Source organism: Ruegeria sp. R8_1 (assembly GCF_017743815.1).
GTDB lineage: Bacteria > Pseudomonadota > Alphaproteobacteria > Rhodobacterales > Rhodobacteraceae > Ruegeria > Ruegeria lacuscaerulensis_A.
Window position 1 is genome coordinate 1 of the sequence record NZ_JAGHRL010000001.1, and the last position, 56784, is coordinate 56784.

56 protein-coding genes and 1 pseudogene (1 of these 57 only partly in view) are annotated in these 56784 nt (G+C 58.8%); 28 read left to right on the forward strand and 29 right to left on the reverse strand.

Going from position 1 to position 56784, the window contains the following annotated elements; genetic code table 11:
- From tuf to J7380_RS00015, 3 genes and pseudogenes are all read left to right on the forward strand, one after another.
- Positions 1–416 (forward strand): annotated as a pseudogene (gene tuf, locus J7380_RS00005) (elongation factor Tu); the annotation flags it as partial.
- A 294-nt stretch (positions 417–710) separates the two neighbouring features.
- Positions 711–2423 carry an amidohydrolase gene (locus J7380_RS00010; protein WP_247742339.1) on the forward strand — a complete coding sequence of 571 codons (1713 nt, stop codon included), beginning with the start codon at positions 711–713 and terminating at the stop codon, positions 2421–2423.
- 349 nt (positions 2424–2772) lie between these two features.
- Positions 2773–3519, forward strand: a complete 747-nt coding sequence (locus tag J7380_RS00015; RefSeq protein ID WP_170753545.1) for an FkbM family methyltransferase — start codon at positions 2773–2775, stop codon at positions 3517–3519.
- A gap of 85 nt (positions 3520–3604) precedes the next feature.
- Here the strand turns inward: J7380_RS00015 and J7380_RS00020 are convergent, their stop codons facing one another.
- Both J7380_RS00020 and rpe read right to left on the reverse strand, forming a co-directional pair.
- Positions 3605–3823: a hypothetical protein gene (locus tag J7380_RS00020; protein ID WP_209193930.1), complete on the reverse strand. Its 219-nt coding sequence runs from the start codon at positions 3821–3823 to the stop codon at positions 3605–3607.
- Positions 3824–3936: 113 nt separating this feature from the next.
- Positions 3937–4623 (reverse strand): ribulose-phosphate 3-epimerase, encoded by a 687-nt coding sequence (gene rpe / locus J7380_RS00025; protein WP_209193931.1) that lies wholly within the window; start codon positions 4621–4623, stop codon positions 3937–3939.
- 168 nt (positions 4624–4791) lie between these two features.
- Here rpe and phnC point away from each other — a divergent pair, with 168 nt between their 5' ends.
- The 5 genes from phnC (at position 4792) to J7380_RS00050 (ending at position 9495) form a co-directional block, all read left to right on the forward strand.
- Positions 4792–5613 (forward strand): phosphonate ABC transporter ATP-binding protein, encoded by an 822-nt coding sequence (gene phnC, locus J7380_RS00030; protein WP_209193932.1) that lies wholly within the window; start codon positions 4792–4794, stop codon positions 5611–5613.
- 63 nt (positions 5614–5676) lie between these two features.
- On the forward strand, positions 5677–6579 hold the full coding sequence (gene phnD / locus J7380_RS00035) for a phosphonate ABC transporter substrate-binding protein (protein ID WP_209193933.1): 903 nt from the start codon (positions 5677–5679) through the stop codon (positions 6577–6579).
- Between the two features lie 69 nt (positions 6580–6648).
- Positions 6649–7515, forward strand: coding sequence for a phosphonate ABC transporter, permease protein PhnE (gene phnE / locus J7380_RS00040; RefSeq protein ID WP_209193934.1), 867 nt, complete (start codon positions 6649–6651; stop codon positions 7513–7515).
- Positions 7512–8858: a phosphonate ABC transporter, permease protein PhnE gene (phnE, locus tag J7380_RS00045; RefSeq protein ID WP_209193935.1), complete on the forward strand. Its 1347-nt coding sequence runs from the start codon at positions 7512–7514 to the stop codon at positions 8856–8858. The genes phnE (J7380_RS00040) and phnE (J7380_RS00045) overlap by 4 nt, the downstream gene beginning before the upstream one ends.
- 22 nt (positions 8859–8880) lie before the next feature.
- Positions 8881–9495: a chloramphenicol acetyltransferase gene (locus tag J7380_RS00050; RefSeq protein WP_209193936.1), complete on the forward strand. Its 615-nt coding sequence runs from the start codon at positions 8881–8883 to the stop codon at positions 9493–9495.
- 162 nt (positions 9496–9657) lie between these two features.
- Here the strand turns inward: J7380_RS00050 and phnF are convergent, their stop codons facing one another.
- Positions 9658–10368: a phosphonate metabolism transcriptional regulator PhnF gene (gene phnF / locus J7380_RS00055; protein WP_209193937.1), complete on the reverse strand. Its 711-nt coding sequence runs from the start codon at positions 10366–10368 to the stop codon at positions 9658–9660.
- Positions 10369–10471: 103 nt separating this feature from the next.
- Here phnF and phnG point away from each other — a divergent pair, with 103 nt between their 5' ends.
- Genes phnG through phnN form a run of 9 tightly spaced genes read left to right on the forward strand, consistent with a single transcriptional unit; the run spans position 10472 to position 16457 of the window.
- Positions 10472–10930 (forward strand): phosphonate C-P lyase system protein PhnG, encoded by a 459-nt coding sequence (gene phnG / locus J7380_RS00060; protein ID WP_209193938.1) that lies wholly within the window; start codon positions 10472–10474, stop codon positions 10928–10930.
- Positions 10930–11505, forward strand: a complete 576-nt coding sequence (gene phnH / locus J7380_RS00065; RefSeq protein ID WP_209193939.1) for a phosphonate C-P lyase system protein PhnH — start codon at positions 10930–10932, stop codon at positions 11503–11505. Before phnG ends, phnH begins: the two co-directional genes overlap by 1 nt.
- 2 nt (positions 11506–11507) lie before the next feature.
- Complete coding sequence (locus J7380_RS00070; protein WP_209193940.1) at positions 11508–12599, forward strand: carbon-phosphorus lyase complex subunit PhnI; 1092 nt, start codon at positions 11508–11510, stop codon at positions 12597–12599.
- Entirely contained in the window at positions 12596–13192 is a 597-nt protein-coding gene (locus J7380_RS00075; RefSeq protein WP_209193941.1) for an HAD family phosphatase, read from the forward strand. The genes J7380_RS00070 and J7380_RS00075 overlap by 4 nt, the downstream gene beginning before the upstream one ends.
- Positions 13189–14049 (forward strand): alpha-D-ribose 1-methylphosphonate 5-phosphate C-P-lyase PhnJ, encoded by an 861-nt coding sequence (locus J7380_RS00080; RefSeq protein ID WP_209193942.1) that lies wholly within the window; start codon positions 13189–13191, stop codon positions 14047–14049. Before J7380_RS00075 ends, J7380_RS00080 begins: the two co-directional genes overlap by 4 nt.
- Positions 14046–14450 (forward strand): VOC family protein, encoded by a 405-nt coding sequence (locus J7380_RS00085; RefSeq protein ID WP_247742340.1) that lies wholly within the window; start codon positions 14046–14048, stop codon positions 14448–14450. Before J7380_RS00080 ends, J7380_RS00085 begins: the two co-directional genes overlap by 4 nt.
- 4 nt (positions 14451–14454) lie before the next feature.
- Entirely contained in the window at positions 14455–15225 is a 771-nt protein-coding gene (gene phnK, locus J7380_RS00090) for a phosphonate C-P lyase system protein PhnK (protein ID WP_209193943.1), read from the forward strand.
- Between the two features lie 3 nt (positions 15226–15228).
- Entirely contained in the window at positions 15229–15912 is a 684-nt protein-coding gene (phnL, locus tag J7380_RS00095) for a phosphonate C-P lyase system protein PhnL (protein WP_209193944.1), read from the forward strand.
- Positions 15909–16457, forward strand: coding sequence for a phosphonate metabolism protein/1,5-bisphosphokinase (PRPP-forming) PhnN (gene phnN / locus J7380_RS00100; protein ID WP_209193945.1), 549 nt, complete (start codon positions 15909–15911; stop codon positions 16455–16457). The genes phnL and phnN overlap by 4 nt, the downstream gene beginning before the upstream one ends.
- Here the strand turns inward: phnN and J7380_RS00105 are convergent.
- Complete coding sequence (locus J7380_RS00105; protein WP_209193946.1) at positions 16439–17122, reverse strand: DUF1045 domain-containing protein; 684 nt, start codon at positions 17120–17122, stop codon at positions 16439–16441. The two genes, phnN and J7380_RS00105, sit on opposite strands and share 19 nt — an antisense overlap.
- A 52-nt stretch (positions 17123–17174) precedes the next feature.
- Between J7380_RS00105 and J7380_RS00110 the strand changes: the two genes are divergently transcribed.
- The gene (locus J7380_RS00110) at positions 17175–18314 is read left to right on the forward strand and encodes an alpha-D-ribose 1-methylphosphonate 5-triphosphate diphosphatase (RefSeq protein WP_209193947.1); all 1140 of its coding nucleotides are present in this window, start codon (positions 17175–17177) and stop codon (positions 18312–18314) included.
- A gap of 47 nt (positions 18315–18361) precedes the next feature.
- Here the strand turns inward: J7380_RS00110 and J7380_RS00115 are convergent, their stop codons facing one another.
- Genes J7380_RS00115 through J7380_RS00145 form a run of 7 tightly spaced genes read right to left on the reverse strand, consistent with a single transcriptional unit; the run spans position 18362 to position 24850 of the window.
- Positions 18362–18838: a class I SAM-dependent methyltransferase gene (locus tag J7380_RS00115; RefSeq protein WP_209193948.1), complete on the reverse strand. Its 477-nt coding sequence runs from the start codon at positions 18836–18838 to the stop codon at positions 18362–18364.
- Positions 18835–19599, reverse strand: coding sequence for a polysaccharide deacetylase family protein (locus J7380_RS00120; RefSeq protein ID WP_209193949.1), 765 nt, complete (start codon positions 19597–19599; stop codon positions 18835–18837). The genes J7380_RS00115 and J7380_RS00120 overlap by 4 nt, the downstream gene beginning before the upstream one ends.
- On the reverse strand, positions 19596–20738 hold the full coding sequence (locus J7380_RS00125) for a glycosyltransferase (RefSeq protein ID WP_209193950.1): 1143 nt from the start codon (positions 20736–20738) through the stop codon (positions 19596–19598). Before J7380_RS00125 ends, J7380_RS00120 begins: the two co-directional genes overlap by 4 nt.
- On the reverse strand, positions 20735–21319 hold the full coding sequence (locus J7380_RS00130; RefSeq protein ID WP_209193951.1) for a histidine phosphatase family protein: 585 nt from the start codon (positions 21317–21319) through the stop codon (positions 20735–20737). The genes J7380_RS00125 and J7380_RS00130 overlap by 4 nt, the downstream gene beginning before the upstream one ends.
- The gene (locus tag J7380_RS00135; protein WP_209193952.1) at positions 21316–22392 is read right to left on the reverse strand and encodes a glycosyltransferase family 4 protein; all 1077 of its coding nucleotides are present in this window, start codon (positions 22390–22392) and stop codon (positions 21316–21318) included. The genes J7380_RS00130 and J7380_RS00135 overlap by 4 nt, the downstream gene beginning before the upstream one ends.
- Positions 22392–23639 carry a glycosyltransferase gene (locus tag J7380_RS00140; protein WP_209193953.1) on the reverse strand — a complete coding sequence of 416 codons (1248 nt, stop codon included), beginning with the start codon at positions 23637–23639 and terminating at the stop codon, positions 22392–22394. Before J7380_RS00140 ends, J7380_RS00135 begins: the two co-directional genes overlap by 1 nt.
- Complete coding sequence (locus J7380_RS00145; protein WP_209193954.1) at positions 23636–24850, reverse strand: hypothetical protein; 1215 nt, start codon at positions 24848–24850, stop codon at positions 23636–23638. Before J7380_RS00145 ends, J7380_RS00140 begins: the two co-directional genes overlap by 4 nt.
- Before the next feature lie 368 nt (positions 24851–25218).
- Between J7380_RS00145 and J7380_RS00150 the strand changes: the two genes are divergently transcribed.
- Positions 25219–27594 carry a mechanosensitive ion channel domain-containing protein gene (locus J7380_RS00150; protein WP_209193955.1) on the forward strand — a complete coding sequence of 792 codons (2376 nt, stop codon included), beginning with the start codon at positions 25219–25221 and terminating at the stop codon, positions 27592–27594.
- Positions 27595–27682: 88 nt separating this feature from the next.
- Here J7380_RS00150 and J7380_RS00155 read toward each other — a convergent pair whose 3' ends face one another.
- From J7380_RS00155 to J7380_RS00175, 5 genes are read right to left on the reverse strand one after another with little or no spacing between them, the layout of a single operon-like run.
- Entirely contained in the window at positions 27683–29038 is a 1356-nt protein-coding gene (locus tag J7380_RS00155; protein WP_209193956.1) for a CoA transferase, read from the reverse strand.
- Positions 29035–30189 (reverse strand): ABC transporter permease, encoded by a 1155-nt coding sequence (locus tag J7380_RS00160; protein WP_209193957.1) that lies wholly within the window; start codon positions 30187–30189, stop codon positions 29035–29037. The genes J7380_RS00155 and J7380_RS00160 overlap by 4 nt, the downstream gene beginning before the upstream one ends.
- Positions 30186–31214 carry an ABC transporter permease gene (locus J7380_RS00165; RefSeq protein WP_209193958.1) on the reverse strand — a complete coding sequence of 343 codons (1029 nt, stop codon included), beginning with the start codon at positions 31212–31214 and terminating at the stop codon, positions 30186–30188. The genes J7380_RS00160 and J7380_RS00165 overlap by 4 nt, the downstream gene beginning before the upstream one ends.
- Positions 31215–31227: 13 nt before the next feature.
- On the reverse strand, positions 31228–33138 hold the full coding sequence (locus J7380_RS00170) for an ABC transporter substrate-binding protein (RefSeq protein WP_209193959.1): 1911 nt from the start codon (positions 33136–33138) through the stop codon (positions 31228–31230).
- A complete protein-coding gene (locus J7380_RS00175) occupies positions 33131–34903 on the reverse strand; it encodes an ABC transporter ATP-binding protein (protein WP_209193960.1) in 1773 nt (590 codons plus the stop codon). Before J7380_RS00175 ends, J7380_RS00170 begins: the two co-directional genes overlap by 8 nt.
- A 200-nt stretch (positions 34904–35103) precedes the next feature.
- On the opposite strand from J7380_RS00175, the gene J7380_RS00180 reads away from it, so the two are divergent.
- The 7 genes from J7380_RS00180 to J7380_RS00210 all read left to right on the forward strand — a co-directional run bounded on the left by J7380_RS00180 (position 35104) and on the right by J7380_RS00210 (position 43095).
- Positions 35104–35634 (forward strand): class I SAM-dependent methyltransferase, encoded by a 531-nt coding sequence (locus tag J7380_RS00180; RefSeq protein ID WP_170753598.1) that lies wholly within the window; start codon positions 35104–35106, stop codon positions 35632–35634.
- A gap of 11 nt (positions 35635–35645) precedes the next feature.
- The gene (locus J7380_RS00185; RefSeq protein WP_170753601.1) at positions 35646–36275 is read left to right on the forward strand and encodes a glutathione S-transferase; all 630 of its coding nucleotides are present in this window, start codon (positions 35646–35648) and stop codon (positions 36273–36275) included.
- A gap of 111 nt (positions 36276–36386) precedes the next feature.
- Positions 36387–38789 (forward strand): FAD-dependent oxidoreductase, encoded by a 2403-nt coding sequence (locus J7380_RS00190; protein WP_209193961.1) that lies wholly within the window; start codon positions 36387–36389, stop codon positions 38787–38789.
- 2 nt (positions 38790–38791) lie between these two features.
- Positions 38792–40333, forward strand: coding sequence for a trimethylamine methyltransferase family protein (locus J7380_RS00195; RefSeq protein WP_209193962.1), 1542 nt, complete (start codon positions 38792–38794; stop codon positions 40331–40333).
- A complete protein-coding gene (locus tag J7380_RS00200; RefSeq protein ID WP_209193963.1) occupies positions 40334–41005 on the forward strand; it encodes a TetR/AcrR family transcriptional regulator in 672 nt (223 codons plus the stop codon).
- Positions 41002–42306, forward strand: coding sequence for an FAD-dependent oxidoreductase (locus J7380_RS00205; RefSeq protein ID WP_209193964.1), 1305 nt, complete (start codon positions 41002–41004; stop codon positions 42304–42306). The genes J7380_RS00200 and J7380_RS00205 overlap by 4 nt, the downstream gene beginning before the upstream one ends.
- Before the next feature lie 57 nt (positions 42307–42363).
- Complete coding sequence (locus J7380_RS00210; protein WP_209193965.1) at positions 42364–43095, forward strand: hypothetical protein; 732 nt, start codon at positions 42364–42366, stop codon at positions 43093–43095.
- Here the strand turns inward: J7380_RS00210 and J7380_RS00215 are convergent.
- On the reverse strand, positions 43092–43481 hold the full coding sequence (locus J7380_RS00215) for a DUF3307 domain-containing protein (protein ID WP_247742341.1): 390 nt from the start codon (positions 43479–43481) through the stop codon (positions 43092–43094). The genes J7380_RS00210 and J7380_RS00215 overlap by 4 nt on opposite strands.
- 253 nt (positions 43482–43734) lie before the next feature.
- Between J7380_RS00215 and J7380_RS00220 the strand changes: the two genes are divergently transcribed.
- A complete protein-coding gene (locus J7380_RS00220; RefSeq protein ID WP_247742342.1) occupies positions 43735–46692 on the forward strand; it encodes a cyclic nucleotide-binding domain-containing protein in 2958 nt (985 codons plus the stop codon).
- Here J7380_RS00220 and J7380_RS00225 read toward each other — a convergent pair.
- From J7380_RS00225 to J7380_RS00265, 9 genes are all read right to left on the reverse strand, one after another.
- Positions 46689–46976, reverse strand: coding sequence for a metalloregulator ArsR/SmtB family transcription factor (locus J7380_RS00225; RefSeq protein ID WP_170355056.1), 288 nt, complete (start codon positions 46974–46976; stop codon positions 46689–46691). The genes J7380_RS00220 and J7380_RS00225 overlap by 4 nt on opposite strands.
- 109 nt (positions 46977–47085) lie before the next feature.
- The gene (locus J7380_RS00230; protein ID WP_209193966.1) at positions 47086–48318 is read right to left on the reverse strand and encodes a mandelate racemase/muconate lactonizing enzyme family protein; all 1233 of its coding nucleotides are present in this window, start codon (positions 48316–48318) and stop codon (positions 47086–47088) included.
- 23 nt (positions 48319–48341) lie between these two features.
- Positions 48342–49436: a Zn-dependent alcohol dehydrogenase gene (locus tag J7380_RS00235; protein WP_209193967.1), complete on the reverse strand. Its 1095-nt coding sequence runs from the start codon at positions 49434–49436 to the stop codon at positions 48342–48344.
- 81 nt (positions 49437–49517) lie between these two features.
- Positions 49518–50717 (reverse strand): TCR/Tet family MFS transporter, encoded by a 1200-nt coding sequence (locus J7380_RS00240; RefSeq protein ID WP_209193968.1) that lies wholly within the window; start codon positions 50715–50717, stop codon positions 49518–49520.
- 60 nt (positions 50718–50777) lie between these two features.
- A complete protein-coding gene (locus J7380_RS00245; protein WP_209193969.1) occupies positions 50778–51509 on the reverse strand; it encodes an alpha/beta fold hydrolase in 732 nt (243 codons plus the stop codon).
- 12 nt (positions 51510–51521) lie between these two features.
- Positions 51522–52310 (reverse strand): 3-oxoadipate enol-lactonase, encoded by a 789-nt coding sequence (gene pcaD, locus J7380_RS00250; protein WP_209193970.1) that lies wholly within the window; start codon positions 52308–52310, stop codon positions 51522–51524.
- Positions 52311–52369: 59 nt separating this feature from the next.
- Complete coding sequence (locus tag J7380_RS00255; protein WP_209193971.1) at positions 52370–53344, reverse strand: threonine/serine dehydratase; 975 nt, start codon at positions 53342–53344, stop codon at positions 52370–52372.
- Positions 53341–54168: an alpha/beta hydrolase gene (locus tag J7380_RS00260; protein WP_209193972.1), complete on the reverse strand. Its 828-nt coding sequence runs from the start codon at positions 54166–54168 to the stop codon at positions 53341–53343. Before J7380_RS00260 ends, J7380_RS00255 begins: the two co-directional genes overlap by 4 nt.
- Positions 54168–54854 (reverse strand): haloacid dehalogenase type II, encoded by a 687-nt coding sequence (locus J7380_RS00265; protein ID WP_209193973.1) that lies wholly within the window; start codon positions 54852–54854, stop codon positions 54168–54170. The genes J7380_RS00260 and J7380_RS00265 overlap by 1 nt, the downstream gene beginning before the upstream one ends.
- A 126-nt stretch (positions 54855–54980) precedes the next feature.
- Here J7380_RS00265 and J7380_RS00270 point away from each other — a divergent pair, with 126 nt between their 5' ends.
- Positions 54981–55409 (forward strand): peptidylprolyl isomerase, encoded by a 429-nt coding sequence (locus tag J7380_RS00270; RefSeq protein WP_209193974.1) that lies wholly within the window; start codon positions 54981–54983, stop codon positions 55407–55409.
- Between the two features lie 19 nt (positions 55410–55428).
- Here the strand turns inward: J7380_RS00270 and J7380_RS00275 are convergent, their stop codons facing one another.
- The 3 genes in view from J7380_RS00275 to fabB are tightly spaced (at most 59 nt apart) and all read right to left on the reverse strand, a layout consistent with a single transcriptional unit that may run on beyond the window.
- Positions 55429–55620, reverse strand: a complete 192-nt coding sequence (locus J7380_RS00275) for a hypothetical protein (protein ID WP_209193975.1) — start codon at positions 55618–55620, stop codon at positions 55429–55431.
- 59 nt (positions 55621–55679) lie between these two features.
- Positions 55680–56471, reverse strand: coding sequence for an enoyl-ACP reductase (locus tag J7380_RS00280; protein WP_209193976.1), 792 nt, complete (start codon positions 56469–56471; stop codon positions 55680–55682).
- A gap of 5 nt (positions 56472–56476) precedes the next feature.
- Positions 56477–56784 carry the final stretch of a beta-ketoacyl-ACP synthase I gene (gene fabB / locus J7380_RS00285; RefSeq protein WP_170782929.1) on the reverse strand. The gene runs 922 nt beyond the window's last position, so only the last 308 of its 1230 coding nucleotides appear in the window; its start codon lies off the right edge, out of view; its stop codon occupies positions 56477–56479.

Sequence of the window (56784 nt, forward strand, 5' to 3'; positions counted from 1 at the left end):
CCGGCGTTGAAATGTTCCGCAAGCTGCTGGACCGCGGTGAAGCGGGCGACAACATCGGCGCGCTGCTGCGTGGTGTTGACCGTGACGGCGTTGAGCGTGGCCAGGTTCTGTGTAAGCCGGGTTCGGTTACACCGCACACCAAGTTCGAAGCCGAAGCCTATATCCTGACCAAGGAAGAAGGCGGTCGTCACACTCCGTTCTTCGCGAACTACCGTCCTCAGTTCTACTTCCGTACAACTGACGTGACCGGCACCGTGACTCTGGCGGAAGGCACCGAGATGGTCATGCCTGGCGACAACGTGTCGTTCGGCGTTGAGCTGATCGCGCCGATCGCGATGGAGCAGGGCCTGCGTTTCGCGATCCGCGAAGGCGGCCGCACCGTCGGCGCCGGTGTTGTGTCGAAAATCACTGAGTAAGGCGCGCTTGCCGCGCCTGGTTGCGGCAGGCGATTTTCCATAGGAAAATCTGCCGAGAGCAACTCGGGTGAATTAAAGAAGGCCGTCCCAAAAGGGGCGGCCTTTTTCGTTTTTGGCGAGGCTCAAATTGATGCTAAAATATATCACATTGAAATGTTTGGATTGAAAAGGAACCTCGGGATGCCTTTAGCAATACGTTCGCTTTGTTTTGCCGCAGCAATTTCTTTTTCAGCCACTTGTGCGTTCTCACAACAAATTGCCGATCGTATTTATTCAGGCGGCCCCATTGTAACGATGAATGATGCACTCCCTTCCGTCCAAGCGGTCGCGGTCAAGAACGGTCGTATTCTGGCGGTTGGATCTCTGTCTGATCTCTCCGTGCATGAAGGTGAGGGCACACAAACTTTCGATCTGAATGGGCGCGCACTTCTTCCGGGCTTTGTTGACAGTCATGGGCATGTTGTGATGGGCGGGCTGCAGGCATTGTCGGCCAACCTGCTTTCGCCGCCTGACGGAGAAGTCACGGATATCGCCAGCCTGCAAGCCACGTTGTCGAATTGGGCAGAAGAAAACTCAGAGGCCGTCGAACAGGTGAAAATGATCGTTGGTTTTGGATACGACAACGCTCAACTGCAAGAGCTGCGTCATCCCACGCGAGAAGACCTTGATCTAGTTTCCAAGGACTTGCCCGTCATAATTATCCATCAGTCCGGGCATCTGGGAGTCGCGAACACAAGGGCTTTGGAGTTGGCTGGCATTACAGCCGCTTCAGAAGCTCCTCCGGGTGGCGTGATTCAGCGCGATGAAGAAGGCGAACCCAACGGTGTTCTGGAGGAATATGCCTTTTTCTCGGTTCTTGTGCCGATGCTGGGAAATCTGGGTGAGGAAGGTCTAGTGGCCTTCGCCCGCGCCGGAGCCGACCTTTGGGCCAAGTATGGATATACGACCGGACAAGAGGGGCGATCTTCTGGCGAGATCGTAGAGGTACTAAGAAAGGTCGGTGCCACGGAAGGACTTCCCATCGACGTTGTCGCGTTTCCTGACGTATTGGAGGCCCGGGATTATATTCGCGATAATACCTCGGCGGACTACGTCGACCGGGTTCGGGTCGGCGGCTGCAAACTTACAATCGACGGGTCACCGCAGGGTTTTACTGCTTTGCGGGATCGTCCCTACTATGATCCAGTCGGCACCTATGATGCCGGCTACGCAGGATATGCTGCGATAACAATGGATCAACTGCAGGACGCTGTGAACTGGTGTTATGAGAATGGATTCCAGATTCTCGTGCATTCAAACGGAGAAGGCGCGTCGGATATGCTGATTGCGGCACTGGAAGAGGCGCAAATCAAATATGGCGATCCGGGCAACCGCCCGGTTCTGGTGCACGGGCAGTTTCTGCGGGAAGATCAAGTGGCCAGCTTCAAGCGCCTCGGGGTTTTTCCATCACTTTTCCCGATGCACACCTTCTATTGGGGCGACTGGCACCGTGATCATACTGTTGGACCAGTGAACGCCGACAATATCTCGCCCACCGGATGGCTCCGCGAACGGGATATGATTTTCGGCACGCATCACGACGCGCCTGTCGCCTTTCCAGACAGTATGCGTGTTCTTGCGGCAACGGTGACCCGCCGCACCAGATCGGGTGATATTCTTGGGCCGCATCAGCGGGTTGATGTCATGACCGCCTTGAAGGCGATGACGATCTGGCCCGCGTGGCAGCACTTTGAAGAGGACAGCAAGGGCTCAATTGAGGTCGGAAAAGTTGCGGATTTTGTGATCTTGTCCGACGATCCCACGTCTGTGAATCCAGAGACTTTGGCGGGCCTCAAAGTGCTTGTAACCGTCAAGGCGGACGAGATTGTCTACGAGGCTGAGGAAGGAGTCGAAGAGGGCAAGCTGCAGTTTTTCCCGTTTTCAACAGACCCCGTCATTGCCCATCTTTTCATGCACGCAGTCTATCAAGGTCTGAAGGTCGAAGAGCCTTGGCTTGTAAAGAACTAAGGTATGGTTGATCGGTTTAACTGCTGGGGCGTCAACTCGAATCTGGTTGCAGGGTAAGACTTGATGGTACTCTCATTGCGATGACGGGCGAAGGAAGTCATTTCGACAGCGCCCGTATTGATTGTAGTGGTCTTGAGTATGCGGCGGCGCGGATGGGATTAATCGCCGGATAATCTCAGGCCCTGATGTTGATTCAACCGCTTATAATGCTGCGTTTTGCAAATAGGTTATTTGGGAACGCATATTCCATTCTGCCAACGAGATTCCCGATTGTGCTTTGTCAGTCATGGTGTTTCTTTAGCCGTGCTGTCGCATGGGATGCCTTCCCCGCGCATAGGAGAGCTTAAGAATGGACGACACCGAAATACGCTTGACCCGACGTCTGAAACGTCGAGGGTACCAAGTTTCCCCTGACAAAGAGACAGGCAGTTACATCGCAGGTCTGGGGTTCGATGTTGCGACAGTTTTCGATGTCGGTGTCGCCGGTGGGACCGCGCACCTGTACGAGGCTTTCCCGACGACAAAATTCGTGTTGATCGAGCCAATCTCAGAGTATGAGGACAAGCTGAGACGAAATTGGAGCGACAAGATCGACTTTGACTTTCATGCCTGCGGAGTCGGCTCCCAGGCCGGGCAAACGACGCTGCGAATTCCAACAGTCGGCCACCGTTCCATGGGCACGAGAGCTACCATGATGACGTTTGACGAGGCTGCGCGTGCCCATACTAAGGCCATCGAAGAACGTCAGGTCCCGGTTCGGACGTTGGACGACATCGCCGTGGACTATCAGGGGCCCTACGGGTTGAAGATTGATACCGAGGGTTTCGAAGTCGAGGTGATCAAGGGCGCTTCGGAAATGCTGAAAAACTGCGCCTTTGTCTTGGCCGAGGTCTCGGTCCGGCGCCGTTATGAAGGTGGCTATAAGTTCAGTGATTTTGTAGCCGTTATGGCTGCGCATGGATTTGAACTTCACGATTTTATTCGGCCACCTTCGCCCGAGGCGACCGACTGCGATGCAATCTTCGCACCGTTTGAAGGCCCGAGATTTGATTATCGAGACGCCAAGCTGTCGCGCATCGTTCAGAAAAGCAAGTAAACCAAAAACACTCGACCGGGCAGGGTGTGGATATTCTGCCTGACTATCAAAATCCTGTCTGCCCCGGCCAAGGACTGGTGCTGTGCTAGATGACGTCAGCCAGCACCAGACGAATGATGTCTTCGCGTTTCAGGCCACGTGCGCGCAGCTCGTTGTCGTTCATCAGCCAATATGCGCGAATTCGGCGCACTGAAGACCGGGCCTTGGCGACCCGGTTCCTTAACATGCGCAGTTTCTGGGGCAGGATGCCGACAAACCCGACTGGGTAGGCGGTATACGGGCGGGGTGTGGTTGTTTTAGCCATGGACGTGTATCGCAGGTTTTGAAATGGACCCCGGGAAACTAAACGATTGAAGGATGCTCAGATAGCCCGGATTGTTCATATCCGATGTGCAGCACGCGCAATGACGCGCCTTGTTAGAGCGCTGACTCTGCTGCCGCGCGTACATTGCGGATGTTTTCGCCATAGACTTCAGGGTTGGAAACCGAGCCACCCTTGAATACAGCCGAGCCAGCGACCAGAACATCCGCGCCAGCGGCTGCAACCAGCGGTGCGGTGTTTGGATCGACGCCTCCGTCAATCTCGATATGGACAGGTCGATCGCCGATCATCTGGCGCAGGCGGCGGACCTTTTCGGTCATGTCGATGAATTTCTGCCCGCCAAAACCGGGGTTCACGGTCATCACACAAACCAGATCGGTCAGGTCTAGCAGGTGTTCGACCGCTTCGGCCGGGGTGCCGGGGTTCAGGGCAACACCAGCCTTCATGCCAGCAGCGCGGATCGCTTGCAGGGTTCGGTGAGTGTGCGGCCCTGCCTCAATGTGCGCGGTCAGTATGTCGGCACCGGCATCGGCATAGGCCTGAATGTAAGGGTCGACCGGCGTGATCATCAAATGGACATCCATCACCGTCTTCACATGCGGGCGAAAGGCTTTGACCGCAGGCGGGCCGAAGGTCAGGTTCGGAACGAAATGGCCGTCCATCACGTCCACATGGACCCAATCGGCCCCCTGCGCTTCGATCGCCTGAATCTCGGCGCCGAAATTGGCGAAATCGGCGGAGAGGATCGACGGTGCGATCTTGATGCTGCGGTCAAAGGACATGTGTGGCCTCGTTTCAGTGTCTAAGAGTCGGCCCGCATATACCTGCGGTAGGCGCAGAAGTGTAGAGCCATCGACCTTTGGCGCTGCGTTACAAAACTTTCACTCAAGTTACACATAGCCGTTGAAGACTGCCTTTAGCAGACCGCCAACACGAACTGGGGGTGGCCTGTGCTGCACATCAAGAAACTGACCAAGCGCTTTGGTGAAAACGTCGCAGTCGATTCAGCCACGTTGGAAATAGATAAACCCTGCATGATTGGCATCATTGGTCGTTCGGGGGCAGGGAAGTCGACCCTGCTGCGGATGATCAACCGTCTGACCGATGCGAGCGACGGAGAAATCCTTTTCGGTGGCCGTGACGTCACCAAGCTGAAGGGGCGCGACAAGCGTGCCTGGCAGGCCGATTGCGCGATGATCTTCCAACAGTTCAATCTGGTGCCGCGCATGGACGTGGTATCGAACGTTTTGCACGGTACGTTGAACCGTCATTCTACGCTGGCGACCATGTTCAACCTGTTTCCGATGGCCGATATCCACCGCGCCATCGACATTTTGGATCGGTTGGGCATTGCAGAACACGCGCCTAAACGCGCCGAGGCGCTTTCAGGCGGGCAGCAACAGCGTGTCGCCATCGCGCGCGCGCTGATGCAGGACCCAAGCATCATTCTGGCGGACGAACCCATTGCCTCGTTGGACCCGATGAATGCGCAGGTCGTCATGCAGGCACTGCGCCGCATCCATGAAGAAGACGGCCGCACAGTCATCGCCAACCTGCACACGCTGGATACGGCTCGTCGCTATTGCGACCGCGTTGTCGGTATGCGTGACGGTCGCATCGTGTTCGACGGCCTGCCCGAGCAACTGACAACCGGCGTCGCCCGCGAGATCTATGGCGCTGATGCCAGCTTCTCGGAAGAGGCGACATCGACCGAGATTGAGACGCTGGATGCGACTCAGAAGGCCCTGATGGAAGCGGAAGCAACCATCTAAGCCAACCACCCCTTTCATCGACCGGCCGATGAAAGGCCGGCATATCAAACCGGAGAGAGACAGATGAAAAAACTGATGGCAGCCCTGGTGGCCACAACTGCAATGGCCGCGCCGGCCCTGGCTGCGGATATCAACGAATTCCGCATTGGCATTCTGGGCGGTGAGAACGCTCAGGACCGTCTGAACAACAACGAATGCCTGCGCGAATACACCGAAGAAACACTGGGTGTTGAAACCAAGCTGTTCGCACCGGCTGACTATGACGGCGTGATCCAGGGCCTGCTGGGCGGCACCATCGACATGGCGTGGCTGGGTGCTTCGGGTTATGCGAAAACCTACCTGTCTGATCCCGAAGCGGTTGAGCCGGTTCTGGTCAAGGTCAACACCGACGGCGGCTATGGCTACTACTCGATCGGTTTTGCCCGCAAAGACAGCGGCATCACCTCGCTGGAGGACATGAAGGGCAAGACCTTTGGTTTTGGCGATCCGAACTCGACCTCGGGCTACCTGATCCCGTCGATCGAAATCCCTGCCGCAACGGGTTCCACCATGGAATCGGGCGACTATTTCGGTGAGGTTAAATTCACCGGTGGCCACGAGCAGACCATCGTTGCCGTGAACAACGGTGACGTTGATGGCGGCGTGACCTGGGCTGACGGTCTGGGCGATTGGGAAGATGGGTATCAGTCGGGCGCGCTGCGTCGCGCTGTTGATGCCGGTCTGGTCGACATGAACGACATGGTCCAGATTTGGAAATCCAAGCCGATCCCCGAAGGCCCGGTTGTTCTGCGCACCGCACTGCCTGCAGATGTAAAAGAGAAAATGACCGCTCTGATGGCTGGTCTGGCCGAGAAAGACCGTGAATGCTTCTACGGCGTTGCTGCTGGTGAAGCCCGCGCGTTCGAGCCGATCACCCACGAAGCCTACGAAGTCATCATCGAAGCACGCAAGCTGAAGTCCAACTAAGCCTGCACACCCCTAAGACCGGGGTCCGGTGTTCCAAGCCGGGCCCCGTTTTCCACTCAGGAGCATTCCATGACAGACCTGACCGTCGACCAGATCCGGGCCGACTATACCGAGATGACACGACGCAAGCGGGTCTATGGTGGTATTCTTCTGATCGTATTCGTGGCCTTGATGGCCGCCGGGTTCCGCACAGCGGATGACCGCAACGCGGGCAGTTTCGCGGATGGTTGGCACCGTATCTTTGACTACCCGGCAGAGGTGCTGTCCGAAGCCTGGGAAAAGATCGACGCGTTGCCCGCCAATCTGGTCAAGTTCTTCCCGGCGCTGGTCGAGACGATCAACATCGCCGCCGCGTCTACGCTGATCGGTACCATCGCAGGTACATTCCTGGCGCTGATGTCCACACGTGGAATGGCGCTCTGGCCTGCGCTGATCCCCCTGTTCCGGCGTATCGCCGATATCTGCCGCGCAATCCCTGAAATCGTGATCGCTCTGGTCCTGATCTTTATTCTGGGTGGCGGCCCGGTTCCGGCGATGATCGCCATTGCAATCCATACGGCTGGCGCACTGGGCAAACTGTTTTCCGAGGTGAATGAGAACGCCTCACTGAAACCGGTCGAGGGTTTGGCTTCGGTCGGCGCGAACTGGTCCCAGCGCATGTATCTGGGCGTGATCCCTCAGGTTGGGCCGAACTATGTCAGCTACGCGCTGCTGCGGTTCGAGATCAACATTCGCGCCTCGGCCATTCTGGGTTTCGTCGGTGCAGGTGGTCTTGGCTATGAGTTGCGCAACTCGATGTCCTGGGGGCAGGGCAAGTACGATCAGGCCGCCGCGATTTTCTTACTGTTGTTCGTCACCATCGTTGTGGTCGACCAAATCTCGGGCCATCTGCGTGATCGCCTGACCCACGGATCCGAGAAAGGAGCGCGGGCATGAGCACCTTCGCCACTGACCTCACTCTTGATGAGCTGAAGGCCGAAGCTGATCGTCTGTTCAGCCGAAAGCGCCTGATCAATTTCGGATTGCCTGCGGTGGTGCTGGCCTACCTGACCTATGTGTTTTTCGCTTTCGACGTGCCCGGATTGGCCGAACGCGCGAATTGGGAAAACGGCAAGACGCTGGTGGCTGACAGCTACAGTTACAAAACCCATATCGAGCGTGACAATCGCACAGGTGAAGTCTCGGCCGCAATCGAAGGTGAGCGCAAGGGCGCTTATCCCGAAGGCCAAGCGCCGAATTGGGTCGCTTTGGGTGAGACCACGGTGATTGATCTGGAAGACGGCCATATCGTGCGTTTCGGCCCCGAGACGGTGGAATATGACATCCCCGGTTATGGCACGGTGCGTGCAACGCCGACCCGTTCGGCGGGCGTTCAGGCCGAGCTGCCCGCAGGCGATGTGCCCGACTGGATCAATGTCTCAAAGAACCGGATGGCGATCACCACGGATGCGGGTCGACTGACCGTGACGCGCAACCGATCCGAAGTGTTCCGCTATTTCAACGGGTGGGAGCTGTTCTTCTTTACCCTCGATAGCCCCTACTATGGCAAGTCGTTCCCGCAACTCATGGGGCTGGCCGCAAATGGTGAGGCGGGCGCGATCCTGAATGATTTCTGGACCAACAAGATGTGGCGCCATCAGGACGTGGCCTGGGCCATTTTCGAGACGATCCTGATGGCCTTCCTCGGAACCTTGGGGGCGGGCATGGTGGCCCTGCCGCTGGCTTTCCTTGCGACGCGCAACTTTAACCCTTTGCGGACCGTTCGGTTCCTGACGCGTCGGGTTTTTGATTTTGTGCGCGGCGTGGACGCTCTGATCTGGACCGTCGTTCTGGCGCGGGCTTTTGGACCCGGTCCGCTGACGGGTGCGCTGGCCATTCTGGTGACGGATACAGGGACGTTCGGCAAGATTTTCTCGGAAGCGCTGGAGAATGTGGATCAAAAACAGATCGAAGGCGTCCAATCGACCGGAGCCAATGCGCCGCAACGCTATCGGTTCGGGGTGATCCCGCAGGTGACGCCAGTGCTGCTCAGCCAGTTGCTCTATTTCCTCGAATCCAACACGCGCAGCGCCACTGTTATTGGTGCGATTACGGGCGGTGGGATCGGCTTGCTGCTGACGCAGGCCATCATCACCCAGAAAGACTGGGAAGAGGTTGCCTATTACATCGTTCTGATCATCCTGATGGTGATGCTGATGGATTGGTTCTCGGGCTGGTTGCGCCGCCGATTGATCCAGGGCGAAACGAAATCCAAACGGGTAAAAACCAAGACCGCCTGAGTGTTGGTCCAGAGGAACTTTCATGCCAAGACTGCGAGCGGATCAGCCATTCATCCATCCCGATTGTGCGATCACCAACACCACGTTTGGGGAATACGTCGAAATAGGTGCCGGGACGCGCTTGGCGAATGCGACCTTCGGGGATTACTCGTATTGCGACCGAACGTGTGACATTGCAAATGCGCGGATCGGCAAGTTTGCGAACATCGCCAGCTTTACCCGGATCGGTGCGACGGATCATCCTTATGCCAAAGCTTCCTTGCATCATTTTCTGTACCGCTCAGCAGACTACTGGGATGACGTCGAAGATGACGCGGATTGGTTCCAGCATCGCGCAAGCCGGGTGACCGAAATTGGCCATGACACATGGATTGGCCATGCAGCTATTATCAAGCCCGAAGTTACCGTGGGTCACGGAGCAATCATTGCTTCTGGTGCGGTCGTCACCAAAGACGTTGCGCCTTACAGCATTGTGGGTGGGGTTACGGCCGATCTGATCCGTCCACGCTACCCGGATGGCGTAGCAGAGCGTATGTTGACTTTGGCGTGGTGGGATTGGGACAACGCGCGTTTACGAGCTGCCTTGCCGGACTTTCGAATGCTCGACGCCGAAGCCTTTTTGGAGAAATACGAATAGGCCGAGGACCTGTTTGACATGTGCTCTCGCGCCCGCGTGCGCATCGGCTTCGCCGACGCGCTCTGGCGGCCTTGGACCGGGCGCCGCGCTTTGCGCGGCGCTACGCCCAACGGGATGAGACCTCCGGAAGGAGGGCGAAGACGGGCGGGAGCGTTCTGGTCCCTACTCGTTGTCCATCGTTAGTGTGACTCTTTCGCCCGCAAAATAGGTGCGTCCGAATTCAACGGGAATTCCGTTCGTATCTGCGTTTACGCCCACTGAGTACAGGACCGGAGCGCCTTCGCTGAGTTGCAGATGCAGCGCTTGTGTTGGCGTCGCGGCGCGGGCCGTCAGCCGTGTCGACACACGAACGTAATCCTCGACCCCGCATTGCTGCAGCGCTTTGGTCACTGACCGGGTCTCTACCAGTGCGGCAAGAATGCCCGGCAGACGCCCAGCTGGAAAGACGCTTTGAAAAAGCCCGATCGGCTGACCGTCGGCCAGGGAAAGACCATCGTAGACATGAACGGCTTCACCTTCGGACAGTTCCAAAGCTTCAGCTTCGGCCACATCAGCCTTGCGAGTGGTGAGGGTAAGGATTTTCTTGCCGGGAATCTTGCCGCTGGCCGAAATGCTCTTGTGGTAACGTACGCGTTTCCCGATAGGGTAATCCGTCGGGCGCGCCGTCACGAAAACTCCGGCTCCTCGTCTCGAGCGTACCAAGCCCTGGTCAGACAGATCTGACAAAGCCCTGCGGACCGTATGGCGATTGACCCCGTATTTGGCAGCCAGCTGCGCTTCGGTCGGCAGGCGATCACCAGTGTTATAGCGGCCTTCTGCAATGTCGGTTGTCAGGCCAAGAGCGATGCTTTTCCAAACTGGTGATTTGCCCATGTCACTAAATCTTCACAAGTAAGCGGATTGCAGCCCGCGGGGTTAAGATGTATTATTTGTCTAGTTGTATAGTTCAGGTAGACAACCCAGCCAAGAGGCTTTGATGGCAGATCTCGAAAAACCAACGGATGCAGAACGTCGGCAGTGGATGGGCGTGTTGGCCCGCGCGCCCGAGGACGCGCTGATGGCCCTTTGGGACAAAGTCCAACTGCGCCCGACATTTGAATGGCTACGCGCGCCCGAGATTGGCGGGGTGATGGTCCGGGGGCGTACCGGCAGCACGGGGGCGCCGTTCAATCTTGGTGAAATGACCGTAACCCGGTGTTCGCTGGTGTTGCAGGGCGGTGCCGTCGGTCATGGCTATGTTCAGGGCCGATCAAAGCCCAAAGCCGAAGTCGCTGCCCTTGTTGACGCGCTGATGCAGACAACAGCAGCCGACGCCATCCGCGCCGAAGTCATATTACCCCTGTCACGGCAGTTGCAGGACGCGCGAGCCAAGCGGGCGGCCAAGGCGGCGGCGACAAAGGTCGAATTCTTAACTCTGGTCCGAGGAGAAGACTGATGAGCGCGCATCCTCAATTCTCAGGTGGTTTTGCAAATGCCCCGATCGAGGCGGCCCACGCCTTTCGGGCCGCGATGACAGTCATGGCGCGACCTGGCGAAATCCGATCAATTGCGGGCGCGCGCCCACCCGAGCCATTGTCTCAAGCGGCGGGTACTTTGTTGCTGACCTTGTGTGACCCGGATACAGGGGTCTTTCTTGCAGGCGCAGCAGACACTGACGCAGTGCGCCAATGGCTGACCTTTCACACCGGCGCGCCGATTGTCGATGCGTCCAGCGCGGATTTCGCAGTAGGGACATGGGCGGACCTGCAACGCAATTCCAACTATCGCATAGGCACACCGGAATATCCTGACCGTTCGGCTACTCTGATTGTCGAGTGTGAAACGCTTGCGCAGAACGGGGCAACGCTGACAGGGCCGGGTATTCGGGATCGGTCACAATTGTCTTTACCGGATGTCGCGGTCTTTCAGGACAATTCGGCTCTTTATCCTCTGGGATGTGATTTCTTTTTCACCTGCAGAGACAAAGTCGCGGCCTTGCCGCGCAGCACGCAAATAACGGCGGGATCATAAGAATGTACGTAGCAGTCAAGGGCGGCGAAAAAGCCATCGACAACGCGCATTCCTGGTTAGCAGAGGAGCGGCGGGGATCAACGGATATCGCCGAACTGTCGATCGCCCAGATCCGAGAACAGTTGAGCCTTGCGGTAAATCGGGTCATGGCCGAGGGCTCTCTGTTCGATCCAGATCTGGCCGCGCTAGCGATCAAACAGGCGCGTGGCGACCTGATCGAGGCGATCTTTCTGATCCGCGCCTATCGCACCACGTTGCCGCGATTTGGTTATTCCAACCCGGTCGAGACGGGCGATATGGCCTGCGACCGCCGTATCTCGGCCACGTTCAAGGACGCGCCGGGCGGGCAGGTGCTGGGGCCGACTTTTGACTACACTCACCGGCTGCTGGATTTCAAACTAGCTGCAGATGGCAACGACACGGTTGCACCCATGGCCGGGCCGCGTACCGAGCCTACGCCTCACATTACCGAATTCCTGCAGGGCGAGGACATCATTCAGGACGAGCCCAATAGCGACGCCACCCCCGGCGATCTGACTCGTGAACCGATGGAGTTTCCCTCTACTCGCCCGCTGCGCCTGCAATCGCTGACACGCGGGGATGAGGGGTTTGTGCTGGGTATGGCCTATTCGACCCAGCGCGGATACGCCCGCAATCACGCTTTTGTGGGTGAGCTTCGGATCGGCAAAGTCGCGGTCGAAATGGACATCCCCGAGCTGGGCTTTGCCATCGACATTGGTGAGGTCGAACTGACCGAATGCGAGACGGTCAATCAGTTCAAAGGGTCCAAGACCGAACCGCCGCAGTTCACTCGCGGTTATGGTCTTGTCTTTGGCCAGTCCGAGCGCAAATCCATTGCCATGGCGCTGGTCGACCGCGCTTTGCGGTGGAAGGAGCTGGGTGAGGACAATCTGGGCGCGCCCGCGCAGGACGAGGAATTTGTCCTGAGCCATGCCGACAACATTCAGGCCACCGGTTTCTTGGAACATATCAAGCTGCCACACTACGTGGATTTTCAGTCCGAACTGGAACTGGTCCGAAAACTACGCCGCGAGGCTGAGGAACGGATCACACCAAAGGAGGCTGCGGAATGAAGGTCGTTGTATTCGATATCGGCGGTGTATTGGTTGATTGGCACCCCCATCTTGCCTGGGTTGACGATCTGGGGTCCGAGGACGCCGCCCATGCTTTTATCGAACGGACCGGGTTCAAAGCCAAAAACGCACGGGGAGACAACGGCGAGCTGTTCGCCGATATGGCCAAAGAGTTGGCGGACCCGGAGGATCAGAACCTGTTCGCCTCCTACGTGGAGCGATATACCCTCACCATCCAAAACGCGGTGCACGGCACTTGGGATATCCTCGATCGCCTCAAGGCGAATGGAACCCCCGTCCACGCCATCACCAATTGGTCGGCTGAAACCTGGCCAGATGGTCTGAAGGTGCATCCCCGGTTGGGTGAGGTGTTCGGCACGTTGGTGGTGTCCGGTCAGGAAGGCGTCATGAAGCCTGATCCGCGTATTTTCAAACTTCTGTGCGAACGTGCCGCTGTTCAGCCCCAAGACTGCGTGTTCATCGACGATGGTTTGCACAATGTCGAAGGCGCGCGTGCTGTGGGAATGGACGCTATTCATTTTGTCGGTGCCGAAGCACTGGAAACCGAATTGTCCGACAGGGGAATGCTATGAGCGAGTACAATTTCGCCTATCTCGACGAACAAACCAAGCGGATGATCCGGCGGGCGATCCTCAAGGGGCTGGCGGTACCCGGATATCAGGTGCCGTTTGCCAGCCGTGAGATGCCGATGCCTTATGGTTGGGGCACTGGCGGGGTACAGGTCTCGGCCGCGACACTGACGCCGGATGATACGTTCAAGGTGATTGATCAGGGCGCGGATGACACGACCAACGCGGTCTCGATCCGTAAGTTCTTTGAGAACACAGCCGGGGTCGCGACCACCGAAGAAACCGAAAAGGCCACCGTCATCCAGACCCGCCACCGGATCCCCGAGGCGGAACTGACCGAGGATCAAATCCTCGTCTATCAGGTGCCGATCCCCGAGCCTCTGCGCTTTCTGGAACCACGCGAGACCGAGACCCGCAAGATGCACGCACTTGAAGAATACGGGCTGATGCATGTGAAACTGTATGAAGATATCAGCCAGCACGGCGCGATTTCGACCTCGTATGCCTATCCGGTAAAAGTGTCCGGGCGCTATGTGATGGATCCGTCTCCGATCCCTAAATTCGATAACCCAAAGCTTGAGATGGAGGCGATCCAGCTGTTCGGCGCGGGGCGCGAGCAGCGCATCTATGCGGTGCCGCCCCACACCAAGGTCGTCAGCCTCGACTTCGAGGACTACCCGTTCGAGGCGACCAAGGCAGACCACCCCTGCGACCTGTGCGGGGCCGAAGACAGCTATCTGGACGAGGTGATCATGGATGACGCGGGCAACCGGATGTTTGTCTGTTCCGACACCGATTACTGCCGCTCGCGCCGCGCGGCGGGGCACGAGGGGCGTTTGGCCAAGGAGGATGCAGCATGATGCGCGAACACGTTCTGGGAATTGATCATCTGGGCCTGACGGTCTCGGACCTTGAGGCGACCAAGGCGTTCTTTGTCGAGGCGCTGGGCTGGGATGTGGTTGGCGGACGGCCCGAATACCCCTCGGCCTTTATCAGCAACGGCTCGGCGGTTCTGACCCTGTGGCAGCAAAAGGGCGACGATCAGCGCGACTTTGACCGCCACGCCAATGTAGGGCTGCACCATGTGGCGTTCAAAATCCCATCACGCGAGTCTTTGGATGTGGTGTTTGCCGCTGTGAATGACTGGCCGGGTGTTCAGGTGGAGTTTGCCCCCGAACCTTCGGGTGCTGGGCCAAAAATCCATTTCATGATCCGAGAGCCCGGCGGCAATCGGATCGAATTTGCCTATGACCCGAGGTAGCACCATGACCCCGCTGTTAAGCGTTCAGAACATCCGAAAGACCTATGGCACCCGGATCGGCTGTACCGGCGTCAGCTTTGACCTTTACCCCGGTGAGGTGATGGGGATCGTAGGCGAAAGCGGCTCGGGCAAGTCGACGTTGCTGAATTGTCTGGCCGGTCATCTGGAACCGGACGGGGGGCGGGTTGTTTTCGATACGCGAACCGACGGGCCGATGGATACGGTGACAATGTCCGAACCCGAACGCCGTATGTTGGGCCGCACCGACTGGGCCTTTGTCCACCAGCACGCCCGCGACGGGCTGCGTATGTCGGTCAGCGCGGGCGGCAATATTGGCGAGCGTCTGATGGCCGTCGGCGACCGTCACTATGGTGACATCCGCGACAAGGCCATCGACTGGCTGGGCCGTGTCGAGATCGAAGCGAACCGCGTTGATGACCGCCCCACTGCCTTTTCCGGCGGGATGCAGCAACGCCTGCAGATCGCGCGCAATCTGGTGACCGGGCCTCGGCTGGTGTTCATGGACGAACCGACGGGCGGGCTGGATGTATCGGTTCAAGCGCGTCTGCTGGATTTGCTGCGCGGGTTGGTGCGCGAGATGGGGCTGAGCGCCATCATCGTCACGCATGATCTGGCCGTGGTGCGCCTGCTGGCGGATCGGCTGATGGTGATGAAAGACGGCCACGTGGTCGAATCCGGCCTGACCGATCAGGTGCTGGACGATCCGCAACATGCGTACACGCAGTTGCTGGTCTCAAGCGTGTTGCAGGTGTGAGAGATGATTGAACTGAACAACGTCAGCAAAAGCTTTACCCTGCACAATCAGGGCAGCGCGGTGATCCCGGTGATGGAGGGCGCGACGCTCAGCGTGGCCCCCGGTGAATGCGTGGCTTTGACCGGAGCGTCCGGGGCGGGCAAATCCACCCTGATGCGGGTGATCTACGGCAACTATCTGGCCGCCTCGGGGCAGGTTCTGGTGGGCGGCGTGGATGTGGCGCAGGCCGAACCGCGCGAGATTCTGGCCCTGCGGCGAGATACGCTGGGCTATGTCAGCCAGTTCCTGCGGGTGGTGCCGCGCGTGCCGACGCTTGAGGTGGTGGCCGAGCCTCTGCTGGCCGTCGGATGCGACCGTCAGGCCGCGCTGGACAAGGCAGCGGGGTTGCTGGCCCGGCTGAATATTCCCCAACGCCTCTGGACGCTCAGCCCCACGACCTTTTCGGGCGGTGAGCAGCAGCGCGTGAACATCGCGCGGGGCTTTGCGCACGACTATCCGGCGATGCTGCTGGATGAACCCACCGCCTCGCTGGATGTTCAAAACCGTGAAACCGTGCTGAGCCTGATCGAAGAGGCCAAAGCGCGCGGTGCGGCCATCATCGGTATTTTCCACGATGTCGGCGCGCGTGAACGGGTGTGTGATCGTGAGATCAACGTCTCGGATTTCACACCGGGGATGGCCGCATGACCCTTGCGCCGGTCATCGCGGTTGTCGGACCCTCGGGCGTTGGCAAGGACAGCGTGATCGAGGCGCTGGAGGTGCGCTCCGCACGTATTCACCGGATGCGCCGCGTGATCACCCGCCCCGAGGGCGAGGACGGCGAAGATTTTGACCGGGTCTCCGAAGGCACATTTCAGCAGATGGTCGATGAGGGCGCTTTTGCCCTGCACTGGCCCGCCCATGGGTTGCTGTATGGGGTGCCCCAAAGCATCCAGCAGCTGCGGGGGCAGGCGGATGCGGTTTTGGTGAACCTGTCCCGATCCGTGCTTTTGCGCGCGCAGGAGGTGTTTGGCGATCTGGTCGTGATCTCACTAACTGCCGACCCGCAGGTGCTGGCGCAGCGCCTGTCGGCGCGTGGGCGGGAAAGCACTGCGGATCAGGCGCGACGGCTTGAGCGTGCGCAGGTTACGCTGCCGGATGGGTTACGCCGGGTGGTGCAGATCGACAATTCCGGCCCGCTGGACCAGACGGTCAGTGCCATCCTGGCCCAGCTTCACCCGGAAAGGGCATAGCGATGGATCAGGTGAAACCGCCCGTCCTCGGCCTCGCCCATCAACGCCAGATCGGTGATGTGGAACGGCGTGGGCAGCAGGGGCGCAAGCCGCGTGTCCAGCGCATCCTGAACGGTGGCCAGCGTGGGTTTGTCCAGCTTGCCGCTGAGGGTGATGTGAAAGCGAAACGAGTCCATCACGTAAGGGTATCCCCATTGCACCAGATTGGCCTCATGCGCGGGCGACAGTCCGTTGCCACGACGACGCTGCAATTCGGTCTCGGACGCGGGTGCGCGGAAGCTGTCCAGATCGCGCACGCAGGCGGCGGCCAGCGCGTTCAGCGCGGCCTCGTCACCTTTGGGGCGGAGGGCCAGGAACCGGCCCAGGCGCGCGATCTCAAGCCCCTCCAACGTGACCGGAGCCTGCGCAGCAGCCATCTGCGCGCAAGCCTCGCGCAGTGCGTCAACCGTCTGCCCATCGCGCAGGCGGAACGGCGGCTTCATCGTCGCGTGCAGCCCGTATTTGCGCGGCACCTGCGTGACGGCAGTAACGTCAACATCTGGGATATCGGGATGTTCGACCGCCGCGCCTGTCTCAACGTCCCAGCCCAGCCAGCTTGTGCCAAACCGGGTCCACTCGGCCCCTTTGGGTGGCGCAAAATAGATCGCGTATCGCGTGAATGTCACATTGGCCTCCTATGCGTGGCCTACCCAATAGCTCAGACCGTGTGAAGTTCAGATGACAGAAGAAATGATCCTTGCCAATGCCACGCTGGTTCTGCCCGATGAGACGGTCACAGGCAGCATCCGCGTCACCGGTGAAACCATCGCCGAGATCGCCACGGGCAGCACTGTGCCGCCCGGCGCGGTGGATTGCGGCGGCGACTATGTCTGCCCCGGTCTGGTCGAGCTGCACACGGACAATCTGGAACGCCATATTCAGCCGCGCCCCAAAGTCGACTGGCCTCACGCGGCGGCGATTCTGGCGCACGATGCGGAACTGGCCAGCACCGGGATCACCACCGTATTCGATGCGATGCGCATCGGTTCGATCCCGTCGGGCAACCGCTACAAGAAATACGCCCGCGAGCTGTCGCGCGAGCTGTGGGATCTGCGCGAACAGGATGCGCTGAAGATCAGCCATTTTCTACACCTGCGGGCCGAGGTCTGCTCGGAAACCCTTGTGGCCGAGCTGGATGAGTTCGGCCCCGAAGATCGCGTCGGTCTGGTGTCGCTGATGGATCACACGCCCGGTCAGCGGCAATTCCGCGACATGACCCAGCTAGAGGCCTATATGAAGGGCAAGCATAGCATGAACGATGATGACTTCCTGCAGCATGTGGCCCAGCTGAAGGCATTGCGCGACCGGTTCGGCGATCAGCACGAGGTTGAGACGGTCAAGGCTGCCAAACGGTTCGGGGCGATGCTGGCCAGCCACGATGACACGACGCAGGATCAGGTGGCCGTTTCGGCGGGGCATGGCATCACGCTGGCCGAATTCCCTACCACGGTCGAGGCCGCCCGAGCATGCCACGATCACGGAATCAAGGTTATGATGGGGGCACCCAATGTGATCCGTGGCGGGTCTCATTCCGGCAATGTCGCGGCGCAGGAACTGGCTGATCTGGGCCATCTGGATATTTTGTCGTCAGACTACGTGCCCGCCGCGCTGCTGCTGTCGGCAACCCGCCTGGGCGATATGTGGGGCAATATGGCGCGTGGTCTGCGCACCGTTACCCAGACGCCGGCTCAGGTGGTCGGTCTGGGCGACCGGGGCGAGCTGCGCTCAGGCACCCGCGCCGATGTTATCCGCTTTCGTATCCGCGAAGGCGCGCCAGCGCTGAACGGTGTGTGGTCGCGCGGGCGGCGTGTCGCCTGACAGGGTGCGTCAGGTCAGCCTTATAGGGCGCGTTAAATCAATACCAACTAGGATCGGTAGAAAAGATACCGGTCCGGGGCGATGGTTTCCGGCCCGGCAATCTGGTCGAAACCAACCAGTGGCTGACCCGATATCAATAGCCCTCCGGGCAGCATGACCTGCGCGATTAGCGGGCTGAGGCGGGCTGCCTCGGCCACATCGTCTTCCTTGATGCCACGCCCGAAATCATAATGTGCCAACGCAATTTTAGGGCCGCCTTGCGCCAGCTTTTCCAACATGGGCTCGGCCTCGCCTTGCAGAAAATCCTCGGCCGGCGGAGTGCTGGAGGGATGGCATTGTAGCACCCGGTCCATCACCCAGATACGCCGGTCGGACAGGATCTCGCGCAGGTGGTCATAGGTGCGGCCATTGCCCAGGCCCATGTCCAGCACATCTCCGGGGTGATCCGCGATCTGTTCTACGGCCCAGTTCAACCCATCGCGTTGGGCGGTCAGGCGGCGCAGCATTGAATCCAGTCGGCTCATTCGGGTCTCCGTATTTCGTTGGTCGCGACCCAGGGAACGCCGGGTCCATCCAGAAGAAGGTGCAAAAGGTCGTGGGTAAAGGCCCAGATCGCGTCATCATGCACGAGGTGGTGGGTCAGAATGCCGAAGGGTTCGGAATTATCGCTGCGGCCTTCTCGCCGATCTCGCAATAACGCGGTTGTCGTGTCAATCAGACGCTCGGGCGACACAAGCCCTCGTGTGCCGCGCCAATCAATCGGATCAAGATGCGTGTTGACCTGGTGCAACCCGGGCGCGGCGGTGGGCGTGGCCCGAGGTGTGGCCGTGGACAAAATGCGATAGCCCAGTGCAGGCAGTTCCGCGACGACCTCGGGCGCGATACGGTTCCAGGGCGGTACGAACATGGGCGCCAAACGCTCGCCGAACAGGTCTTGCAGCCGGTCCAACCCCTGCTGTGCGTCACCAATGATCGTTGGCATCGACCGGTGCATCCGAAACTCGGATTTCTTTTCCTGCTTGGGCGCGTGGTTCAGATGCGCCCATCCATGCACGACGGGGATCAGAGTGCTGCTGTCGACCCGGGCGACAAGGCTTGTGTCGCAGGTCTTTGGAATGACAGCCAGGTGAACTGGTACCCCAAGTGTGTCCGAAAGGGCGATCAGTCGGTCAAGCTGAGGTGTTGCCGCGATGGCATCATCGTCACGCCACCATAAGGGCAAAGACAGTCTTTGCTGTTCCCACACGGCCAATTCGTCCTGTAGTGGGCGCCAGTTGGGTATCATATACGGCCCTCCAACAGCGTCTTCGCGATCTCGACGGTTTTGGCAGCCCCGTCAACCCCACGGTCGGGAACGGTTCGTTCAGGGCCCGATGTCGCACTTTCTATCGCCCGAGCCAGCAGTTCTGCGTCCAGCATTTGGCTTGGAATGACTTCGATGGCTGGAAGGGCAGCCAGTGTTCGCGCGCGCAGCGTCTGCTCAACTTCGCTGCCGTCGTCGAAAGGGACGAACACGGACGGAGTTCCGGTCTGCAGAATATCCAGGGCGGTGTTGTATCCGCACATGCTGACCGATGCGGCTGCGATGGGCAGCATTTGCCGAAAATCGGGCCTCACCGGTTCCAACGTAACCGGCGCATCCCTGACCAAAGGCGTCAGCTGTTTGATGCGCGCTTGGGCATCCTGGCCTCCGACCAGCAGGCGCCAGCGCCTGTTGGGCATCTTTCGGGCAGCCTCGATGGCTGTCTGAAAGATCGGCTGTCCAACCGACCCTCCGCCTGCACTGACAAGGATTTCACCTTCACCGGTGCGCTGTGGGTGTGCGGTCGGCGCGTCAGGCGCAACGAACCCGGTATAGTGCAACCGCTTCTGAAGTTGCTCGGAAACCGGCCAGCTGACCTCAAGCGGGATGACAGTTTGATCCGAATGCACAAGGACACCGTCGTAGTGTTCGGATATGATCTGATCTGTCCGTTCAGCTTTGGAGGGCTTCGAGGGCGGCGCAAGAATGTCTCGGACCGATCCCAAGATGACAGGAGGCCGGGGCAACGCACGGGCCGCGTCCAAGGCGGCGGTGAACTCGGCCGACAACGACCTGCGCCCGAACGGGTACAACTCGGTGATCAGTACGTCCGGTGAGAAGCTTCTGACAGCTTCGGTCAGGGCAACACTACGAGCGGACATGTAATCCGCATCTGCCACCTCACCTGATTGCGTCAGCAGGCGCGTAAAGTTGGTACCGTCTGACCGCAGTGGGGGCAGCCCCAGCAAAGACATCCCAGAACTGTCCAGTTGGGGTGCAGGCATGCCACCAGATACGGTCAGAACTTCGTGCCCCGCTTGCACAAAAGCGCGTCCAAGGGTCAAGGAGCGACTTAAATGTCCGGTGCCCAGCAGGTGGGTGACCACGATCATCACTTTCATGCGGCGGGCTCCGAGCGGATCAGGCGCACGGGCTCAGGCCACGCGCGCAGAGGTTGTGTTTCAACGATATACAGTCTGTTGCGCTTGATTTTAAAGGGGGGCGGCCCGTCGAAATTCCAACCCCATGCGCTGGCCAGAATGACCCGCATGATGCCTATGTGACAGACGGCCACCGTATCGGCCTGTAAGCCGTCAAGCCAGGGGCGCACGCGGTTCCAAAGCTCTGCGGGGCTTTCTCCGCCGGGTGGGCGAAACTGCCAGCTCCAGTCCTCGATGTGGCGATAACCGCTGTCAGGGTCCGCGATCAGGTCGACCCCGCGCAACCCTTCCCATTCGCCCCAGTTCATCTCAGTCAAAGCGTCATGGGTGCCTGGGGTGCGCCCAGAGACCAGACGCGCTGTTTCAACTGCGCGTTGCAGCGGGCTGGACCAGAGTTCGGCCTGATCCCAGGGTTCGGGCAAGGCATAACCCGCAAGATCCTGACGGGCATCATCGTCCAACGGAATATCACTGCGTCCCTGAATCCGACCGGCGCGGTTCCAGGGAGTATGACCATGGCGGAGCAGCGCAAGTCTCGTCATCCCCGACCCTCGATCAAGGGGCGGACAGCTTTCCAAAAAGTCTCGGTTGCGTTCGGCAAAAGGTGACGGGCAGCGACGTAGGCGCGCGCCTCGGTTCCGGTTTTCAGGCGCTGCGTGTGGTCACGCAGCAGGCTTTGTAAATGTGCCGCTAGCCCTGCTGGCCCTCTTTCGGTCGTGGGGTAGGTCGAGGGCAGCAAAACATCCCGCACGCCGGGTCTATCCTGCGCAACAACTGGAATGCCGCTGGCCTGCGCCTCAAGGTAGATCATCCCATACGCCTCATTCACGCCCGGCCAGAGCAGGACCGACGCGGTGTCATAGCACATCTGAACGGCAGCACGGTCAAGTTGCCCCAGAAAGCGCACTTTGGACCCGAACCGGGCCATCATGGCCTCAACTTCGGGTCTGGCAGGCCCATCGCCGACAATGTTCAAAGCCCATTGGCCTTCCAGATGCGCCAATGTTTGGGCCAGTATGTCGTAAGAAGCCAGCTTGTCGCCGTGGCGCATCATCGCGACCGTCAACATCGGTCCGTCACATGAAGACGCCTCTGGCAAGTCTTCTGCGGGCAGGAACGGGGGCAGCTCGATCAGTTTCTGCGAGCCGAACCTTTCGCGCTCTAGGGTAATGAGGTCGTTCGCGGTGTGGTAAAAGATCACGTCGGCCGCGTCGCAAGCACTGTGTGCGGCTTTGGCGAAACCCGCCCATGGGCCGGTCAAGCGGCTGGTCGCGCGCGTGCTTTCCAACTGAACATAGGGAATTCCTCGGGCGGCGCTGACACGTGGACCCAGCAAATCGGGGGCCTTGTAATAGTTGTGGTAGGTCACCCAAAGCGCGGTGTCTGTGGGCAATTCTGTTACAAGACGCTCTGCTTCGCGTTCCGCGGCTTCATGCAGCTGCGTCTGAACCCGTGTGTCCCCGGTTTTGTCGTAAAGGCGAAGGGACGAGGCCAGCTCGACCGTATCACCTTGCGCCGCGATTGCGGTCATCAGGTTCCGGGCCATTTCCCTATCGCCGGACGGCACCGGGCTGTCCGGGGATTTCATCGGAGCGTAGAACGCAACCCGCGCCATCAGCCCCGGTCCGCCCCCAGAGCGGTCAGACGTTTGGACAACAGCGCGATTCCGGGGTCCATACGGAAGTCTGCGATCAATCTGTCATAGGCCGCTTTCGCCATGTTTTCAGTTGATTCAGGGTCGGCTGCCATGCTGGAAATGGCCGCCGCCAGCGCGGTGGGGTCATCACTGGACAGCACACCATGGGTTCCAGTTTCGATGAATTCGGGAATGGCCGAGACCGGGGTCGACAGGATCGGCAGCCGCTGAGACGCAGCCTCCATCAGCACATTGGGCAACCCGTCGCGATCTCCGTCCGTGGCAATGCGGCTGGGCAGGACAAACAGGTCCGCCTCGCGCATGGCGGCGATCACCTCGGGTTGGTCGCACGCGCCTTTCCAAGACAGGCGGTCCGCGATCCTTAAATCTTGTGCGAGGGTGCGCAGCGGGTTCCCCAAAGCACCGCCGCCGATATGGGTCCAGTGCCAGTCCAGGGTTGTGGGTAATAAGGCGAAAGCGTCGAGCAGCCGGTCAAAGCCCTTTTTCTCGACCAGACGCCCTACGGAGAGCATGTGGAAGGGTGCATCGGGTGCGCGTGGGGTACGTTTCGGAGGAGACGGAAAACGGCTCAGGTCCAACCCGTGATAGATCAGATCAACGCGCGCGGGGTCATCAGCAAGGCTGCGCAGATGGTCTGCGCCAACGGCGGTGCATGTGGCGCCAAAAGCTGCACCATGCGTTTCAGCGTGCAGTTTCTCGGCCTTTTCCCATTCGGGCGAGGTCCAGATATCTTTGGCATGGGCGGAAAAGCTCCACGGTAGTCCCCGCATGATGGCGGCATAACGCGCGACCGAAGACGGGGTGTGCATAAAATGCGCATACAGGACACGCGTATCCTTCGGCAGTTCTGCGGCCAGAACGCATGCCTGCCCAAAGCGTCTGATGCGGTTATGTGTGGGGTCGCGGCGCAGATCAGCGCGCCAGGTTCGGTATGCTTCGCCATAGCCGGGCATGGCGTGTGCAGCAGCGCGGGCGGCCCAAACGCGCTGGGGTTCCTGATACAGGTATTCGGGCAGGTAATGGACCTGCCCTGTGAACCTGTCGTGCAAGGGATGACGTTTGACGTCAGTAGGATGGCGAAGCGACCAGATGTCAAACCGGTGGCCTGCATCCTGCAATGCCACCAATTCTTGCGCGATAAACGTTTCCGACAGGCGCGGCCATCCTTTGACCAGCACCGCCAGTTTCGGTTGTTTAAGGCTCATCCGGTGGCCCGTTCCTGCTCTCCGGTCAGCAAGGCGTGTACTCGGCTTGTGACATAGTCCAGACCGTCCAGCAGCCCATCGCAGATGACCTCGGATGGAAGGGACTGATTGGGCAATGCTCGGATGGCATTGATCATCGCATCGGTCGTCAACCCATCGCGGCTTTCGTCGAGCATTCGAACAAGGCCCAGTTCTTCGGCGCGCGAGGCCCGGATCCATTGTTCCAGCCGGGGCGTGGTGCGGGGCACGATCACGGCACGCTTGTCAAATGACAACACCTCGCAAAACGTGTTGTAGCCGCCCATACAGACCACACCCGCCGCACCGGCAAACAGGGTTTCGATCTGGGATTCAAATCCGACGGCTGTTACGCGACCATTCAGTGCTGCGACGCGCGTTTCAAACTCTTCGCGCAGTTCTCCTGACAGGAAGGGGCCGTAAACCAGAATAGCCCGAGGCGAAAGCGTCGGGTCGTGCTCGTAGGCGGACAACACAAGGTTCACCATCGCCTTGCCATCGCCACCGCCGCCGGGCGTGATCAGGATGTAAGGCTGTTCGGGCGGTTCTGCGACCGGTCCCAGATCGCGGCGCAAATATCCGGTCCAGTGCATACGCGCTTGGGTGGCAGGGCTAAGAGGCAACCCCTGTGTTGGATCATAGATCGACCGCAACCCATAGACCCAAATCTCATCATAATAGGTCTCGGTGGCATCCAGGGCTTCTTTTCGGTCCCATTCAGCGGCCAGCACTTCGGGCTCGTCTAACACGTCACGCAAGCCTAGGACGATCTGGGTTCGTTTGGTTTTCACAAGGCAGTCCAGCGTTGGCAATAGTTCCCCGCGAAATCCGGTGGGTTCTTTGTCAACGATCAGAACATCAGGATCGAATTGCTGAACGGCAGTTTGGATAAGGCCCGAGCGCAACTCCGTCACGTCTTCAATCCCCATCCCCATCGTCTGCGAGGCATAAGACCCGTCGGCGCGCTTGGTCACCCCCGGCAGGCGTACGTGATCGACGCGACGGGGAAAGGTGAAGCGGCCTGCAACTGGAGACCCGGTCAAGATCAACGCCGAAGCCGAAGGATCAGCCTGAGTTATTGCAGCTGCCAAAGCACGGGATCTGCGCAAATGCCCCAATCCGAACGTATCATGGCTGTAGAACAGGATGCGAGGCGCACGGCCGGTTTTGTCGTTTTGTTTTCCTAGGCTCATTCTTTCGCCCGTATTAGTGTCTGAGTGCAACTCCGCGCGCTTGCACGTCTATCGTATTTGTTTTTCGGCTGCTTGTAAAAAACGCTGCTTTGACCTGCCGAAACCGACAAACATGGCGATTTGGCTACATGTTGTAGATCCTTTCTGTGGTTCGCCGTGTTTTCCACCAATAGATACAACCATCTAAGCGGTGCAACGCACCGCGCTCCTCATATTCAGTTTTTGTCAGATTGAAAACCGTCGATACGTGCCCATTGTACCGCGCACCCAGTAAAAAACCGTTCCCGAAAACAAGCGGTTGATGATTTGAACACGCAAACGTGCTTTTGTATTGTGCGTTGCAAATGTCGAACTGGATAGAATCCCCCATGAAACCAAGATTTGGTGCCATCCTTGCCCTGTTGATCTGGGCGACCACTTTGGTGTTTGCAGTCGGGGCCACAGCGCAGACCTCGCTTATACCCGGTTATACAACGAATTCTGATACTGCGGCATCTACGACCGAAGAGGGCGACCTGGCTACTGCCATCCGGTCGGCCACCGAGGCCGGAGCCAGTGTCATCGTTATCGACAGTGCGGGCAAAGTCGTGTCTTCGGGTCAACAAACAGTAGCGGCTGACGGTGCGGGCCCTACAGACCCGATGTCTGATGGCTCTCAACTTATGAAAGCGCAGGAGAGGTTCTCTAAGTTCCGCGAGTCGATGCAATCCCGGCTCGAGGCGCTTCCCTATTCGATCTTCGAGGTCAAATACGTCCTGCGTCAGACCAGCCCCGATGGTCGGATACAGACCTATGTCGAGGTGCTGTTCTGGAACATCCTGTTCCTGCTGCTGGGGCGTTGGCTCTCAACCGAGATTTACGGCAAGCGCATTGCCAAAGGGATTGTCGTCGCGCGGTCCAAGGAAAACCCGCAAGGTTATCGCGAAAAAATGCCGTTTCTGGTGTTCCGCTTCCTTATGGGGATCGGGGGCACGATCTTTGCCATGCTGATGGCCCTGATCGTCGGGTTCCTGTTCTTTGGCGAGGCTGAGGACATCTCGATCCAGTTCACGGTAACCGCGATTTTCGCGGCCTTCTTCCTGTCGCGCACGGTATCTGATCTTTGGCGCATGGTACTGTCACCTTATCTCAGCCAGTATCGGCTGCCGCCCTTTTCTGACCGGGACGCCAAGCGGCTTTACATCTGGGCTTCGGCGATTGCGACCTATGATATCTCGGTCGTAATGTTCTCGACCTGGGTCGCGGATTTCGGGTTGAACTACAACGTCTATGCAATGGTCTATGGCGGCCTGACTATGCTGGGCGCGTTCGGCAATGTTCTGATGATCCTGTTCAACGGCCGCGCAATTTCCAATGCCATCCGGGGCGGGCGAGCCAAAGAACAAGTGTCATGGATACTGCGCTTTATCTCGTTGGCGTGGGCGCCAGTTTTGATCCTGTATATCGTTTTCAGCTGGTTCAAACTGGCAGTTGATCTGGTGCTGGAGAATGAAAACTCGATCCCCATCGTTGCCAGCAGCTATGCCATCTTCATGTCGGTCGTGATTGCTTATGGCGCAATGAACTATCTGCTCGAGCGGTATTTTGACCGAAACCGTCAGATAGAAGAAATGAACGCCGAGGGTGAGGTCAGCCCAGTGGAGGAGGTTATAGAGACACCTCTGGCCGAAAAACGCGCGCATTCCATCGTGACGTACGAAGATCTGGCCCGCCGTGTTGCGGGTATCCTGGCCTTTGTGGTGGGCCTTTATGCGCTGGTTGTCATTTGGAACCCGGATGCCAGCTGGAGCGAGGAGCTGCCCATCGAACGGTTCCTGGATGTGATGGTCATCATGTTCATCGGCTATATCCTGTTCCATTTCTTCCGCATCTGGATCGACACGAAGATCGCAGAAGAGATTGACGATGGCGGGGCCGAGGCCGAGTTGGGGGATGAAGGCGGTGAAGGTGGGCAGAGCCGCCTTGCCACCTTGCTACCCCTGTTCCGGGGGGCCATTTTGGCTGTGGTCGTTGTCACCATTGTCCTGATCGCACTGATGGAGCTGGGCATAAATGTCAGCCCGCTATTTGCTGGCGCGGGTGTCGTTGGTCTGGCCGTGGGGTTCGGCTCTCAGACCCTTGTGCGGGATATCTTTTCGGGGGCATTCTTCCTGATGGATGATGCGTTCCGCAAAGGGGAATATATCGACATTGGCGATGTGAAGGGCACGGTCGAGAAAATCTCGGTCCGGTCGTTCCAGTTGCGCCACCACTTGGGTGCGCTGAACACCATTCCATTTGGCGAGATCAAAGTGCTGACGAACTATTCTCGTGACTGGGTGATTATGAAGCTGCCCTTGCGGGTGACCTATGACACCGATGTCGAGAAGGTGCGCAAGCTGATCAAGAAGTTGGGACAGCAATTGCTGAGCGATCCGGTTATCGGCGACAATTTCATCCAACCGCTCAAGTCACAGGGTGTGATCGAGATGCAGGATTCAGCGATGATCATCCGCGTCAAGTTTATGACCAAGCCTGGCGATCAGTGGCTGGTGCGCAAGAAGGTTTATCAGGAAATCCGCGAACTGTTCGCGCGCGAAGGTATCCGGTTTGCGCACCGCGAAGTGACGGTGCGTCTGGCCGATGAGAAAGCACCCGAAGACCTGACACCGAAACAGCGCGAGGCAGTAACGGGCGCTGTGCAGGCCGCGATTGACGAGGACTATCTGGACGATATCGGCCCCGGCGGAGGGGATGACAGGTAAGACGCGCTCCCGCCCCTTTGGGCCGCGTTTCTGATGAAACGCATCCAAAAGCGTTGGGCCGGGCCGCGCGTGCCGCGCGGCGAGCGCGCTAGGTTTCGAGCGTAGGCCAAATGGGGTCGGATGTGCCCAGCTTGGATGCGGGCCGGGCCCAGATCATTTCGGTGTCACCCACGCGCAGGGCCGGCTTGAGGCGATGGCCGACACCCCAGTCGGATTTCTCAGGGGCCTGCGCATAATCGGTTGGTTTAGCTTGAGTGATGTCCGTTGTCGTTTCCGTCTTACCCAACACGGTCAGCAACTCGGCCGTTCGGGCCAGAGACAGGCGCGCTTGCATGATCGAATTGCCCAAGGCGGCCTCTGACAACGCCGACAGCGCTGCGGCCGCCATCAAATACCCAGTCGCGTGATCCAACGCCTGAACCGGCAGCGGCGTTGGTTTATCTGCTTTGGCCCAGCTGCGCCCGGCATCCGCGATGCCCGCGCTCATCTGCACAAGGCTGTCAAAACCGCGCCGATTGGACCAAGGTCCCTGCCAGCCATAGGCATTCAAGGTGACTTCGATGCGGTTGGGCGCAAGCTCGTCCCGTTTTGCTTGTGTCAGCCCCAGGGCATCCAGGGCACCGGGGCGATAACCGTGGACGAACACATCCGCCTCAGACAGCAATTCCTGCAATGTCTCAATTCCGGCGGGTGACTTTAGATCCAGATAGGCACAGTGTTTGCCCAGCGAGACATCCGGGATCACGCCGGGTTCGTCCCAGCCGGGCGGATCAATGCGCAAAACCTCGGCCCCGAGCGCGGCCAGAGTGCGGGTGGCAATGGGGCCAGCCAGAACGCGGGTCAGGTCCAGAACGCGCAGGCCCAGAAGTGGCCGTTTGGCCGTGGCCTCTGGACGGTCGCGCAGCGTGATCTGGCGGGGGTTGTGCCAGCCGATCAACGGATCACGCGACACCGCCCGGCCTTGGGGATGTTCCAGCCATTCGGCCCTGCTGCGCATTGCGGCGGTGGCGCCACCCTCGGCCACGATGGCGGTTTCCAGATCGGCGATAGCCCATGTCTTGACTGCCTGCGCGACGGCATCGCGGTCCGCATCGACCTTGAGCACGTTCAAGGCGGCCAGCCGGTGGCGGGCCAGGTTCGTATGCAGCCTGATCCATCCGTCGGCGGCTTGGTAGTCCCCGGCGATGGCATCCCAGAGGCTCGGCATCTCCCACCCTTCGGGCTTGAAGGAAAACCCGTACCACAGGGAAGCCAGCCGGTGATCAACCGTGACCTCAGGGGCGTTGGGCGTAAGGTTCAGGGCAACGATCAAGCGGGCCAGTTCTTGCCCCACGGCGGCAAAACTGGCGGTGGCCAGTTCGGACACGGCAAAAGCGCTGGGCCGCGCCCCGCTGCCGGTCACGCGGTAGCTGTCGGAAGCGGGAAGCGCTGAGAGCAGGGTCATTGCTGATAGGGGTCGAGACTGTCACGCAGCCCGTCGCCAAGGAAGTTGAAGGCCAGCACCACCACGATGATCGGCAGCATCGGGATTGCCGTCCACGGGTAAATCTCGATCGAGGCGAGGTTCTGGGCATCGTTCAACATCACGCCCCAACTGACGGCCGGAGCCCGCAGGCCGAGGCCCAGGAAAGACAGCGCTGTTTCTCCCAGGATCATTGCAGGGATCGACAGGGTGGCCGAAGCGATGAGGTGGGACATGAAGTTCGGCAGCAGGTGCTTGCGGATCACGCGGCCCGAACTTGCGCCCATCATCTCGGCAGCGCGTACGTATTCTTCTTCACGCAGCGACAGGAACTTGGCGCGCACGGATCGCGCCAGGCCAGGCCAGTCTAATATCCCGAGGATGATCGAGATGATGAAGAACACAGCCACTGGGCTCCAATTCGAGGGCACCGCCGCGGACAAAGCCAGCCACAACGGCAGTTCGGGCAGTGACCGCAGAATCTCGATAACACGGTTGATGACCCAGTCGATCTTGCCGCCGAAATAGCCCGCCATCGACCCGAACAGGATGCCCAGGAAGAACGACACCGAGATACCGATCAGGCCCACGGTCAGCGACAGTTGCGCGCCATAGAGAATGCGGCTGAAGACATCCCGACCCAGACGGTCGGACCCCCACAGGAACAGCGTTGCCCCTTCGGGCGCACAAAACAAATGCGTGTCCGACTTGATCAGCCCCGCCAGCCTGTACTCCGCCCCTTCACAGAAGAACTGGAGCGGGCGCGGATCGCTGGTGTCGGTCACGGCTTTCCACTGGAAGGTCTCAAGATCGGCCTCGATCACTGTCGGGTAGACAAACGGACCGACGAATTCGCCTTCGTGGAACCAGTTGATGCTTTGGGGCGGGGCATAAAGATGCTCGTCATTGCGTTCATTCGCACCATAGGGGGCAATGAACCCGGCAAAGGGCAGCATCAGGTAGCACAGCAGCAGGAAGATGCCCGAAAGCAAGCCCAGTTTGTGGGTGCGGAATTTGCGCCAGACCAGCAGCCAGTTGGGGGCGTCCAGATCGGCGCGCTCAAGCTGTTGCAGGGCGGCTTCGGGATCGAAGGGGGCGTCGTCGACATAGCGACCGTCGGATCGTTTGCTCATGCTTCGCGCCCCTCATACCGGATACGCGGGTCCAGCATGACCAGCAAGATGTCTGAGATCATGGTCCCAATCAGCGTCAGCAGGGCCACAAACATCAGGATGAAGGCTGACAGGAACTGATCCTGTGTCTTCAGCGCGGTGAGCAAGGTTGGGCCGATTGTTTGCAGCCCCAGCACCACCGAGACCAGAACCGACCCCGATACCATAGAGGGCAGCAGGTTGCCGATATCGGCCACAAACGGGTTGAAGGCCACGCGCAGGGGATACTTGGTCAACATCCGCGACGGAGCCATACCCTTCGCGATGGCGGTTTCCACATAGGGTTTGCCCAGCTCGTCCAGCATGTTCGCGCGTAGCCGCTGCATCATCGCGGATGCCCCCGAGGTGCCGATCACGAAGGTTGGAACAATCAGGTGGAGCAGGATGGATTTTAGCTTGTCCCAGCTCATCGGCTGCCCTTCGTAGACCGGATCCATCAAACCCCCGATGGGTAGGTTGAAATACTGGTGGCCGTAGTAGAACAGGATCAGGGCCAGCAGGAAGTTCGGGGTGGCCAGGCCCAGATACCCTACGAAAGCCGAGGTATAGTCGATCCAGGTCCGTGACCGCGCCGCCGCTAGCACGCCCAGCGGCAGGGCGACGGCATAAACAAACAAGATCGCGGCAAGGTTCACCACGACGGTCAGCCATAGGGTGTCGCCCACGATCTCGGCTACGGGACGATCGAACTCGAAGGACCAGCCGTAGTTGCCTTGTATCAGACCTTCAAACCCATGTGGTCCGGGCCAGAACCCCATCCAGATCAGGTATTGTTCCCACATCGGACGGTCCAGAGCGTATTCTGTGCGTAGAAATTCCGCCTTGGCTACACCAGCAGACTGACCCGATGCCTGAAGTTCTGCGATCTGGTTGCTGAGATAGTCTCCGGGCGGCAGGTTGATGATCACGAAGATCAGCACTGACACAACAAGCAGCGTCAGCAGCATCGTGAAAAAGCGATACACCACGTAGCGCAGCATTACCATTTAGCTGCTCCTGTCAGTCGGCGAAGAAGAACTCGTCGGGTCGGTGAATGCCAAAATGCGCGCCGGGTTCCCATGCCCACATGGCCTGTTCGGGTACGTTGCGCAGACGGTTCGATACTACGACGGGTTGTGGGGCACCATTCAGGATACCAATCGCATAAAGCTGGTCAGCGTGGATCTTCAGCATCTCGGTCCAGACGGCTTTGCGCTCATCATCCGTGGTCGCGATTTCCCAGTCATGAGCCAGTTCCATCAGCCGTGCGGCTTCAGGCATATCAGGGGCTTCCCCTACATCACCGCCGGTTTGATAATATTGACCCCATTTCGGCCAAGCCAGAAACACCTGATCCGTTGGGGCCAGATAGGCAGGTGATGTGTGGGCTTGCGGAATGCCGTCATCCCAGCCGAACCAGACCGAGGCCATGGTGTTGCCCGCAAAAACCCGGTTGCGCAGGATGTCGCGGTCCAGTGGGCGCATTACCAGATCAACACCAATCTCACGCCATGTATCTGTCACGATCTGCAGGGCATTCTCGACTTCCTGACGCTCGCCTGCGGTTTCGATGATCAGCTCCATCGGGCGACCGTCAGGCAGAAGGCGAACACCGTTCTTGTCGCGTTGGGTCAGCCCGGCTTCATCCAGCAATGCGTTGGCCTTGTCGATATCATACTGCGCCCAGGCCTTGGCGTTTTCTTCGTTGTAGAAAGGAGAGGCCGGCAGGACCGACATCGCGCCCGGCTGAGCCAGTTTGAAATATAGCGCCTGATTTATCGTCTTGCGGTCGATGGCCAGCGAAAGCGCGCGCCGCACGCGCACGTCACGCAGTACATCACGCCAGCCTTCATCGGCATAGTTCAAGTTGGGATAAATCGCGATCTGGGACGCAACACCAGTTTTCCAAAGCAGTGTCTTGTAGTCCCCGCCGGCTTCACCTTTTTTCAGGATCGACGCATCCCGGAACGCCAGCCCGCGACCTTGAAGATCGGTCTCGCCCGCGTTGGTTTTTGCGGCAACCAGACCGGGGGCCACGATCTCCATCTCGACCACGTCGATATAGGGCAGTTGGACGCCCCTGCTGTCGATGCGGTGGTAGTAAGGATTGCGCACGAAATTGTGCCGGATCTTTTTACCTGAGCTAGCGTTCAGCCAGGGTTGCAGCGTCGGCAACTCGTGATTGTCAAACTTATAGAGGTTGTCGAGTTTGTTGTGCAGTGCAGCCCAGCTTTTGACGCGGGCGTCCTCGACGTTAAAGGCCAGCTCCTCCGCATCTGCGAACTTCTCGTGATATTGTTTCAAAAACTCAGATGGGCGGTAGATAAACGGCGGGCGGGCCTGAGCAAGCGACTGCAGGAAATCCGGGTTTGGGTCTTCCCATTCAAAAACAACGGTCGTTTCATCCGGGAAGGTGACGGTCGGGGTTTTGCCTTCGACGATCAGAAAATCCGGTGGTCCCGACGGGCTGAGCAATTCATTGTTTGCCACGTCCTCCCACCAATACCGGAAATCCTCGGAGGTGAAGGGGGATCCATCCGACCATTTGTGGCCTTCGCGTAGGTTCAGAGTGAATTTCCGGTTGTCTTCAGTGTCAAAGGATTCCAGCAGATCGGGTACGATTTCGTAGTTCTCATCAAAGCCCACCAACCGGGCGTAGCCGTAGACGACCATCTGCCGGATGTCCTTCGAACGGGTAACCATGGTTCGCAGGGTTCCTCCCGGAGTGCCGAATTCACGCCCCTTGGCGTTCAGATCGACGATCAGTGGTTCGGCGGGTAGGCGTTCTTGCACAGGGGGGAGGTTTCCGGCAGCCACTTCGGCTTGCCAGAAAGCGCTTTCCTGCGGGGTGGGTGTCTCGGCCGTGGCGGGCGGAAACCAAAGCGCAGACAGGGCGGCTGCCAGGATCAGGGGGCGAGTGGTCTTAAACATGGCATCGTACCTTATGGCCGGGCTCCATCTCTACCAAAGAAGGTATCACGGAGTCCGTAAATCGGAAGGCGTCTTCCCAACTGTCGGGGGAACCGGCGCCCAAAGCAACCAAATTCAGGTCAATGGGCCGGTTGATGTCGGGTTCCGGTTGAGCAGCGATCAACGCCTTTGTGTATGGGTGGTGCGGGTTGTAGAACAGGGTCTCGGGCGGCGCTTGTTCCACCACAAGACCCCGGCGCATCACCGCAACTTCGTCGGCAATGCGGGCCACGACGGCAAGGTCGTGAGAAATAAAGAAGTAAGACAGGTTCAGGCTATCCTGCAGGTTTTCCAGCAAGGTCAGGATCTGCTCTTGTACAGAAACGTCCAATGCCGAGGTCGGCTCGTCGCAGACAATCAGCTGTGGGTCCAGCATCATTGCCCGTGCGATCGACAGACGCTGTCTCTGGCCGCCCGAGAACGCGTGCGGGTAGCGCTTTAGCATGTCGGCATTCAGACCAACGCGTTTCAACATGTCTGCCGCTTTGTCACGTTGTTCAGCTGGTGAGCCGATATTGTGAATCTCAAGCGGCTCGGTCATGGCGTCCTGAATGCGCATGCGCGGGCTGAGTGAGCTGTAGGGGTCTTGAAACACCATCTGAGCCTTGCGCTGAAAGGATGTGCGCTGGGCGCGGGTCATTTTGTGGACCGTGATCGGATCATCGTGCGGTGCAGTGCGAAACAATACCTCGCCGCCCGGATCCGGGGGCTCGGCCCCTAGCGCGATGCGGGCAGCGGTGGTTTTGCCTGATCCGCTTTCACCGACGACGGCCAGTGTCTTGCCGCGCGCCAAGTTCAGATCGACCCCCCTGCAGGCATGGATCATGCGGTCGCCCTGCCACCCCTTGCTGGAGCGCATCGTATAGGTTTTGGACACATCCTTCATTTGAAGGATCAGGTCCTCATGGGGCATGGGCAACCCAACTGCGTCCTTGTCAGGAATCGCGGGCGCGGCGTCGAACAATTGCTGCGTGTATGGATGCGCTGGCGCGGTCAGAATTGGCGCAGCAGCGCCGGATTCCATGACGCGGCCTTTGTGCATGACGACCACTTGTTCGGCCATGTTCGCCACCACGCCCAGATCGTGTGTCACAAGAATAAGCGCCATGCCCGTCTCGCGCTGCAGCTCCTTGATTAGCCCCAGCACCTGCGCCTGAGTGGTCACGTCCAACGCGGTGGTCGGCTCATCTGCGATCAACAGCTCTGGCTTGGCGACCATCGCCATCGCGATCATCGCGCGTTGCCGCATCCCGCCGGACAGCTCGAACGGATAAGAATCATAGGCGCGCTGCGGGTCGGGGAATCCCACGCGTTCGAATTGGGTCAGAACCTCTTTGCGGGCTTGCGCCTCGGATGCGCCGCGATGCAACCACAGAACTTCGCTGACCTGATTGCCGATCTTGTGCAGCGGCGACAGCGACCGCATCGGTTCCTGAAAGATCATCGAGACCCGATTGCCGCGAATGCCGCGCATCTGGCGTTCACTGATTGCCGTTAGGTCTTCCAAGCCTTTGGAATCATTAAGAGTAATGGTTCCACTGCGAATTTGCGCCGTGCGTGGAAGAATCCGAAGTGCTGCGCGGCACGAGATGGTTTTGCCAGAGCCGGACTCGCCCACCAGTGCCAAAGTCTGCCCGGCCTCGACGTCAAAACTGACACCTTGAACAACGGCCTCACTAGCACCGAACCCGATGCTAAGATCCCTGACAGACAACAACGCAGTCATGCGGGTTTTCCACCCGTTCGGCCGTCACTCGGCATAGGCTTGATCAACTCCCCGTGTTTTTTGACGCAGTTTCGCGCGGTTGCCCCTGTTTAGTCAAACCCGTTCTTGTGTTGAAATGTCGCGGAAATATGAAACTGCGGCGAAATTGCCTACACAAACCCTTGATGATTTGTCATCACAGGTGGTGTCGTTGCCTTGTTATGCGTCGGCAACTATCAAGGAGAGATTTCCCAGTGTCCGATCCCCAAAGTCGTCTTGATCTGTTTATCGACCGTATGGTCTCGCAAAGGGCTTGTCTGGACTTTGCCATTGACCAGACCCAGGACATGCCGGGACCGGTGTTCGAATTGGGGTTGGGCAATGGTCGCACCTATCATCACATGGTGCAGTATGTGCGGAACCGACCGGTCTATGTGTTCGAACGCGCGGTCGCGTCACACCCGGACTCGACGCCTCCGGACGATCTGGTGATTCTGGGAGATGTCCGCGAGACGTTGCCGGCATCGCTGGACCGTTTTGGCGCAACCGCCAGCCTGATTCATGCTGACCTTGGCGGGCATAACCGCGAAAAGAACGACGCTTTTGCACGGTTTGTATCCCCTCTGATCGAGCCGTTGCTGGCCGAGGGCGGACTGATGGTGTCTAGTGACCGCATGTATTTTGACGGATTGACCGAGTTGCCTTTGCCCGACGGGGCCGTCGCGGGGCGCTGTTTCGTCTATCGCCGCTGAAGGGGATGCCAATGCTGTTTTATGATTGCTCGACCGCACCTAATCCGCGCCGTGCGCGGATGTTCATAGCTGAAAAAGGGCTTGAAATTGAAACGCGTGACATCTCGATCGCCAAAGGCGAGCAGTTGAGCAACGAATTCCTTGCGGTCAATCCGAATGGCACTATCCCCGTACTGGTCACAGATGAGGGGACCGCGTTGACCGAAAACCTTGGCATCGCGGCATACCTCGAAGCTCGCTTCCCCGAGCCGCCACTGATGGGGCGTACCTCTGACGAAAAGGGGTTGGTTCTGATGTGGAACAGTATTGTCGAGCAGCAAGGCGGTGCGCCGGTTGCCGAGGCGCTGCGCAATACCCATCCTGTTTTCGAAGGTCGCGCGATTCCCGGCCCGGCGAATTATGCGCAAATCCCGGAATTGGCCCAGCGCGGGATCGAAAGGGTGAGGCGATTCCTCGACATGCTCGAAGGGCGCTTAGCGGAAAGTGCCTATGTCGCAGGCCCGGAGTTTACCCTGGCTGATATCTCGGCCTTTGTATTTGTAGATTTTGCCCGCGTCATAAAAATGCGGATTCCGCAAGAAAACAAAGCGACTCAGGCATGGTTCGATAAGGTCGCAGCGCGCGCCAGCGCCCAACTTTAATTTCGTTGAATTCAATCAACACAATTCGTCGTCACGAACTGTACATAAATGTCTAGACAGAAGTGAACAGTGCGTCTAGCGTCCCGTTTAAGTCATGCAGGGGAGAGCGGGATGAAGTCTCAGTATCGCGTTGTGGTTATCGGAGGCGGGGTCGTAGGCGCTTCGGTTTTGTATCATCTGGCCAAGTTCGGCTGGTCGGATGTGGTGATGCTGGAACGGCGGCGGTTGGCCTCGGGGTCGTCGTGGCATGCGGCGGGCGGTATCCATGCGTTGAACGCCGATCCCAACATGGCGGCGTTGCAGGCCTACACGATCGACCTGCTGAGTGAGATCGAGAAAGAGTCCGGTCAGAATATCGGCCTGCACATGACGGGTGGTCTGACCTTGGCGGGTACGCCCGAACGGTGGGAGTGGTTGCAGGCCAACTACCGCATCTTCCAGTCGATCGGAATTGATGATTGCGAATTGCTGTCGCCGGAAGAGGCGCAAAAACGCTGCCCGATCATGTCCACCGATGGCGTCTTGGGCGCGATGTGGGCAGATCGCGAAGGCTATATCGACACGACCGGTACGGTTCAGGCCTACGCGACGGCGGCGAAAAAGCGCGGTGCGGAATACTATGAGGAAACCAAGGTCGAGAGCCTGACGCAGACGGCCGATGGGTGGGAGGTTGTGACCGACAAGGGCACGATCACCTGCGAGCATGTGGTCAACGCAGCGGGTCTGTGGGCCAAACAGGTCGGGCGCATGGCTGGGGTTGAATTGCCGGTCTCGCCGCTGAAACACCACTACCTGATCACCGACACGGTGCCCGAGGTCGCGCAAGCGGATTTTGAGATGCCGATGACCGTGGACCTAGAAGGCTTCACCTATATGCGGCAGGATCAGAAGGGTGTTCTTGTCGGTATCTACGAGGTCGAGCACGAACACTGGGCCATGGACGGCGCGCCTTGGAACTACGGCGAGGAACTGTTTCAAGAACAGCTGGACCGGATTGAAAATGAGCTGACGCTGGGTTTCGAACGCTACCCCTCGATCCAGAATGTTGGCATCAAGACATGGGTGAACGGCGCGTTTACCTTTGCGCCAGATGGCAACCCTCTGGTCGGGCCGGTGCCGGGCAAACGTGGTTATTGGTCAGCCTGTGCGGTGATGGCCGGGTTCCTGCAGGGCGGCGGCGTTGGCAAGACGCTGGCCGAGTGGATGATCCATGGCGAGCCTGAGGCGGATGCGTGGCCGATGGATGTGGCGCGGTTCGGGGATTTTGCTCAGAATAAGCGTTACATCCGTGAGACCACGGGGCAGTTCTATTCCCGCCGCTTCGTGATGACCTATCCGAACGAGCAACTGCCTGCGGGGCGTCCTCTGAAAATGGCCCCGGCGCATGATGCGATGACCGAGGCTGGGTGTAAATGGGGCGTCAGCTGGGATCTGGAGGTGCCGCTCTATTTTGCGCCGAAAGGGTTCGAGGAAACACCAACGCTGAAACGGTCAAACGCGCATGACATCGTGGCTGAGGAGTGCAAGGTGATCCGCGAGGGTGTCGGTTTGATGGATATTACCGGCTTCTCGCGGTTCGAAGTCAGCGGTCCTAACGCGCAGGTTTGGCTGGACAGGGTGATGGCCTCGAAACTGCCTGCGCCGGGGCGTGCCAAGCTGGCCCCGATGCTGGGTGAGAACGGGCGGCTGAAGGGTGACCTGACCGTGCTGAACTGGGGCGACGGGACGTGGTGGATCATGGGCAGCTATTACCTGCGCGCCTGGCACATGCGGTGGTTCGATGACCACATGATTGACGGTGTCTCGGTCCGCGATCTGGGCGAAGAATATTGCGGCTTCGCCGTGGTTGGCCCGAAATCGCAGGCGGTGGTCGAGAAGCTGGCCGAGCAGGATATCTCGGGTCTGAAATTCATGGGCTGCGGCGAGTTCGATATCGGTCTGGTCCGCGCCCGTGTGGCCCGAATGTCGGTAACAGGCGAGAAAGGATACGAGATCAACTGCCGTTATGGAGATCACATCAAACTGCGTCGGATTTTGCTGGAAGCCGGGGCCGACGAAGGCATCCGCGAATGTGGCTTCAACGCGATGCTGTCCACGCGGCTTGAAAAGAGCTTTGGCATCTGGTCGGCGGAATTCACTCAGCTTTATACGCCGGGGATGACCGGAATGGATCGCTGGATTGACTGGGATAAATCCTTTGTCGGCAAAGAGGCTGCCTTGGCGGAACGCGATGGCAACGGACCGGCGCAAGTTCAGGTCACGCTGGAGGTCGACGCATTGGACGCAGACGCCAGCGGGTACGAGCCCATCTGGGCGGACGGCGAACGCGTGGGCTTTGTGACCTCGGGCGGGTACGGCCACTATACCGGCAAATCGCTGGCAATGGCGCTGGTCAACCGGGACAAGGCCGAGCCGGGGACCGAATTGTCAGTGCATGTGGTCGGCGTCGAACGTTCCGCACGGATCGTTTCGCCGTCGCCTTATGACCCGCAGGGCAAAGCGATGCGGGGCTGATCATGGAGACGCAACGCGGCAGGCGCAGGCGGGGACGGGGGGCCGAGGCCGCCCCCGCACCCAAACGGGATGTGAATTACCGCCAGCTCAAAAACCCGTTTCCGCCGATGGAGGTATTCTCGGCGGATCAGATCGAGGACATGCATGCCTCGGCCATGCGGTTGCTGCAGGAACTTGGCATCAAGGTACTGCTGCCCGAAGCGCGCAGGCTGTACGCCAAGGCCGGGGCAAAGGTCGATGAAGACACCGAGATGGTGTTTATCGGCAAGGATATGGTCGAGGCCGCCGTCGCCTCGGCCCCCAAATCCATCGCTTGCCGGGCAGGGGCGCGGCATCGGGATTTCACGCTGGAACTGGGATCTTTGGTCTTTCAACCTGGTGCTGCGGCCCCCAACGCCACCGACCTTGAACGCGGGCGGCGGCCGGGATCGGGACGCGACTATCTGGAATTCCTGAAGCTCACCCATCATTTCGACGTGTTCCAGATGATCTCGCCCCTGGTCGAACCGCAGGACGTGCCGACCAACGTGCGCCATTATTTCACCACCCGCGCGCAGATGGAGCTGACGGACAAGTTCCCGTTCTTGTTCTCGCGCGGGACACCGCAGGTGATGGATTGCTTTCAGATGCTGGCCGCCGCGCGGGGGCTGTCGGATGATGCATTCCGCGCGGATGCGCATTGTTATACGATCATCAACACCAACAGCCCGCGCACACTGGATATTCCGATGGCGCAAGGGTTGATCGACTTTGCGCGGCACGGCCAGATCTCGATCATCACGCCGTTTACCCTGATGGGCGCGATGGCTCCGATCACCGTGGCGGGCGCGATCACTCTGTCCCATGCCGAGGCGCTGGCCGCGCTGACCCTGACGCAGCTTGCCAATCCCGGCGCGCCGGTCTGTTACGGGACGTTCACCAGCAATGTGGACATGAAATCGGGCGCGCCTGCCTTTGGGACGCCCTCGCATTTTCAGGCGTCCTTGGCAGCGGGGCAGTTGGCGCGGCATCTGGGCCTTCCGTGGCGGTCGGCTGCGGGGTCGGCCTCGAACATCAACGATGTGCAGGCTGCGAATGAAAACCAGTTCGGTCTTTGGGGCTGTCTGATGGCCGGTGCGACGGTGATCATCCACTCGGCCGGGTGGCTTGAGGGCGGGTTGACGGTATCCTACGAAAAACTCGTGAGCGATGCGGAAGTGCTGAACATGGTGGCCGAGCTGTGCAATGGCGCGCAGGCTGGCGCGTCCGAGATCGGGTTCGATAGTGCCCTGCGCGAGGTCGACCCAAGTGGGCATTTCTTCGCCACCAGTCAGACGATGGAGCGTTACAATACCGAATTCTACCAACCCCATCTGCACGACTATGCCAATTTCGGCACATGGACCGAGCGCGGGTCTGTCGATGCCAACCATCGCGCGACCGGGGTCTGGAAGGACATCCTTGCCAATTTCGAATCCCCCGTTCAGAACTCGGATCGGCTGGGCGATCTGCACGACTTTATTGCCCGACGCACAGAGGAGGGCGGCGCGCCGCCCGAGAGTTGAATGAGCAAGCCGATCCTGCACCGCGACGACCCCGAGGCCGAGCCTCTGGTCGGCAATATCAAGGTCACGCGCGACGACTGGTTGAACGTGGCAATGGACGTTCTGATCTCGGACGGGATCGACCAGATCAAGGTGCTGAACCTGGCCGAGCGGATGGCGGTGTCGCGGTCTTCGTTCTATTGGTATTTCAAATCGCGGCAAGAGCTGCTGGACGCTTTGCTGGCACGCTGGCAGGCGACCAACACCGCCGGGTTGATCCGTCAGGCCGAGGCCCCGGCAGACACGATCACGGGCGCGGTGTGCAATGTGCATCGCTGTGTGGTGAATACCGACCTGTTCGACACCGCGCTGGATTTCGCCATCCGCGACTGGGCGCGCAAATCGGGCAAGGTGCGCCGTGCGCTGGATCAGTCGGATGCGCGGCGGCTTGAGGCGCTGCACGCCATGTTCGTGCGCTATGGCTATCCCGAGGTCGAGGCCGAGACCCGAGCCCGCGTACTGTATTACATGCAGATCGGCTACGATCTTGCGCAACTGAATGAACCCATGTCTGTGCGGATCGCCATGGTACCGCACTATTTGTTTGTTTTCACCGGGGTCGAACCTCGCCGTGAAGAGATCGAGGAATTCAGCGCCTATTCCCGGCGCTATTGGAAAGGAGACCCGGCATGAGCCAGCCAGACGCAATCATCATCGGAACCGGCGTGATCGGCGCGGCCATCGCGTTCGAGATGGCAAAGGCAGGGTGGAAAACCTTGTCGCTGGACAGAAATACGCAGGTTGGGCATGGCTCGACCGCCGGTTCCTGCGCGATCATCCGGATGCACTATTCGACCTTTGATGGCACGGCCTTTGCGTGGGAAGGCTACCACTACTGGCGCGATTGGGCGGACTATCTAGGGTTGCCGGAAGACGCCAACCTGGCGCAGTTCCGCGAAACCGGGTGTTTGGTCATGAAGACCGAAGCCAACGGAATGCTGGAAAAACACATGGTCAACAGCGCGGATCTGGATTGCCCGTTCGAGGAATGGACGCCCGAGAAGATCACCGAACGCCTGCCCGTCTATTCCATGGACAGTTTCACACCGCCCAAACGCATGGACGATCCGGAATTCGGCCAGGCCAACGGGCGCAAGATGCAGGGCGGGGTGTTCTGGCCGCAGGCGGGTTATGTGACCGACCCGGCCCTGTCGGCGCAGAACCTGATGGATGCCGCCAAACAGCATGGCGCCGAGGTGCGAACAGGGGCCGAGGTGGTTGAAATCCTGACAGAGGACGGGCGCGTGGCTGGGGTCAAGCTGGCCTCGGGAGAGGAGATCCGTGCCAAGGTGGTGGTGAATGTGGCCGGGCCGGGCTCGGCCATCATCAACGGTATGGCGGGGGTGCTGGATGATATGACCATCGAGACGCGCCCTCTTCGGCAAGAGGTCGTGCATGTGCCTGCGCCCGAAGGGTTCGATTTTGAGAATGATGGCACCATCGTCTCGGACAGCGACATTGCGCTGTATTGCCGCCCCGAGCATGGCAACCATATTTTGGTGGGCTCGGAAGACCCTGAATGCGACCCGCATCAGTGGTGTGAAGATGACGTGACCTACAACCGCGATTTCACAGATCAGTGGACCACGCAAGCAATGCGATATGCTCAACGGGTGCCCAGCCTTGGTATCCCGTCCAAAACGCGTGGAGTGGTGGACTTGTATGATGCCTCGACCGACTGGATTCCGATCTATGACAAATCCAGCCTACCGGGGTTCTATATGGCCTGCGGCACAAGCGGGAACCAATACAAGAATGCGCCGATTGCGGGCAAGATGATGGCTGCTCTGATAGACTATGTCGAAGGTGGCGCTGATCATGACGCCCAACCGCTGCAGTTTACGTTGCCCTATATCAACCGCGTGATCGACGTTGGGTTCTATTCCCGGAAGCGCCCGATCAACGAGGAAAGCAGTTTTTCAGTTTTGGGGTAGTTTGACGCGCAAAACGCTCTAACCTTTCTGGGGACTGCAACAAGGCAGGACCCCAAAATGACCGATACTCAGACCCGAGTTTTGATTCTTGGAAGCGCGCCGTCTGCCGTCGCAGCGAAAGATTGGGAGCGTTCGCCATTTACGCACATAGTGGCGATCAACAACGCCTGGCGTATTCGTAATGATTGGGATGTACTGATCCACCCCGAGGACTTCCCGGTCGAGAACAGACCCGCCGCGACGGTTAGCAGCCAATCCATTGTTGGTGCCGCAGACTACGTACCTTTGCAAAACGACTATGGTGGGTTCGTCTATGCGGGCGGCACGATGGCCTTTACCGCAGGGTACTGGGCACTGGCTGCGCTGCGCCCCTCTGTGCTGGCATATTTCGGCTGTGACATGGTGTATCCCAGCGCTGGAAAGACACATTTTTATGGAACCGGGGCGGCCGATCCTTTGCGTGCTGACGTTACGCTTAGGTCACTTGAAGCAAAATCGGCTCGGCTTGGGTTGTTCGGTGCTGCTCAGGGTTGTCGGATCGTGCGGCTTTCCAACGGGGAAAGCAGGCTGGTCTATCCTTCGGTCGCTTCGACATCGCTTGGTTCGGTCGATCTTCCGTGCACGCATGGGATGAGTGCGGCATTGCAGCGTGAAAAAGAGCTGGGTTACTACGTGCCGTCGGGTCGCTATTGGGAGCATTCGGATGCGTTTGACACCGACCGAATAGATGCATTGGACAAGATGTGGCTGTCAGCTTACCGGCCGAGTGCTTTGGGTAAGGTCGCCTAAGCTGCGAATTTCACCCAGGCCCAGACCATCGCGACATAGGTTAGATTGTGCAGGCACTGATCCAGCCCGGCCGCGCGCCAAAAGGCCGCTTGCGTTGGCATTAGTTGCTTTTTGTCGGAATAGCTGGCCTTTGCGAAATCAATATTGAAATGCACGATCCATTCCAGCGCGGCGATGATAAGAATAAACGCCCAAGGCGAGCCAAATAGTAGGAAAACAATGACGGACCCCACAACATGCACTGCCGCATGTTGTGCGCGTCCCATATGAAAATATTCCCCGCGTCCCGCCAGCATTTTCGGCGTTTGGAGGTAATAGTCCGCAAACATATGTTTGATCTGCAATAAGCAGAGCATCAAAAACACTGCGCCTAAATTGGCATGCAAATGAATCCTCCCGACATCGTCCTGATACAAACACTAGGCGGTAACTTGTGGTTGCGCAAATGAACTTGTTCACATTCGGCGAAAATCTGATCAAATTGGAAACTGTTTGCGTCGCTGGCCACGATTGCGGTAAATTCAAACCATTGGATTTGCGACAATGTCGCCAAGATCGGGTCAGTGATCCGCAGCAGGGGCAGGTTCCATAGAACGCACGATTTTCCGCTTTATTTGGAAATACTCCAAACGCGATCAGTTGATCTTGCTGGCCGTGACTGCGACGCTGTTTCCGCTGCTGTACCTGACGCTGGAATTACCAAAACGGATCATCAACGATGCGATCGGGGCCGGAAGCTCGGTGGTGAACGTGATGGGCTATCAGCTGCCGCAGACCACCTTCCTGATCATCCTGTGTTTCGCGTTTCTGGCTGCGGTTCTGGCCCACGGCCTGATGAAAATGCGGATCAACACGATGAAGGGCGTTCTGAGCGAGCGGATGCTGCGTCGTTTCCGGTATCAACTGATCAGCCGCGCGCTGCGCTTTCCCCAACCTTATTTCGAGCGCGTCAGCCAGGGTGAGATGGTCTCGATGATCACCGCCGAAAGCGAGCCGATGGGCGGGCTGATGGGGGACGCGATCAGCCAACCTGTGCTGCAGGCCGGGCAGATGATCACCATCCTGTCTTTCCTGTTTCTGCAAAGTGTCTGGTTCGGCCTTGCCGCGGTTGCCTTGATCCCGGTGCAGGCCTGGTTGATCCCCAAGTTGCAACGTCAGATCAACCTGCTGAATAAAAGCCGGATCCAAGAGGTCCGTATCCTGGCCGCTCAGATTGGGGAAAACGCGGCGGGCGCGTCGACGCTGCGCACGAATGGGGGGTGGCGGTACCGTCGTGCGATGATCTCGGACCAGCTGGGGCGGCTGTTCAGCATCCGTTTCGAGATTTACCAGAAAAAGTTTTTTATGAAGTTCATCAACAACTTCATTTCGCAACTGACGCCGTTCCTGTTTTATCTGGTTGGCGGTTTGCTGGTGCTACAGGGCTCGGTTTCGCTGGGTGCGCTTGTTGCGGCGCTGGCGGCCTACAAGGACCTGAGCTCTCCGTGGAAAGAGCTGCTGACCTACTACAATCAGACTCAGGACATGTCATTGCGCTGGGACGTAGTGGTTGAACGGTTTGCGCCCGCGGGGATGGTTGACGAAAAACTGTTCGAAGGCGAACCAGACAGCACGCCGCGCCTGAACGGCGATATAGCACTGGATCACGTCTCGGTCCGGGATATGGACGGCAATCAGGTTCTTGATGACCTGAACCTGACCTTTCCCGGTGGAAAAACCATCGGCGTCGCGGCCCCCAGCGAAGAAGATCGGCGCGCCCTGGCAGAATTGCTGACGCGCGAGATCATACCTTCGTCCGGGCGGGTTGAAATCGGGGCGGAAAACATGGCCGACCTGCACCAAGGCGTCGTTGCTGCACGAGTTGGATACGCGTCTTCGCGTCCGGTGATGTTTCAAGGCTCGTTGGGCGACAACGTGATGATGCCGATGCGGTTCAAGCCAGTGACGGGCGGAGTTGAAGATCATGACTTTGCAGAGACCCGGCGGGCAGGGAATAGTGACGATCCCTACAGCGCCGAATGGCTTGACCCTTCGCGGGCTGGTGTTGAAAGCGCCGAATCTCTGCGCGACTGGTGGCTGCATCTGATCGACGGCATGGGCTCGGGCGCAGCGCTTTTCCAGCGTGGGGCAGAACAGGTCTTTGAACCGGGCGAACATCAGGATCTGGCCCGGAAGCTTATCGAATTGCGACCCCTTGTACAGCAGGCGGTGCGAGATGCCGGGCTTGAACAGCAGGCCCTGATCTTTGACTGGTGCTGCTACAATCCTGCCTTACCCGTTGCCGAAAACCTGCTGTTCGCGACCCCGCGTGTGCCTGTGACGCAGGACTTGCTGGCCCGCCAACCTGTCTTTTTGGGAGAACTGCGAGAACTGGGCCTGGACGAGACACTGGTCAACCTGACGCGCGATGTGGTGGATATGCTGCGGCAGATCTTTGGTCTGGACGGCACAGACCATCCGCTGTTTCGAAAGCTGGGCCTTGAAGCACAGACTTATGAAAGCGCGATAGAATTGCTGGAGCAGACGCGGGATGAAGGGGTCTCGGGTCTGAATGACGAACAGCTTGCTAACCTGCTTGCCGTTCCCGTTGTGATTTCGGCCGAGCAAATCGGTCCGGCATTTTCAGATGAACTGAAGAACCGCATTCTTGAACTGCGCCACAGTCATTCGCATAAACTGCTTGAGACTTTGCACGATGTGTTTGTGCCATTGAATGCCGAAGAATTTGCGCCCGGCCTGACGGTGATGGAAAATGCGTTGTTCGGCAAGGTCAGCCAGATTGGGGGTGCGCGCTCGGACGAGGTGCGCAAACTGATCGTGGATGTTCTTGACCGCAACGGGGCACGGCCACAGGTGGTCGAATTGATCTATGACGTTCCGGTGGCGCTGGGTGGTCAGAATCTGCCGGCGGTTTTTGCCGAGCCGCTCTCGTTCACGCGCGCGACGATTAAGAAACCGGATATCCTGATTTTGGACAATGCGCTGGCCAGCTATGACATGGCCACGCAGGTGGCGGTCTATAAGAATATCCGATCTTTGCTGCCTGAGACGACCGTCATTTATCTGAACGATCAGTATGACAATCCGGACGTATTCGACATGTATGTCGAAATCCGGCAGGGTCGGGTGGTTTCAGATGAAGGACCTGCGGACGTGGAAGAAGACAGTGCAGCCTCGGCCGACTTGGCGCGCAAGCTGCGCGCGCTTGAGCAGACGCCGCTGTTTTCGGGTCTTGACCGTCGTCAGCTGCGCCTTTTGGCCTTTGGTGCCCGCTGGTTTGATGCCAAGCCCGGCGAGGTTGTGTTCCTCAAGGACGACCAACCCACAGATGGGGCCTATGTGGTGTTGGAAGGCGAAGCGGGTCTGTATCTGCCACAACCTGACGGACCGGATCAGTTGATCACAAAAGTTGGTGCAGGAGCGCTGGTCGGAGAGCTGGGCCTGATCCGCAAAGAGCCGCGCGCACTGAGCATGCTTGCCGAGACGAACCTGTCCTGCCTGCGGATCGGGGAAGAAGAGTTCTTGGCCGTTGTCGAAAACGACGCCGCCACGGCCTTTAAGCTGATGCAGGTGATTGCAGGGTATGTGTCAAACTAGTCTTGCGGTTTACAGAACAGGTCGTAAAGCAAACCAATCATTTGGGCTGTGTTTCCGTCCTGCAACGAATAGTAGATCGTTTTCCCCTCGCGTCGGGTCGACACCAGCCCCTCGCCGCGCAATCGCGCCAGCATCTGGCTGACGGCGGCTTGTCGGATATTCAGCAGGTTCTCAAGCTCACCTACTGATTTCTCACCTTCGCCCAAATGGCAAAGGATCATCAGGCGGCCTTCATGGGCCAGAATTTTCAAGAACGCAGCGGCATGCGCGGCGCTCTCTTGCATATCTGAAAGGGCGCTGTCCTGATCCTGAGCGTCTTTTTCCTTAAGTGTCACGTGGGGGCCTGCTTGCGATAGGGGGTCAAGGTAATATGCCCCAAACCGCAGCAGTTTGTCACCCCTCGGTTGCAGGGGCACCGCCCTGAAACGCATTGCCGTCGACGTAATTGCAGGGCTCTTCCTGCATCTGAAGGTGTAATCCGTCACCCGTGAAAGGATGCGCCCGCGCCAGGTCCTCGTCGACATCGATGCCCAGCCCTGCGGCCGTAGGTGCCGTTACAAAGCCGTTTTCAACGCGCAACGTGCTTTTGATCAGGGCGTCGTGAAATGGGGTCTCGATCGTTTCCAGCAAAAGCAGATTTGGGATCGAAGCCGCCAGATGAATATTCGCGGCCCATTCCACCGGCCCTGCGTATAAGTGCGGAGCCATTTGTACGTTAAAGACCTCGGCCATGGCAGCGACTTTCTTCATTTCCCAGATGCCGCCGGCGCGGCCCAGTGCAGGTTGAAGAATCTCGGCTGCGCCTGCGCGCAGGACGGCTCCGAACTCGGCCTTCGTGGTCATTCGTTCGCCTGTTGCCACAGGAATTCGGACATTGCGGGCAACGCGGGCCATGTCCTCGATCATGTCGGGGGGTGTGGGTTCTTCGAACCAAAGTGGCGAATATGGCTCTAGCGCCTGACCCAGGCGGATCGCACCGGCGGTATTGAATTGGCCATGGGTGCCGAACAGCAGGTCGGCCTTGTCGCCCACGGCCTCACGGATGGCCTTGCAGAAGGCGACAGACATCGAGATATCGGACATTGCAGGCATATGCCCGCCGCGTATCGTGTAAGGCCCGGCAGGGTCGAACTTGACCGCTGTAAAGCCGCGTCGAACCATTTCAGCAGCGCATTCAGCTGCCTGATCAGGTGCAGTCCAAAAGTCGTCAAGATTATGCTGGGGTAAGGGGTACAGATAGGTATAGGCGCGGATCCGATCATTCACCAGCCCGCCCAGCAGAGCGTAGACGGGACGGTCGCGATCTTTGCCCAGAATGTCCCAGCACGCGATCTCAAGCCCCGAAAACGCGCCCATGACTGTCAGATCGGGTCGTTGTGTAAAGCCGCTGGAATAGGCACGGCGGAACATCAGCTCGATGTTTTCGGGGTTTTCGCCCTGCACGTGACGCTCAAAGACGTCCCGAATGACATGGCGCATAGCATCAGGGCCTACAGATGAAGCATAGCATTCGCCCCAACCGGTTATGCCTGTGTCGGTCGTGACTTTGACCAATATCCAATAACGCCCGCCCCAACCGGGTGCCGGCGGAACGGTCACAATGATGTCGAGGTCCTGCAGCTTCATGGCGTCTCCTCCGGTCGTTTGCCTCAGGCTTTGTCGAACATGATCACGTTTCGCTTGGCCGAGCCGGTTTTGGTGTCTTCGATCGCCTCGTTGATCTGCGACAACGACCACCGGCCCGAGATCAGCTCGTCCAGCTTCAGCCGCCCCTGTTCATACAAGTCAATCATCCAGGGAATATCGCGCTGTATGACCACATCGCCCATTTTCGATCCGATCAGGCCTTGCCCTAGCGCTGCAAGGATAACGGGTTCATAGCTTGACTGATCACCTGAATGAGGCATCCCGATCATGACAGCCTTCCCACCGGGCCCAAGATAGCGGGGTGCCTGATCATAGGCCGGGATGGCACCTACCGTGATCAGCACGGCGTCGGCCCCACGCCCGCCCAAGGCTTTGTAGGCGTCCTTCCATGGTGACTTCGACGTCGCCAAGACACCATGCGTCGCACCGAACTCTGCAGCGATGTCCAACTTATCTTCGGTCATATCGACGGCCACAATGCGCCGCGCTCCGGCGATACGCGCGCCTTGAATGGCGTTTAGTCCCACGCCGCCGGCGCCGATCACGACCACGTCCTGCCCTGCGCGCAGACCGGCGGCGTTCACCGCGGCACCCACGCCGGTGATCACACCGCAGGACAATAGGCTGGCTACATCCTTGGGCATATCTGACGGGATTTTCACGATCTGACGGTGGCTGACCACAACCTTTTCGGCAAAGGCACCGCAGGCCATGGCCTGTTCCAGCGGTCCACCATCGGCCGTGCGCAGCGGCCCTTTAACGGTGTCATATGGCGTTTCGCAAATCGTTGGGTTGCCGCCTGCACAAGACGGGCAGGATCCGCAGGCGCGGATGAGGGTGACGACAACCGGATCGCCGATGGCAAAGTCCCCAGCTGCCGGACCAACCGCAGTAATGAAGCCCGCGGCCTCGTGCCCGTAAACGGCAGGCAGGAACCCACCCCAGGCACCGCTTGCGTAGGATATATCCGAGTGGCAGATCGCGACCGCGTCCAGAGTGACTTCGACCTCGCCCGATTGAGGTGGCGCGATTTGGACGTCCTCGATGACCAAGGGGTCACCGAAGGCCCGGCAGACGGCGGCTTTGATTGTTTGCATCTCTTCCCTCATTTCCTTTGGGCCACGGTGGCGCGCCGGATTGCAGGCTGCAAGGTGGAATCCGTCACAGCGGTGTCGCTGTTACTCTTTTTTGGGTTTTGTTTTCAGAAAAGCTGCAAAGCCGATGACCATCAAGACCATAGCAAGCAGGAAAGGGGCACCCGGCAGATAAAGTCCCGTATCTGGTCTGGCAAACTGCGCAAAGACGCTGGTCATCAGCAAGGGGGAAATCACCATCGATAGGGCATGCAGTGAGGTAAGGACGCCTTGCAACTCGCCTTGCTGGCTGTCTGGCGTAGCCTTGGACATCATCGCTTGCAAGGCGGGGGTCACAACCGCACCCAACGCGGTGAGAGGGATCATCAGCAATGCGATCAGACCACTTGTCAGAAACGCCAGAATAGCGAAGCTGATAATCTCGATGACCATGCCGTAGATGATCGTTCCTCTTTCGCCCAGATACCGGGTAGCTGGCCGGATCAACCCGCCTTGAACGGCAGCCATGCCAATTCCATAAACACCAAGGGACAAGCCGATCATCTGGGGGGACCACCCAAACCGTTCAGTGGTGAAATAAGCCCAGATGGCAGGGTATACGTAAATTGAGATCGAATAGAGGAAATAGACCCACAGCATCGGGCGAATGCCGGGCAATCCCGCAATGGCGCGGAGGGAGTTAATCGGGTTTGCGCGGCGCAGATTGAAAGCTCTGCGCGTTTTGTCGGTCACGGTTTCGGGCATTACGAAAAGACCAATTGCAAAGGTCACCAATGATAATGCAGCGGCCGCCCAGAAGGGGGCACGGGTCCCGTATTCGCTCAGCAGGCCGCCGATCACGGGGCCCAAAACGAACCCGACGCCGAAAGCTGCGCCGAGCAGACCGAAATTGGCCGCCTTTTCTGCGGGTTTGGAAACATCTGCCATAAAGGCTGCTGCAGTGGCGTGGGTGGCCGCTGTGACTCCACCGACAATCCGTCCAACTAATAACAGCCAAATACTGCCCGCCAATGCCATCACCACATAGTCCAACGACATAACGAACAGCGACACCAGCAGAACTGCCCTGCGCCCATAGGCGTCTGAAAGATTGCCGAGGATGGGGCCGAAGACGAATTGCATTGCCGCAAATGCAGTGCTGAGAACACCTCCCCAAACTGCTGCACTGGCCAGCGTACCGCCCCGAACTTCGACGATGAGTTCGGGCATGATCGGCAGAACCAGCCCAATGCCCATTGCGTCGATCATGACTGTGAGCAGGACAAAGAGAAAGGGAGGACGCATGGAAACCGCTGAGTGAATACTTCGGCACTCTAGCCACAGAGTTCATCGCTGAAAAGTGGCTTACGCCCCGCCCTCGTGGGGCAAGTCACTTGCGATACTGTCCAATATTCCGGCCAGCTGACCCGGATGGGAAAAGAACGGAGAGTGAGAGCTGTCGATGCTATGCCGCATGGCTTCGGGAACGCCGAAACTCATCTGCTTTTGATACTCGGGCGGGATCGTGCGGTCGTCGGTGGCTTGGATATAAGCCTTGGATACGCGCGCGAATGCATCGCTGAGCGGCAGGGGCGTATCTTGCGGCGCAATGGCCTGAGGACATAGCCGTGAAAGCGCAAAGGGTACGGTTTCAGCCGGGCAGTCGTGATAAAATAGATCCTGAACCCGCTCGGGCTTGACCGTGTAGGATAGACCATCTGCCGATTTGTCCACTGCATCTCCGATGGTCTGACGAGGGGACTGCCGGCGCATCTCGATCATCGACATCCCGTCCTTTGGAAGGTAAGCGCACAAATACACTAGGGCGCGCATCCCTTTCGGTTGGGCCTCGGCCGCGGCGCTGATCGGGTAGCCGCCCCATGAATGCCCGACGACAATCGACTGCGGCGAACACGCCTTGAGTACCGCGTCGCGGCATCCCTGCAATGTCACCTCGGAAACCGGTGTCGGATCAGCACCGTGGCTAGGCATGTCGATTGCGCGTGCCGTATGCCCCAAGGCGGCAAGTTCGGGGATCAGATCGCGCCAGCACCACGCACCGTGGCATGAGCCATGGACCAAAAGGAAATCTGCCAATGCTGTTCTCCTTCAGATATGCCCGATATCCGCCAGGAAACGACTTAGAATCGCTGCGTATTCCTGGGGTTGCTCGACACAGGGCAGATGCCCGGCTCGGCGCATCAGTTCAAAACGAGAGCCGGGGACAAGATCAATGGTTTCTCGTACCAGATCAGGCGGAGTTGAGCCATCCTCGCTGCCGGCAATGCCCAGCGTCGGCAATCTTAAGCCGCTGGTTGGCGTATAGAAATCCGTGCCTGAAATCGCCGCGCAACATCCCAAGTATCCGTCCTCGGGTTGTCGCGCCATCATGTTGCGCCATAACAGGTGATCTGGCGTCGCCCGAAAGGCTTTTGAGAACCAGCGTTCCATTGTGGCGTCCGCCAGCGCTTCGATCCCACCTTCACGAATGGCGTCCATACGCTGGTGCCACATCGCTGGTGTGCCGATTTTGGCCGCGGTATTCGACAAGACCAACCCGCGGATCAAGTCCAACCGTTTGACGGCCAACCCTTGTGCGATCAGCCCGCCAATCGAAAGGCCCACGAACACACAGTCCCGGATTTCGAGGTGATCCAGCAGGGATTCTGCATCCCGAACCAGCGCCCCCATAGAATACGGAGCGGGTGGTGCAGAAGACAGCCCGTGCCCCCGTTTGTCATACCGGATCAGGCGAAGCCCGGCCGGCAGATGAGGCAATACGGCGTCCCAAAGCCGCATATCCGTACCCAGCGAATTGGCGAACACGACCGGTGCCCCGCTAGGATCGCCATCCTCACGGTAGTGGAGCTTTACGTCCCCGAAATCTGCAATTTGCATGACACAATCCCCGTTCGTCATACGTTAAGCCAGCACCCTGCCTTATCGGTCCTGTGTTGTCAGGTCAGGAATTCCAGCGCTTTTCCAAAGACTTCCGGGCCAGCGTTGCCGCCAGATGCCAATACGATAACAGTGTCGCCTTCAATTTCGGCGCCACGGTACAAAGCGGCCGCCAACGACACAGCGCCGCCGGGCTCCAACACTATTTTCAATCGCAAAAACGCTTGGGCCATGGCGCGAAGGGCTTCCTCTTCCGTGACCGAAAGGCCCGGACCGCACAAACGGTTCAGGATGGGAAAGGTGAGGTCGCCGGGCTGCGGTGTCAGGATCGCATCGCAAAGATTGCCGGATGTCGCCCTGTTCGCCTGAATATGCCCGGTCGCCAATGAGCGTTTCACATCGTCAAATCCTTCGGGCTCACACGGGCGCGGGCGAAGCCCCGGAGCGTGACCCTCCAATGCCAGCGCGATTCCAGACGTCAGCCCGCCTCCGCCGCAGCAGACAAGAACGTCGGCTTGGGTGACGCCGAGGGCAGTGGCTTGCCGGGCGATCTCCAATCCCGTCGTGCCCTGACCCGCTATAACCTGTGGTTCGTCATAGGGTCGGATCAGCGTCAAGCCACGCTCGGCTGCAAGGGCTTCGCCGATCTCTTCACGGCTTTCATTGGCGCGATCGTACAACACCACTTCTCCACCCAAAGCGCGGGTGTTGTTGATTTTTAACTGTGGCGCGTCCGAGGGCATGATGATGACGGAGGATATGCCGTGTTGTGCGGCGGCATACGCTACCCCCTGTGCGTGGTTGCCCGACGAATAGGCGATCACGCCGCTCTGGCGCTCGGCTTCGCCCAATGCGGAGATGGCCGACCAAGCCCCTCGAAACTTGAAACTGCCCGTGTGCTGCAGGCATTCGGGTTTAACCAGAACCCGACGGCCAGCAAGTTCATCAATGAACGGAGAGGATAGCAGCGGCGTTTCCCGCACATGTCCTTTCAGCCGTTCAGCGGCGGCTTCGATCATTTGCAATGTGCTCATAGGGCGTCCAGTGTTTTTCGGATCAGTTCCAGCGATTCAGGTTCATCCAGAAAAGGCGCATGGCCCCGGTCTGGAACCGAGACAGAGACCAGCCCCGGATGTCGATCATGCATCTCGGCCAGGGTCTGCTCGCTTAGCACGTCCGAGTTTTCGCCGCGAATAACACCGGTCGGGATGTTTCGCAGAGCTTCAAAGAACAGCCACATGTCCGGTATCGCGCCTGCCGCTGCCTGATCCAGAAGAGCGGTGCGCAGGCTTGGGTCATAGCGCAGTTTCAAACCTTGTGGGGTTTCCTCGTTCTGGAACTCAGCCATTTGTCGCCACCTTTGCAGGGGAACACCGGGGAAATGCGCCTCCATCATGTGCTGCAGGGCACGCGCCGCATCGTCATAGGTCTTTGATACGGGTTGTTTGCCGACATAGTCCATGATCTTGGCGATACCCGACGTATCGATGACAGGGCCAATATCGTTAAGCACAACTGCGGCCAGACGCTCCGGGTGGCTGGCAGCCAGTGCCATGGCGATCAGACCCCCGCGTGACGTTCCGATCACTGATACCCGCTCAAGGCCAAGGTAATCCAGCAATTCAATGGCGTCATGCGCTTCGCGCAAGACGTTGTAGTTGCCATGGTCAGGGTCATAATCCGATTGTCCACGCCCCCGGTAATCCATTGCGATCATTCGATGATCGGTCATATGTGGTGCCAGAAACGAAAAATCCTGTGTGTTACGGGTCAGCCCTGCTAGACAGAAAACAGGCGCGCCGGACCCGGTGTCTTCAAAGTAAAGTTTCTTGCCGTCAGAGGTCGTGAAAAAGGGCATTACAGTCCTGCGATTTGGGGAATGGTCGTCAGGTCGGACAGTATATGCGCAGGTTTCCATGGCAAGCGATCCATCGGCTCCTGTGCCCGGTTGACCCAAGTGGTCACGAAGCCGTACCCGCTGGCCCCCGCGGCGTCCCACCCGTTTGAACTGACAAACAGGACCTCGTCCCGCGCGCATCCAAAACGTTGTTGAACCAGATCATAGACTTTGGAATGCGGTTTGAAGACGCCGACACTTTCGACCGACAGAACATCGTCCAGTACATCGCCGATGCCGGCCGATTGGACCGCTCCGTCCAGCATCGGAGGGGAGCCATTCGAGAGTATTGCAGTCTGAAGGCCGCCAGCTTTCAGAGCGGCTAGCATGTCGGGAACCTCGGGGTAAGCCTGCAATTCCCAATACAGGTCCAGCAAGCGTTGTCGCAAGGTCGCGTCGCCGTCCAGTCCAGTGGCCTCCAGCGCCCAGTCCAACCCATCTTGGGTCACGTCCCAGAAATCAGCATGTGCGTCGGCAACGGCGCGCAGCCATGTGTATTGCAACTGTTTCAACCGCCAGTAATTCGCCAGGTCGGGCCACTTTTCCTGCAATGACTCAAAGCCCGGTTCTGCCGCGGCCTGTCGTGCCGCAGCCGCGACATCAAAAAGCGTTCCATAGGCGTCGAAAACGCATGTTGTGATCGGCATCGTGTCCCCTCCATCCATCCGGCGCAGGTTTGCACAACAGGTGGTCGCTTGAAAGGGGGAAGGGTTTACAATGACGTGTCAGCCCCTAGGGTTGGCCGTTCAACTCTTTAACGGCCGGAGGCCAGAATGACCGCAATCAAACAGGGCGACACTGTTCGCATTCACTACACCGGTACGCTGTTGGACGGAAACGTCTTTGACAGTTCGGACGGGCGCGACCCGTTGGAGTTCGTGGTGGGATCAGGCCAGATCATCCCGGGTCTCGACAGTGCGATGCCGGGTCTGACGGTTGGCGAAAAGAAGCGAGTCGAGATCGCCTGCGTTGATGCCTATGGGCCGATCAATCCAGAAATGCGGCAAAGCATCCCCCGCGAAGGTATCCCGGATGACATTCCCCTGACACCAGGATCACAACTGCAGATGCAGACGCCTGAAGGCCAGGTGCTTCCGGTCACCGTGGTCGAGGCTGACGACGCGACCGTAACGTTGGATGCAAATCATCCATTGGCTGGTCAGGACCTGATTTTCGAGATCGAGGTCATTTCGGTCAACTGACCTATCGTAGAAGGGAGGATCAGCCTGTAATCAGGCTGGTCCAGGATTCGAACTCTGCACGAACCTGCGGCTGCGTGAAAAACACAAACAACATTAACAATGTTGTTAGGCCCAGCAATGCAATCCGCCCGCGTACCCCCAGAAAACCCGATTTACGACGGGACTTAGAGGAGCGCGCGTTGCTTGCAACAATATGATCAGCTTTGCTCATGCCGCCTGTTTTGCCGGTGAAAGATGGTCAAATCTTGGCACCGGCAGGGAAAACTCGGGTCACATAAAGTCTGGCTGCGGCATGCCCAGTACGTGGAACCCGCCATCTACCTTGATAATCTCGCCCGAGGTGCAGGCTCCGGCTTCTGATGCCAAGTACACAGCAGTGCCGCCCACGGCCTCCAGCGTCGCGTTCGAGCGCATGGGCGCATTCTGGTCGCAGAACTTGTAGGTCTTGCGTGCGCCACCGATGGCCGCACCGGCCAGTGTTTTCATCGGACCGGGCGAGATGGCGTTCACGCGAATGCCTTCGGGGCCTAGATCATTGGCCAGATAGCGTGTAGCCGATTCCAGCGCCGCCTTGGCCACACCCATCACGTTGTAGTTCGGAACCACGCGGTTCGAGCCCTGATAGGTCAGCGTCAGCAAAGTGCCACCATTGTCCTTCATCATGGGATAGGCGCGGCGGGCGACCTCGATAAAGGAGTAGGCCGATACATCCATCGAATGTTTGAAATTCGCCCGCGTGGTGTTCAGGAACCGGCCGGTGAGTTCTGACTTGTCCGAATAGGCGATCGCGTGGACCACGAAATCAATCGTAGGCCAGCGTTCGCCCAACTCGCCAAACGCGCGATCCAGCGACTCGTCATCAGTGACATCGGCGTCGACCATGAAGTCGCTGCCAAGGCTCTGGGCCAGCGGCTCCAGCCGTTTACCGAAAGCCTCGCCCTGATAGGTGAATGCCAGTTCGGCACCGGCCTCGTGCATGGCCTTGGCGATGCCCCACGCGATCGAGCGGTCATTGGCGACGCCCATGATAAGGCCGCGTTTGCCTTTGAGAAGATCCGACATCACATTCACCCGTTATACTTTGAAAGAACCATGGATCCGTTGGTGCCGCCAAAGCCGAAGCTGTTGGTCATCACCGAGTCGAGTCCCGCATTTTCAACGACTTGCGTTGCAATTTCACCGGGCTGGATGCCTTCGGCGAGCGTTTCGACATTGATCGACGGTGTAATGAAATCATTGTCCAGCATCAGCAGGCAGAAGATCGCCTCCAACGCGCCCGCGGCACCTTGCGCGTGGCCGGTCATCGACTTGGTCGACGAAATAGGCGGCACGTTGCCTTCGCCAAAGATGCGGCGCACGGCTTCAACCTCGCCCA

Bases quoted from the DNA above. Each gene is read 5' to 3' on its own strand.
- J7380_RS00010 (WP_247742339.1), top strand. From the start codon at position 711: ATGAATGATGCACTCCCTTCCGTCCAAGCGGTCGCGGTCAAGAACGGT.
- J7380_RS00015 (WP_170753545.1), top strand. From the start codon at position 2,773: ATGGACGACACCGAAATACGCTTGACCCGACGTCTGAAACGTCGAGGG.
- J7380_RS00020 (WP_209193930.1), bottom strand. From the start codon at position 3,823: ATGGCTAAAACAACCACACCCCGCCCGTATACCGCCTACCCAGTCGGG.
- rpe (WP_209193931.1), bottom strand. From the start codon at position 4,623: ATGTCCTTTGACCGCAGCATCAAGATCGCACCGTCGATCCTCTCCGCC.
- phnD (WP_209193933.1), top strand. From the start codon at position 5,677: ATGAAAAAACTGATGGCAGCCCTGGTGGCCACAACTGCAATGGCCGCG.
- phnE (WP_209193934.1), top strand. From the start codon at position 6,649: ATGACAGACCTGACCGTCGACCAGATCCGGGCCGACTATACCGAGATG.
- phnE (WP_209193935.1), top strand. From the start codon at position 7,512: ATGAGCACCTTCGCCACTGACCTCACTCTTGATGAGCTGAAGGCCGAA.
- J7380_RS00050 (WP_209193936.1), top strand. From the start codon at position 8,881: ATGCCAAGACTGCGAGCGGATCAGCCATTCATCCATCCCGATTGTGCG.
- phnF (WP_209193937.1), bottom strand. From the start codon at position 10,368: ATGGGCAAATCACCAGTTTGGAAAAGCATCGCTCTTGGCCTGACAACC.
- phnG (WP_209193938.1), top strand. From the start codon at position 10,472: ATGGCAGATCTCGAAAAACCAACGGATGCAGAACGTCGGCAGTGGATG.
- phnH (WP_209193939.1), top strand. From the start codon at position 10,930: ATGAGCGCGCATCCTCAATTCTCAGGTGGTTTTGCAAATGCCCCGATC.
- J7380_RS00070 (WP_209193940.1), top strand. From the start codon at position 11,508: ATGTACGTAGCAGTCAAGGGCGGCGAAAAAGCCATCGACAACGCGCAT.
- J7380_RS00075 (WP_209193941.1), top strand. From the start codon at position 12,596: ATGAAGGTCGTTGTATTCGATATCGGCGGTGTATTGGTTGATTGGCAC.
- J7380_RS00080 (WP_209193942.1), top strand. From the start codon at position 13,189: ATGAGCGAGTACAATTTCGCCTATCTCGACGAACAAACCAAGCGGATG.
- J7380_RS00085 (WP_247742340.1), top strand. From the start codon at position 14,046: ATGATGCGCGAACACGTTCTGGGAATTGATCATCTGGGCCTGACGGTC.
- phnK (WP_209193943.1), top strand. From the start codon at position 14,455: ATGACCCCGCTGTTAAGCGTTCAGAACATCCGAAAGACCTATGGCACC.
- phnL (WP_209193944.1), top strand. From the start codon at position 15,229: ATGATTGAACTGAACAACGTCAGCAAAAGCTTTACCCTGCACAATCAG.
- phnN (WP_209193945.1), top strand. From the start codon at position 15,909: ATGACCCTTGCGCCGGTCATCGCGGTTGTCGGACCCTCGGGCGTTGGC.
- J7380_RS00110 (WP_209193947.1), top strand. From the start codon at position 17,175: ATGACAGAAGAAATGATCCTTGCCAATGCCACGCTGGTTCTGCCCGAT.
- J7380_RS00115 (WP_209193948.1), bottom strand. From the start codon at position 18,838: ATGAGCCGACTGGATTCAATGCTGCGCCGCCTGACCGCCCAACGCGAT.
- J7380_RS00120 (WP_209193949.1), bottom strand. From the start codon at position 19,599: ATGATACCCAACTGGCGCCCACTACAGGACGAATTGGCCGTGTGGGAA.
- J7380_RS00125 (WP_209193950.1), bottom strand. From the start codon at position 20,738: ATGAAAGTGATGATCGTGGTCACCCACCTGCTGGGCACCGGACATTTA.
- J7380_RS00130 (WP_209193951.1), bottom strand. From the start codon at position 21,319: ATGACGAGACTTGCGCTGCTCCGCCATGGTCATACTCCCTGGAACCGC.
- J7380_RS00135 (WP_209193952.1), bottom strand. From the start codon at position 22,392: ATGGCGCGGGTTGCGTTCTACGCTCCGATGAAATCCCCGGACAGCCCG.
- J7380_RS00140 (WP_209193953.1), bottom strand. From the start codon at position 23,639: ATGAGCCTTAAACAACCGAAACTGGCGGTGCTGGTCAAAGGATGGCCG.
- J7380_RS00145 (WP_209193954.1), bottom strand. From the start codon at position 24,850: ATGAGCCTAGGAAAACAAAACGACAAAACCGGCCGTGCGCCTCGCATC.
- J7380_RS00150 (WP_209193955.1), top strand. From the start codon at position 25,219: ATGAAACCAAGATTTGGTGCCATCCTTGCCCTGTTGATCTGGGCGACC.
- J7380_RS00155 (WP_209193956.1), bottom strand. From the start codon at position 29,038: ATGACCCTGCTCTCAGCGCTTCCCGCTTCCGACAGCTACCGCGTGACC.
- J7380_RS00160 (WP_209193957.1), bottom strand. From the start codon at position 30,189: ATGAGCAAACGATCCGACGGTCGCTATGTCGACGACGCCCCCTTCGAT.
- J7380_RS00165 (WP_209193958.1), bottom strand. From the start codon at position 31,214: ATGGTAATGCTGCGCTACGTGGTGTATCGCTTTTTCACGATGCTGCTG.
- J7380_RS00170 (WP_209193959.1), bottom strand. From the start codon at position 33,138: ATGTTTAAGACCACTCGCCCCCTGATCCTGGCAGCCGCCCTGTCTGCG.
- J7380_RS00175 (WP_209193960.1), bottom strand. From the start codon at position 34,903: ATGACTGCGTTGTTGTCTGTCAGGGATCTTAGCATCGGGTTCGGTGCT.
- J7380_RS00180 (WP_170753598.1), top strand. From the start codon at position 35,104: ATGCGTCGGCAACTATCAAGGAGAGATTTCCCAGTGTCCGATCCCCAA.
- J7380_RS00185 (WP_170753601.1), top strand. From the start codon at position 35,646: ATGCTGTTTTATGATTGCTCGACCGCACCTAATCCGCGCCGTGCGCGG.
- J7380_RS00190 (WP_209193961.1), top strand. From the start codon at position 36,387: ATGAAGTCTCAGTATCGCGTTGTGGTTATCGGAGGCGGGGTCGTAGGC.
- J7380_RS00195 (WP_209193962.1), top strand. From the start codon at position 38,792: ATGGAGACGCAACGCGGCAGGCGCAGGCGGGGACGGGGGGCCGAGGCC.
- J7380_RS00200 (WP_209193963.1), top strand. From the start codon at position 40,334: ATGAGCAAGCCGATCCTGCACCGCGACGACCCCGAGGCCGAGCCTCTG.
- J7380_RS00205 (WP_209193964.1), top strand. From the start codon at position 41,002: ATGAGCCAGCCAGACGCAATCATCATCGGAACCGGCGTGATCGGCGCG.
- J7380_RS00210 (WP_209193965.1), top strand. From the start codon at position 42,364: ATGACCGATACTCAGACCCGAGTTTTGATTCTTGGAAGCGCGCCGTCT.
- J7380_RS00225 (WP_170355056.1), bottom strand. From the start codon at position 46,976: ATGCAAGAGAGCGCCGCGCATGCCGCTGCGTTCTTGAAAATTCTGGCC.
- J7380_RS00230 (WP_209193966.1), bottom strand. From the start codon at position 48,318: ATGAAGCTGCAGGACCTCGACATCATTGTGACCGTTCCGCCGGCACCC.
- J7380_RS00235 (WP_209193967.1), bottom strand. From the start codon at position 49,436: ATGCAAACAATCAAAGCCGCCGTCTGCCGGGCCTTCGGTGACCCCTTG.
- J7380_RS00240 (WP_209193968.1), bottom strand. From the start codon at position 50,717: ATGCGTCCTCCCTTTCTCTTTGTCCTGCTCACAGTCATGATCGACGCA.
- pcaD (WP_209193970.1), bottom strand. From the start codon at position 52,310: ATGCAAATTGCAGATTTCGGGGACGTAAAGCTCCACTACCGTGAGGAT.
- J7380_RS00255 (WP_209193971.1), bottom strand. From the start codon at position 53,344: ATGAGCACATTGCAAATGATCGAAGCCGCCGCTGAACGGCTGAAAGGA.
- J7380_RS00260 (WP_209193972.1), bottom strand. From the start codon at position 54,168: ATGCCCTTTTTCACGACCTCTGACGGCAAGAAACTTTACTTTGAAGAC.
- J7380_RS00265 (WP_209193973.1), bottom strand. From the start codon at position 54,854: ATGCCGATCACAACATGCGTTTTCGACGCCTATGGAACGCTTTTTGAT.
- J7380_RS00270 (WP_209193974.1), top strand. From the start codon at position 54,981: ATGACCGCAATCAAACAGGGCGACACTGTTCGCATTCACTACACCGGT.
- J7380_RS00275 (WP_209193975.1), bottom strand. From the start codon at position 55,620: ATGAGCAAAGCTGATCATATTGTTGCAAGCAACGCGCGCTCCTCTAAG.
- J7380_RS00280 (WP_209193976.1), bottom strand. From the start codon at position 56,471: ATGTCGGATCTTCTCAAAGGCAAACGCGGCCTTATCATGGGCGTCGCC.